This window comes from Baekduia sp., assembly GCF_035996765.1.
Classification (GTDB): domain Bacteria; phylum Actinomycetota; class Thermoleophilia; order Solirubrobacterales; family Solirubrobacteraceae; genus Baekduia.
On sequence record NZ_DASYJG010000027.1, the window covers coordinates 1 to 55,980 of the forward strand.

Genomic DNA, 55,980 nt, shown 5'->3' on the forward strand with positions numbered 1-55,980 from the left:
CTACTCCCGAGACGATCGCAACCACCCCGCCGGTGCTGACCGAGAACGAGCAGCTGCGGGGGATCAACGCCGACTACACCGAGCGCTACGGCTTCCACGACGCCGAGAACTATCTCTACAAGGCGCCGAAGGGCCTCACCGCGGAGCTGGTGGCCAGGATCTCAGAGTTCAAGTCAGAGCCCCAGTGGATGCGCGACTTTCGCATCAAGGCGCTGGAGTACTTCCTGGCCCGCCCGATGCCGACCTGGGGATCGCCGATGCTCGCCGAGGTCGACTTCGACGACATCCACTACTTCGTGCGCGCTTCCGAGCGTGCTGAGCGCTCCTGGGACGACGTCCCCGAGGACGTCAAGAAGACGTTCGACCGGCTGGGCATCCCTGAGGCCGAGCGCAAGTTCCTTTCCGGCGTCGGCGCGCAATACGAGTCCGAGGTCGTCTACCACCAGGTCCGTGAGGACCTGGAGCAGCAGGGCGTGATCTTCAAGGACATGGACTCCGGCCTGCGCGAGCACGAGGATCTCGTTCGCGAGTACTTCGCCACCATCATCCCGGCCAACGACAACAAGCTGGCGGCGCTGAACTCCGCCGTGTGGTCGGGAGGCTCGTTCGTCTACGTCCCACCGGGGGTGCACGTCGACATGCCCCTCCAGGCCTACTTCCGCATCAACACCGAGTCGATGGGCCAATTCGAGCGCACGCTGATCATCGCCGACGAGGGCTCCTACGTGCACTACGTCGAGGGCTGCACGGCGCCGACGTGGTCGTCGGACTCGCTGCACTCCGCGGTGGTCGAGCTGATCGCCAAGCCGGGCGCGCGCATCCGCTACACGACGGTCCAGAACTGGTCCAACAACGTCTACAACTTGGTCACCAAGCGCGCGATCGCCGAGACCGACGCGACGGTCGAGTGGGTCGACTGCAACCTCGGCTCCAAGCTCACGATGAAGTACCCGGCCGTCTACCTGATGGGTGAGCGGGCCCACGGCGAGGTGCTGTCGATCGCCTTTGCCGGCGAGGGCCAGCACCAGGACGCGGGCGCCAAGATCGTGCACGCCGCGCCGAACACGACGTCCAACATCTTCGCCAAGTCGATCTCCAAGGACGGCGGGCGCTCGTCGTACCGCGGCCTGCTCGAGGTTGCCAAGGGCGCGCACGGCTCGAAGTCGAAGGTCGTGTGCGACGCGCTGCTGCTCGACGAGCACAGCCGCTCGGACACCTACCCGACGATCCGCATCGGCGAGGACGACGTCGACGTCGGGCACGAGGCCACGGTCTCCAAGGTCGGCGACGAGCAGCTCTTCTACCTCATGTCGCACGGGCTGACCGAGGAGGAGGCGGGCAAGTTGATCGTCAACGGCTTCATCGAGCCGATCGTCAAGGAGCTCCCGATGGAGTACGCCGTCGAGATGAACCGGCTGATCGAGTTGCAGATGGAGGGCTCCATTGGCTAGCGCGGTCGCGGCTTCGGTGCCGCAGCTTCACGTCGAGGTGCCTGCCTTCAAGGGCACGCCCGGCTGGGAGTTCACCCCCATCGACAAGCTGGACCTCGCGCAGTTCCCGACGGCTGTCGCGGCCGGCGCGGACGCCGAGCACAAGGTGCTCTTCGCGCCTGAAGGCGCGGTGGGTCCTTCTGACTCAGAGCCGACGTCGGAGGGGCCGATCGTCGCTCCGCTGCGCGTCGCGCTGGAGCGCCACGCCGAGGTCGTCGGGCGCCACTTTGGCACCGTCGTGCGTCCTGGCTTCTTCGCCAACGCCAACGCCGAGCAGTGGACCGACGGCACGCTCGTCTACGTCCCGCGCAACACGAAGGTCGACGCGCCGATCCTGATCACCACGATCCAGGACAAGCCCGGCACGACGCTGCACCACCGCACGCTGATCGTGCTGGAGGAGGGCGCCGAGGCCGAGGTCTGGGACCAGGTCTCCTCGGCGCACGACGAGGAGGCAGTCGTCAACGGCGTCGTCGAGATCGTCGTCGGCGACAACGCGACGCTGCACTACGTCGGCGCCCAATCACTGAACGAGAAGACGTGGGTCTTCGGCGCCCAGCGCGCCGTCGTCGCCAAGGACGCGCAGCTGGACTGGACGACGCTCGCCTTCGGCGGTGCCAACGGCAAGGTCTTTTTGGAGTCGACGCTCGACGGCCAGGGCTCGCACGCCAAGGTCACCGGCGCTTACGCCACGCGCGGACGCCAGCACGTCGACTACGACACGCTGCAGGAGCACGCGGCGCCCGACACGGTGAGCGATCTGGCCTTCCGTGGTTTGATCAGCGGCCGCTCCTCGGCCGTCTGGCGCGGGATGATCAAGGTCGACCCGGGCGCCCAGCGCACCGACGCCTTCCAGGAGGCACGCAACCTCCTGCTCGGCAAGAAGGCCCACGCCGACGCGATCCCCGGTCTGGAGATCCTCGCCGACGACGTGCGCTGCACGCACGCCGCGGCCATCGCCCAGATCGACCCGGAGCAGATCTTCTACCTGCGCTCGCGCGGATTGTCGAAGACGACCGCGGAGCGCTTGGTGGTCGAGGGCTTCCTCGGCGCGATCGTCGAGCGCTACGACGAGGGCCCGGTCCGCGACGCGATCGCGGGGGCGCTGGAGCTGCGGCTGGGCGAGGTGCTCGGTTAGCTACTCGGCTGAGGCGGGCGCGGCCGGCGCGACGGACGCCAGCGCCGCGGCCAGCTCGTCGACGCCCACGTAGTCCAACCCAAGCGCGTGGATCTTGGCCCAGGCGATCGTGCCGTCGGCGTCGATGATGAACGTCGCGCGCTGGGTTCCGAGGACCGGCCGGGTCACGCCGTAGGCCCGTGCGACGGCCTTGTCGGGATCGGCCAGCAGCGGCACGGTCAGACCGTGATGCGAGGTGAACTCGCGGTGGGACTCCACGTCCTGGCCGGAGATGCCGACAACAACGGCGTCCAGCGCCGACATGTCGTCCGCACGATCGCGATACGAGCAGAACTGCTTCGTGCAGACCGGCGTCTCGTCGCCCGGGTAGAACAGCAACACGACGCGTTGGCCGCGATGCTCGCTGAGCCGGAACGGCCCATCGGTGCCCACCAGTTCGAAGTCCGGGGCGGTGTCGCCCACGCGCGGTCCCTTGGCCATGACGTGCAACTGTAGAGAACCCGTGGACCAGTGGATCGCCGAAAGTTCAGCTTCGATCGCCGACCGCGCCGGGCGTGAGCTCGAGGCGCTCGTGGGCGTCTCCTCGCCCTCGGGCGATGTCAGCGGCGCGCAGGAGGCCGCGGCGATCGCCGCGGCGCTGCTGCCAGACGGTGCGACCACCGAACGCGTCCCGTGCTCCTCGCCCGACCACGCGCCCGATCTTCTCGCGCGCGTGCGCGGCACCGGCACGCGCCGCGTCCTTCTGCTCGGCCATCTCGACACGGTCGTCGCCCACGACGAGCACCGCGTCCTCGAGCGCGATCCACAAGACCCCGACCGCCTCTACGGCTCGGGCACGGTCGACATGAAGGGCGGCGACATCCTCGCCCTCGGCGTCCTGCGCGCGCTGGCCACCCGGCCCGACCTCTTCGCCGAGATCGCGCTGCTGCTCGTCGTCGACGAGGAGTGGCGCGTCGGCCCATTCGGCCACGTCGACCGCTTCGCCGGCTTCGACGCCTGCCTCTGCTTCGAGGCCGGCGAGCGCGACGCCGACGGCAACGACGCGGTCGTCGTCAAGCGCAAGGGCGCCGGCACCGTCGAGGTGCTGGCCCACGGCCGCAGCGCGCACTCCGGCTCGGCCCCCGACAAGGGCGTCAACGCGCTGCTCGCGCTCGCGACCGCCGCCCAGGCCATCGCCGCCCAGCACGATCCGCACGGCGATGATCGCCTCACCGCCGTCCCGACCGTCGTGCGCAGCGGCGACGCGTTCAACGTCGTCCCCGCGGCCGGGCGGCTGATCGCCGACGTCCGCGCCGATCGCCTCGACGCCTTCGCCCGCGTCCTCGACGCCGTCCCCGCCGATGTCGGCGGCGCGACCCTCACCAAGCGCCTCGTCCGCGAGTGGCCGGGCATGGACGCCCGTGAGGCGACCGCGCCGCTGCTGGCTTGCGCGAGCGCGTTTCTCGGCCGGCCCGTCATCGCCGCGCAACGCGGTGGCGCCAGCGACGCCAGCCACTTCGCGGCGACGATCCCGCTGACCGTCGACGGGCTCGGCCCGCGCGGTGGAGCGGCGCACAACCCCGGCGAGTTCGTGCTCGCCTCCTCGCTGCGGACCCGCACCGAGGTCGCGCTGGCGGTGGCACTCGCCGCCCTGCAGCCACCTCCCCCGGTCGCGTGAGTCAGGCAGCGGACGTCGTTATGACGACAAACGGCCGCAGGCTTCGCTACGCTTCCGCCGTCGTTTGACCAGCCGAATCCCTGACGAGCAATCGCCGGGGAGCGGGGGACCCACTGGCCCGAGATATCGGGCATGGGGCGAATCATCGCGATCAGCGAAGTAGCGCCACTCTCTTGGCGCGAGCCCGACAGCTAACCCCGTAGGCGCCCAAAGAGAGGGGTAAGTTCCGTTGTCGCGCCTGCCGTTCCGCTCGACCGCGTTCTGCGTCTTCTACGCGTTCGCTGCCGCTTGTTTCCTGTTTCTCCCCGCCATCGCCGGGGCTGACACCCCGGTTGCCGCCCCGCAGACCACAGCCCCGGCTGCGACGGCGGCCAAGAAGGTGGGAAGCAGGACGCTGCGCGACGGTGACCACGGCCCGCGCGTCAAGGCGCTCCAGACGCTGCTCACGCAGGCGGGCTTCAAGACCGCGACCGACGGCAGCTTCGGCGCCACCACCGTCAAGGTCGTGCGCCGCTTCCAGCGCGCCGCCCGCCTCAGGGCGACGGGGGTCGCCGACGGCAGGACGATCGCCGCCCTGAAGGGCGCGACCGACGGCTCGGCCGCCAAGAACGCCAGCGGCGGCTTCGACGTCCGCTCCACCGTGACCGGCACCTACCACCTCGGCGACCGCATCCCGCTGCGCAAGGGGATGAGCGGCCACGACGTCAAGATCCTTCAGGACTACCTCAAGCGCGCGGGCTTCACGACATCGGTCGACGGGGAATACGGCGCCGGCACGGTCAAGAGCATCAAGCAGTTCGAGACCGATCAGCAGGTCGACGTCGACGGCATCACCGACGCCGCCGACATCGACCTGCTGCGCTCGCTGGTCGACGGCGACGACTCCACCGCCACGGGCTCGACCTCGCCGGCGCCGGCGGCGCTCACGCCCGGCTCCAAGGCGACCGTCGGCAGCGACGGCCTCGCCGTCGCGCCGGCCGACGCGCCCGACCAGGTCAAGCAGATCATCGCCGCGGGCAACGAGATCGCCAAGACGCCCTACCACTACGGCGGCGGCCACGGCAAATGGCAGGACTCCGGCTATGACTGCTCGGGCTCGGTCTCCTACGCGCTGCACGGCGCCGGCCTGCTGGACTCGGCGCTGACCTCCGGCGACTTCGCCGGCTGGGGCGACAAGGGTCCCGGCCAGTGGGTGACCATCTACGCCAACAGCGGCCACGTCTACATGGTCGTCGCCGGGCTGCGCTTCGACACCAGCGGCCGCTCGGGGACCGGCTCGCGCTGGCAGACCGCCTCGCGCCCGGCCAGCGGGTACACGGTCGTGCATCCGCCCGGGCTCTAGGCACCAGTTTCCGCAGGGGTACACGGAGGCGGTGGGCGCTCGGGAGGCGCGCACCGCCTCCGCCATGCGGCCACGTCGGATAGAACCCCGCGCGTGACCACGCCCGCTCGCCGTCCCCATCCGCCCACCTCGCCAGACGAGGAGCTGCTGGGCACCAAGCGCCGCGCCGTGCTCGCGACCCGCACCGAGGCCGAGCGCCTGGAGCGCATCGGCCACGACCTCGAGGCCGGCTTCGAGGCGCTGCGCGATCTCGGCCCGGCCGTGACGTTCTTCGGATCGGCGCGCGTCAGGCCCGTGGATCCGTATTACGCCCAGGGCCGCGAGATCGCCCGCCGCGTCGGTGGCGAGGGCTTCGCGATCATCACCGGCGGCGGACCCGGCCTGATGGAGGCGGCCAACCGCGGTGCGCAGGACGCGGGCGTGACGTCGGTTGGGTTGAACATCATGTTGCCCTTCGAGCAGGCGCCGAACCCCTACCAGGACATCGCGCTGACCTGCGAGTTCTTCTTCACGCGCAAGATGATGTTCGTGCGCTACGCGACCGCGTTCGTCGTCCTGCCCGGCGGCTTCGGCACGCTCGACGAGCTCTTCGAGGCGCTCGTCCTCGAGCAGGTCGACAAGATCCGCGACTTCCCCATCATCTTGGTCGGCACCTCGTACTGGACCGGGCTGGTGGAGTGGATCGGCGATCGGCTGCTCGCCGAGGGCATGGTCGGCGAGCGCGACGTCGCGCTGCTGACGGTGACCGATGATCCCGACGAGGTCGTGCGCGCCGTCTGCGATGCGCGCGACGTGCAGGAGCGCTGAGCGGGGCGCAGAACCGGGAGGGATGTCCTCGGTCGTTCGCGTTCGCGCTGCGCTGCTCGCCCTCCTCTGTGGCGGCATGCTCCTGCCCGCGGCGGCGGCCCAGGCGCGGGTCGCGCTAATCGCCACCGGGACGAACGACGTCGCGCTGCTGGACGTCGCGACCGGCAAGATCAGCCGGAAGGTCGCGCTCCCCGGCCCGACCACGGCCGTGGCGGTGACCCGCGACGGCAAGGTGGGCTTTGCCGCCGGCGGCGGCGCGCTGCTGGCCATCGACCTGCGTGGCGCCGACGTCACGGTGCCGATGACGACCAGCACCGCGCCCAGCGGCGGCGCGGTCGCCGCCGACACCGGCCCCAAGCAGCTGGCGGCCGGCGCGCCGATCGTCGCCCTCGGCGTCTCGCCCGGCGGAAGCGACGTGTACGCCATCTCCGGAACGCATCTGCTCCGCGTCGACGCGCGGACGCTCGCCGTCGACCGCACGATCGCTCTGCACGGCAAGGCGCTCGCGCTCGCGATCTCCCGCGACGGCTCACTCGCGGCCATCCCGCTGAAGGGCGGCCGCGTCGCGATGGTCGACCTCCGGCGGCCGAAGCTGCTGCGGCGCGTCACGGTCAAGGGCGCCGCCGGCGCGGCCTTCGCTGCGGGTCGCGCCTGGATCACCACGACCGACGGCCGGCTGCGCACGATCACACCCGGCGCCAAGAAGGCGTCCAAGGGCAAGGGCATTGCCTTGGGCAAGGGCGCCGGCGGCGGCATCGCGCTCTCCCCCGACGGCACCCAGCTGGCGATCGGCGCTGCCGCCAACGGCGCGAAGGCCGCGTTCGTCGACGTCGCCACCCGCGCCGTCCACCACCTCCGCGCCGGCCGCGGGCCCGGCGTGCCGGCCTGGGCACCGGACGGCAGTCGCGTTTACGTCGCCGATCGCGGCGCCGGCACGCTCTCGCTCGTGAGCCCCTACGCGCATCGCCGCCTCGGGACCGTCGCGTTGCCCGCCGGCCTCAAGGCGGTCGACGTCACCATCCAGCCCGGCCTGGCGCTCGTGCTCGGCACCGAGGGCGCCGACGTGCTGCTCGGCACGCGCAGCCCCGACCTCCTCGAAGGCCTCGGCGGCGACGACCGCCTCGTCGGCGGGCGCGACAACGACATCTTGCACGGCGGCGACGGCAACGACGTCCTGGAGGGCGGCCCCTACGACGACCGGCTCGACGGCGGCGCCGGCGACGACCACCTCAACGGCTCCTCGGGCAACGACGCCATCAACGGCGACGACGGGATCGACACGGCGACCGGCGGCACCGGCGACGACCGCATCCACGGCGGCCCGGGCGACGACCACCTCGATGGCGGTGCCGGCGACGATCGCATCTACGGCGAAGACGGCAACGACTTCATCGACGGCGGGAGCTTCGGCAACGACGCGCGCCTCTACGGCGGCGACGGCGACGACACGATCCACGGCGGCCGCGGCTCCGACCGCCTCATCAAGGGCAACGCGGGCAACGACAAGCTCTACGGCGAGTCCGGCACCGAGCACATCCTCGGCGGCGATGGCGACGACCTCATCGACGGCGGCACCGCGCGCGATCTGCTGGAGGGCAACAACGGCTCCGACACGATCGCCGGCGGCACGGGCGCCGACTACATAGACGGCGGCGCCGGCGCCGACCTCCTCGACGGTGGTGACGACGCCGACGAGATCTACGGCGAGACCGGCGCCGACACGATCATCGGCGGTCCAGGTCCAGACATCATCGACGCGGGCGACGGCGACGACACGATCCGCGTGGCCGACGACAGCTCCGACAGCGTCGACTGCGGTGACGGCAACGACACCGTCTACGTCGAAGCGACCGCGCCCACGCGCGACCGCCTCGTCGGCTGCGAGTCGGTCGTGCCGATCCCACCCGAGGCCGCGACCGGCACGACGACCACCTCGCTGATCCGCGGCACGCCGAAGAACGATCTGCTGCGCGGAACGCCAGGCCCGGACTCGCTCTTCGGCAAGCAGGGCGACGATCGCATCTTCGGCGGCGGAGGCGATGACTACGTCGACGGCGAGTGGGGCGCCGACGAGCTCCACGGCGGCGCCGGCGACGACACGATCGCCGGCCGCTCCGGCGACGACCGCATCTTCGGCGAGGACGGCGACGACCAGATCACCGGCGACCGCGGTGCCGACCACATCTCCGGCGGCGCCGGGAACGACACGATCTTCGGCAACCTCGGCCCCGATGTGATCGCCGGCGGCTCCGGCGACGACCGCGTCAACGTGGTCCGCGGGGAGATCGACACGGTCCGCTGTGGCTCTGGCCACGACATCGTCTTGGCCGACGGCCACGACCGTGTGGCGGCCGACTGCGAGGATGTGCGGCGGTAGCCACCACGATCGCCCATGCCCGAGGACGCCCTGCACCCGACGCGCTCCGTGCGCATCCCGCTCGACGAGCTCGTCGTGCGCGCGTCGCGCTCCTCCGGCCCAGGCGGCCAACACGCCAACGTGACCGCGTCGCGCATCGAGGTCAGCTTCGACGTCGCCGCCTCCGAGGCGCTCAGCGAGGAGCAGAAGCGTCGGGTCATCGGCCGCTGCGGGCCGGTCGTCCGCGCGGTCGCGCAGGACGCTCGCAGTCAGGCGCGCAATCGCGAGCTCGCCTTGGCGCGGCTGGAGGAACGTCTGGCCCGCGCGCTGCACGTCGCCCGGCCACGCCGCGCGACCAAGCCGACCAAGGCGTCCAAGACCCGTCGTCTGGAGGCCAAGAGCCAGCGCGGGTCGGTCAAACGCGCCCGCCGCCGCCCCGCGGCGGAGGACTGACCGCCGCTGGACCGTTTATCGGGACGTCCGCACGGGAACGTGGTTCCTATGACGGTCGCTACCTCCATTCGCCCCGTGCCTGCCGACACGACGCGTGCGCCCTTGTCTGATGCGCAGATGCTTGCCGCCTATGCCGAGAGCCGCGATCCGCGGCTGCGTGAGGCGCTCGTCGAGCGCTTCCTGCCGCTGGCGCGCTCGATCGCCAAGCGCTATCGCAAGGCCGAGGAGCCATTCGACGACCTGCTGCAGGTCGCCAGCCTCGGCCTGTTGAAGGCCGTCGATCGCTTCGACCCCGCGCGCGGCATTGCGTTCTCGAGCTTCGCCGTCCCCACGATCGTCGGCGAGCTGCGCCGGCACTTCCGCGACCGCTGCTGGTCGGTCCGCCCGCCGCGCGAGCTGCAGGAGCGCGCGCTGGAGGTCGACAAGTACCGCACCGAGCTGACCACGCGCCTCGGTCGCTCGCCGTCCGTGCGCGAGCTCGGCCAGGCGCTGGAGCTCGACGACGAGCAGGTCCTCGAGGCGCTGCAGGCCCAGCAGGGCATGCGCGCCGCTTCGCTGGATGCCCCGCGCAGCACCCGCGAGGACAACGACGCCACGCTGGCCGACGCCCACGGCACGCTCGATCCCGAGTTGGCGCGCGCCGAGCACCGTGCGACGCTGGCCCGCCTCTTCGAGCGCCTCGACGAGCGCGAGCAGCAGGTGCTGCGCCTGCGCTTCGAGGAGGACCTCACCCAGGAGCAGATCGGCAGGACCGTCGGCGTCTCCCAGATGCAGGTCTCGCGGATCATCCGCGGCGCCGTCGCCAAGCTCTCGGCTGCGCACGGCCAGCCGGCCTAGACGCCGCGCAGACCCCGGCCCCACCCAGGCCGCCGCCGGGATATGGTCCATCCATGAGCGGCAACCTCGCCACGATCCTGACCAACTCGGCCGCCAAGCACGGCGACCGGGTGGCTCTCAAACTCGACGACGCGGAGTTCAACTACGCGTTGCTCGACGAGGCCAGCGCGCGCGTCGCGACCATGTTGAAGGCCAAGGGCCTGCAGCCCGGCGACCGCGTCGGGATCATGCTGCCCAACGTTCCGTACTTTCCGGTCGCCTACTACGGCGTGCTGCGCGCGGGCGGCGTCGTGGTTCCGATGAACGTCCTGCTCAAGGGGCGCGAGGTCGGCTACTACCTCAAGGATCCCGGCGCGAAGATCGTCTTCGCCTGGCACGACTTCCTGGAGGCCGCGCAGACCGGCGCCGACGAGGCGGGCGCCGAGATCATCGTGGTCAAGCCGGGCGAGATCGAAGGCCTCATCTTCGAGCACGAGCCCGACCCGGACGTCGCGGTGGTCGACGACGAGGCCACCGCGGTCATCCTCTACACCTCGGGCACGACCGGCCAGCCCAAGGGCGCCGAGCTGACCCACGCCAACCTGATGAAGAACGCCGCGACGGCGGTCGGCCTGTTCTCGCTCGACGAGACCGTCGTCGTCCTCGGCGCGCTGCCGTTGTTTCACTCCTTCGGCCAGACCTGCGGCATGAACGCCACGACGATGGCGGGGGGTTGCCTCACGCTCATCCCCCGCTTTGAGCCCGCCAAGGCGCTGGAGATCATCCAGCGCGACAAAGTCTGCGTGTTCGAGGGCGTGCCGACGATGTACGGCGCGATGTTGCATCTGCCCAACCGCGAGGGCTACGACGTCTCGTGCCTGCGCGTCTGCGCTTCGGGCGGCGCGGCGCTGCCCGTCGAGCTGTTGCGCGGCTTTGAAGAGGCCTTCGGCTGCAAGGTGCTCGAGGGCTACGGCCTGAGCGAGACCTCGCCGGTCGCCTCCTTCAACCACCCTGACAAGGAGCGCAAGGCGGGGTCCATCGGCACGCCGATCGCCGGCGTCGAGATGAAGCTCGTCGACGAGGACGACCACGAGGTCGCCGCCGGCGAGGTGGGGGAGATCGTCATCCGCGGCCACAACGTCATGAAGGGCTACTGGAACAAGCCCGACGCGACCGCCGAGGTCATGAAGGGCGGCTGGTTTCACAGCGGCGACATGGCCAAGGTCGATGAGGACGGGTACTACTTCATCGTCGATCGCAAGAAGGACCTCATCATCCGCGGCGGCTACAACGTCTACCCGCGCGAGATCGAAGAGATGCTCTACGAGCATCCCGCAGTCCGTGAGGCGGCGGTGGTCGCGGTGCCGCACGACGATCTTGGTGAGGAGGTCGGCGCGGCCGTCGTGCTCAAGGACGGCGAGGAGGTCGATGCCGCGACGCTGCAGGCCTACATGAAGGAGAACGTTGCGGCCTACAAGTACCCGCGTCACATCTGGTTTCTCGACGAGCTGCCCAAGGGCCCGACCGGCAAGATCCTCAAGCGGGAGATCGCTGTACCGGAAGGCGCCGACAAGACCTAGGCAACAAGGTCGTAGCGCTGAGATTCACCGTCCACTCACGGACAAACGTGGTGGATCCTGGTAGGTTGCGCGCGACCGGCCGGGGATGAGATCCGGCGTAGCGCAGTATTTGGAGGAACTCGCTGACATGGCCAGCGGAACCGTGAAGTGGTTCAGTGACGACAAGGGCTTCGGCTTTATCACGCCGGATGAGGGCGGGAAGGACTTGTTCGTCCATCACAGCGCCATCATCGCCGACGGCTACCGCTCGCTCCCTGAGGGCGCGCGGGTGACGTACGAGGAAGAGGCCGGGGACAAGGGTCCCAAGGCCGTCAACGTGCAGCGCAGCTGACGGCGGCGCCAACAACATGAAGAACGCGCGAAGGCCCGCTCACCGGCGGGCCTTCGTCGTTCCTGATGACGTGCTCAGTGGTCTGCGACGGTGCCGTCGGGCGGATCCAGCGGCAGGCCGGCGTCGTGCCAGGCCTGCAGGCCGCCGGTCAACGAATAGGCCTCGTAGCCGGCGCGGCGAAAGGCCTGGGCGGCCATCAGCGATCGAGAGCCCAGCCGGCACTGGAAGACCACCGGCTTGTCCTTGTCGATCGTCGTCGCCTGCGAGCTGAGGTGCTCCAGCCCGATGTGGCGGACGTCGCCGGGGATGCGGCCGGCGTCCCACTCGTACTGCTCGCGGACGTCGATCAGCTGCACCTCACCGGCGTCGAAGCGCTGCTTGACGGTTTCGGGGGTGACTTCCAGCTCGGGGTCAGACAACGGGTGCTCGCTCATGATCGGGGTGGCTACCTCCGATCGTGAGTCTAGGAAAGTCAGGAGCTGGTCAGCACGAACCGGCCCGCGAGCCGGTGCAGCTCGTCGGCGCTGCGGGTGAGCTCCTGAGCGGAGGCCACGATCTCTTGGGTGGAGGCGACCGTCTGCTGGCTGGAGGCGGCGACTTCCTGGGCGGCGGCCGAGGACTGCTCGGCGACCGAGGCGACCTCTCCGACGTCGGCGTCGACGCGCTGGGAGCCCTCGGCGATCGCACCGATCGCGGCGGCGATCTCGGCGACGCGGCCGCTGGTGACCTCGACGGCCTCGCCGATCTCAGCGAACGACGCGCGTGCCGCCTCGACGGTGGCGACGCCGTCCTCGGTGCTGGCCGCGCCGTCTTCGACGACGGTCACCGCACGCTCGGTCTCGGTCTGGATCTCGGCGATCAGCGAGGCGATCGAGCCGGCCGCCTGCTGGCTCTCTTCGGCCAGCTTGCGGACCTCTTCGGCGACGACCGCGAAGCCGCGGCCCTGCTCGCCGGCGCGGGCGGCCTCGATGGCCGCGTTCAAGGCCAACAGGTTGGTCTGCTGCGCGATGCCGCCGATGGTGTCGACCATCGAGCCGATGCGCAGCGAGCGCTCGCCGAGCGCGCGGATCGTCCGCGTGACCTCGGCCGACGCGCCGCTGACGGCGAGCATCGCCGCGCTGGCGGCGCCGACGGCGGCGGCGCCGTCGTGGGCCAGCTCTCTCGCGCGGGTCGCCTGGTCGGCGGCCTCGGCCGCGCCGCGGGCGGACTCCTGGGTGGCGTGGGCGACGTCGGTGCTCAAGCCGCGCACCTCGACGACGGCCGCAACCTGGCGCTCGGCGCCGGAGGCGACCTCGGCCACGGCGCGGGCGATCTCGTCGACCGCGCGGCCGGCCTCGTCGGCGTCGATGACGACGCGGCCGGAGACGTCGGCGACGGTCTCGGCGGCGATCGACAGGTCGGAGACCATCGAGCGCAGGCCCTCGGTCATCGCCGAGAGCGAGCGGCGCAGCTCGTCGCGCTCGGAGCGCGGCTCCATCTGGCTGGAGAGGTCGCCGCCGGCGACGCGCCCGGCGTGGGCGGCGATGGCGCGCAGCTCGATGAGCATGCGCTGGACGGCGCCGGCCGAGCGGCCGACCTCGTCGAAGTCGTGGATGAGGAGGTCGATGTCGGGGTTGAGATCCCCGTCGGCGATCGAGTTGGCGGCGTGGGAGATCGCGGTCAGACGCTTCTTGATCTCGATCTGGGACCACAGCGCCATCGCCACGACGCAGAGCAGCAGGGTGATCGTGCAGACCAGGAACGCGAGCCTGGCGCTGTGGACGCCGTCTGCGATGTGCCGCGCGTCGATGCTCGAGATCGCGTGCAACACGATCACGATCTCGGCGCTGACGACCACGAGCAGCGCGACGACGGCCAGCAGGATCCGCATCCGGGTGGATGCGAGTCGGCTGACCTTGGGGGTCCGATCGACCTCGGTCATGCCTGAGGGGGTCGGCTAAACGGGGCCGTTCTTGAGTGCCAACGCGCCGCTGTCAGCCCCAGAAGAGGTTGAACAGACCGAATTGCTGTTCGGGGTTCCAGGCCACCACCGGGCCCAGGCGCATGCGCAGCGCGTCGTTGAGCCGGACGAAGCGCCAGGCGTGCAGCGCGTCGGACGCCGCCTGGTTGCCGTCGGGGACGATCAGTGTTCCGGCGGCTGGTCCGCTGGTGGCGGCGGCCATCAGCGCGACGCCCTGCTCGGGCGCCAGCGCGGCGATGGCGGTTCCGGCGCCCCACGGCGATGCGATCGCCCAGCCGGCGAGCCCGTACGGGCCGCCGCCGACGGCCACGCCGGCCAGCGGGTGGATCGTGTCCAGGACGTTGTCGCGCCGCTCGCCGGTGACCGCTTGGTCGAGGCTCTTCAAGCGCTGGCGGTCGCCGTCGCCGAGGCGTTGGAGGTCGATCGGAGGAGCGGCGCCGGCCACGCCGCGCCAGGCCACGGCGCGCTCCTCGGCGACGAAGCCCAGCTGCTCGTAGACCGGGCGGCCCGCCTCGGTGGCGTAGAGCAGGACGGTCCGCGCGCCGCGACCGCGCAGCCAGCGCACGGCGGCCTCGGTCAGCGCGGCGCCGAGCCCGCGCCGGCGCGCCTCGGGAGCGACGCCGAGCGCGCCGATCCAGCCGGTGTTCGCAAAGGCCGCACAGCAGGCGACGCCGATGACGCTGGCGCCGTCGCCCTCGGCGACGAGGATCGCTCCGTCGGGCGAGCGGCGCGGGAACTCCAGCAGCCGCGCGACCTGGGTGCCGAAGCCGGCGCGGCGCAGCACGTCGACCGCGAGCGGAACCTCACGGTCGGTGGCAGGACGAATCGCCGATGCGAGCCGCACCGGCCGGACCCTACTCAGCGGGTGCGGCGGGTTGCTTTAGTAGCGCGGTGGCGGATCGACGTAGCGGTCACGTGTGACAACCGTCTCCCGGCGCGAATAGGCAAAGGTCATGAAGAGCGAGATGACCAGGCCGAGGATGCCGACGATCAACAGGATCAGCCCGACGGTCGCCAGGTTCACCCCGCTGATCGCGTCTGAGACGGCGTAGCGGAGGATCGCGCCTGCGGCGATGAGGAAGAGCGAGGTTCCAATACCCATGGGCCTCGTGCTACCCCGGATGAATACGCTTCATCCCATGAGCACGACCGTGACCGATGTCTACGAGATCCCGCAGGAGCACAAGGACTTCCGCGACCTCGTCCGCCAGATCGCCGTGGAGCGCGTCACGCCGCGGGCCGCCGAGATCGACGCCAAGGACGAGTACCCGTGGGACATCCGGGAGCTGCTCGCCGAGAACGACATCCTCTCGCTGCCCTACGCGGAGGAGTTCGGCGGAACCGGAACCGGGACGCTAATGCTCCAGATGGCGGTGGAGGAGCTCGCGAAGGCGTCGGCCTCGGTCGCGCTGATCCTGATGGTCCAGGAGCTGGGGTCGCTGCCGATCCAGCTCTTCGGCTCCGATGAGCTCAAGGCGCGGTTTCTGCCCAAGTGCGCGACCGGCGAGTGGTCGCCGGCGTTCTGCTTGAGCGAGTCGGAGTCGGGCTCCGACGCTGCGGGCATGCGCACGACCGCGCACCTGGACGGTGACGAGTGGGTCATCAACGGCACCAAGTCGTGGATCACCAACGCCGGCGTCGCCGACTTCTACGTGGTCTTCGCGGTGACCGATCGCGAGAACCGCCGCGTCACCGCGTTCGTGGTGGAGAAGGACCGTCCCGGCTTCTCGGTGCCCAAGTACGAGCACAAGCTCGGCATCCACGGCTCGCCCACCGGCCAGCCGGTCTTCGACGACGTGCGCGTCCCGGCCGAGAACGTCATCGGCGAGGTCGGCCGCGGGATGTCGGTTGCTTTGGGGACCCTCGAGCGCACGCGGCTGGGCGCGGCCGCCCAGGCTGTCGGCATCGCCCAGGGCGCCATCGACTACGCCGTGCAGTACGCCAAGGAGCGCACCGCGTTTGGCAAGCCGATCATCGAGTTGCAGGGGTTGCAGTTCAAGCTCGCCGACATGCAGACGCGGACCGCCGCGGCGCGCGAGCTCCTGTACAAGGCGTGCGCGAAGATGGATCGCGGCGAGAGCGACAAGGCGATGTACTCGTCGATGGCCAAGCTCTTTGCCTCTGACACCGCCATGTATGTGACGGTCGAGGCCGTCCAGGTGCTCGGTGGCTACGGCTACGTGACCGAGTACCCGGTCGAGCGGATGATGCGCGACGCGAAGATCACCCAGATCTACGAGGGCACCAACGAGGTCCAGCGCGTCGTGATCGCACGCCAGCTGGCCAAGTAGTTCCGCGGAGAGCGGCTCACGGGCCAGTACGCTGGGGCGCAGCCATGTCGCTGCGCCGCACCGCCTTTGCCGCCGTGATCGCCATGAGCCTCGGGCTCACGATCATCGTCGTGCTGCAGAACGGGTTCAGCACGATCGGCATGCTGCGGCTGGTCGAGGTGCTCGGGGTGTTGATCGTCGCGGGCGCCGCGCTGCTTGGTGCGATGGCGATCGTCGGGGTGCGGCTGGCGGATTGGCGCGAGCCGGAGTCCGAGGAGGAGTTCGAGCGCGTGGTGTTGCGCGCCGAGCGGCTGGCGCGCGAGGGGACGGCGGCGGAGCCAACGGAGGGCGAGTTCCTGGAGCTCGATCCGTATGACGACGCGGACTTCGAGGAGCTCGTCCGCGATGCGATGGACGACCTGCCGGATCTGCTGCGGGCTGCTTTGGACCGCAACGTCGCGGTCGTCATCTCGGACAAGGGCCGGCGGTACGGGGCCTACGGGCTCTACAACGGCGATGGCGCGACGCGGGATGAGTACCCGGACAAGATCCTGATCTTCCGCGACACGCTGCGGCGGGATTTTGGGCATGACCCGGATTTGCTGCGCCATCAGGTGATGGTGACGGTGCGCCATGAGCTGGCGCATCACATTGGGTTTGATGAGTTGGGTGTGCGTGATCTAGGGCTGTGATCTGAGGGGCGCCTCGACGCCGCTCGCGGCGTCATCGCACCGGACAGGTGCGTTCGCACGATGTCCGGCACTCTTCCTTGCGAGCGACGCCGATTCGCACCTCAGATCTCAGCCCTGGGCTGGGTGTTGGGAGCGCCGTCGTGGCGCGTCATGTTGGTGGCGTTCCGCGCGGGGCGCTGGCCGGGGTGCAGTGCGTGGTCCGTTTGGCATCGAGGATGGAATCCGCGTTGGCGTTGCTTCCTGCGCCTGCGGGCGTCCGCCGGCGCCCGGGAGGGGTGGGCCTGTCTACGGACGCATGTGGTCTGCAGACGGGCCCGCGGGTCCGGTTCGATGGTCGACGACAGACGTGGGCCTGTATCCGGTCGTGTGCCGTCCGCAAACAGGCCCACCCCTCCCGGGCGCTGGCGGAAGACGTGGGGCGTCGCGTGTCGCCGACTCGTTCTCACTCCTCGGTGCCGACGGACCACGCGGCGCGCCCCGACTACGCCTGCGCTGAACGCCACTGGCGCCCCGCTTGACAACTGTTCCGAACACCGGAACACTGCCGCGATATGGCCGTCGCCCGCTCTTCCCTACCCGAGCAGGTCTTCCGGCAGCTCGTCGCCGCGGTGCTCGATGGCCGCTACGCGCCCGGCGATCGGCTGCCGCCGCAGCGCGCGCTTGCGGCGGACCTGGGCGTCAACATGGCGTCGCTGCGGGAGGGCATCAAGCGCTTGGAGCAGCTGCGGCTTGTCGACGTCAAACATGGCGATGCGATGCGGGTGCAGGACTGGCGCGCGAACTCCGGGCTCGACGTGCTGGCCTATGCGGTCACCGTCGACCCGGCGCTGACCGGCGCGCTGTTCGAGGCGCGGCGGCTGCTGCTGGTCGAGTCGGCGCGGCTGGCGGCCGAGCGCCGTGGCCGGACGCATGAACGGACGCTGCTCGAGCTCGCCGAAGCGTTTGCGACCGCCGAGGACGACGCCGCGGCGCAATTGGTCGACCTGGCGTTCATGGCGACGGTCATCGACGCGGCGGGCAACCTCGTCTTCACGTTGATCCTCAACTCGATCCGCGAGCTCTACCTCGGCCACCTCGAGCGGTTTCGCCCGATCGTCATCGGTCGCGAGGAGTTGGCGCCGCTGTACCGGCGCGCTGCGCGGGCGATCGCGGCAGGGGAGGGCGGGCGCGCCGCGTCGGCCGTCGAGCGGTTGGCGACGGCCCAGGAGCAGCGGATGCTCGACTCCCACGCAGAGGAGGGCTCGCGGTGAGCGCGTTTCCGCACCGCGGCGCCTTCGGAGGCGACTCGGCGTGACCGTTCTGTCGCCGCGAGAGGCGTCGATCTTCGCCTGCGTCGCCGACACGCTGCTAGCGCCCGCGCCGCCGCTGCCGCCGATCGACAAGACCGACGCGGTCCGGGCCTTCGACGCCTGGCTGGCCCTCGCCCCGCCGATCAACCGCATGGGGTTGCGCGCCGTGTTGCTAGGGCTGGAGATCGCACCGCGCCTCACGCGGGCACGGACCCGCTGGCGCCGGCTCTCGCCACCGGCGCGCCTCGCCGTGCTGGACCGCCTCGCGCAGCGGCCCGGCGGCCGCACGCTGGTCGAGGCCCTGCGCGCCTCGGCGGCCGTGAGCTACTACGGCGATGCGCAGGTCTCCGCGCTGCTGGGCTATGTCCCGGGCTCGCTGGCCGCTTCGACGCGCTCGCTGCCGGAGGCAGGCCGGTGATGCGGCGCGTTTCCTGCGCGCTGCGCCGTCCGCTGCCGGAGGCCGCTCCGTGAGCCTGCTCACCGAGCCGATCACCGGCGGCGTCATCGACGGTGCGCGCCTCAGCGGCGAGCGCCACGTGCGCGCCGACGTCTGCATCGTCGGCTCCGGGGCCGGCGGTGGGCCCGTGGCCCGGGCGCTGGCTGAGGCCGGGCAGCGCGTGGTCGTGCTCGAAGACGGCCGAGCCTTCGCCCAGCACGAGCTGACCGCGCGCCCGCGCGACATGACCGCGCTGCTCTACCGCGATGCCGGTCAGAGCGCGACAGCGGGAACGCCGACGATCATGCTCCCCACCGGTCGCGCGGTCGGCGGCACGACGCTCGTCAACTCCGGCACCTGCTTCCGCGCCCCGGCCGCCGTCCAGGAGCAATGGGCGACCGAGCTCGGCCTTGACGTGCTCGCGCCGGGGACGTTGGACGATGTCTACGCCCGCGTGGAGGAGACCATCGGCGTCGCCCGCGTCACCGAGGAGCTCGCGGGCGCCAACGCCCTGATCGCCAAGCGCGGCGCCGAGAAGCTCGGCTGGTCGGGCCACTTCCTGCATCGCAATGCGCGCGGCTGCGTCGGCTCTGGCGTCTGCGCCTTCGGCTGCCCGACGGGCGCCAAGCAGCACGCCGGCGAGGCCTACATGAACGCCGCGCACGCGGCGGGCGCCACGACCTACACCTGCTCGCGCGCGCGGCGCGTCCTGTTCAACGATGACAACACCACCGCCCGCGGCATCCTCGCCACCACGCGCGGCGGCGGCCGCCTGACCATCGACGCACCCGTCGTCGTCCTCGCCGCCGGCACGCTGCACACGCCTGGGCTGCTCGCTGCCAGCGGCATCGCCAACCCATGGCTCGGCCGCAACCTCTCGATCCACCCCGCCACCGCCGTCTGGGGGCTGATGGACGAGGTGGTGGACATGGCCCGCGGCGTCCCGCAGTCCTACGGCATCGACGAGTTCGCCGACGAGGGCATCATGTTGGAGGGGATCGCGGGACCGCCCGACTACCTGGCGATGGCCGTCCCGTTCTCGGGTCCTGCGCACCGCGAGCTGATGCTCGAGTACCGCAACATCGCCCAGTTCGGGATGATGATCCGCGACACCACACGCGGCCACATTCCCACCGGGAAGCTGGCCCGCCGCGCCGGACGCCCGATCGTCCGCTATGACTTGAACGCGCAGGACACCGCGACCGTCGCCCGCGGGATCGAGCGGCTCGCGCAGCTGCTCTTCGCCGCCGGCGCACGCCGGGTCATCCTGCCCGTCGGCGCCGTGCCCGAGCTGCGCGACGGCGACCTCCAACCGCTGCGCGACCACACCGTGACCGCACGCGAGCTCAAGTTGATGGCCTTCCATCCGCTCGGCACCGCGCGCATGGCCGCACGCGCGTCCGATGGCGTCCTCGACGCCGACGGCGCGCCCCACGGAACGACCAACTTGTACGTCTGCGACGGCAGCGCCGTCCCGACCGCGCTGGGCGTCAACCCCCAGCTGACCATCATGGCTCTCGCCACCCGACTGGCCGACCGGCTGCTCGCGTGAGAGTCTTGCCACCGCGACACGGAGCGCCCCGACGATGTCCTTCCTGATCGACCCACCCTGGTTGTACGCCAACGGCCGCGTCATCGCGCAAGCGGTGCCGCCGGAGCGTCAGCGTCCGCTCGCCCTCGCGACGATCGGCGTCTTCGTCGTCACGAGCATCTCGCTCTACCTCGACAAGGGCTGGACCAAGCCGATCTGGCGCCTCTGCCGGGCGCGCAGCGGCCGCGACTGGATGCTCAACTCCGGCGTTTTCAAGCTGGACCCCGACCGCGCCGGCACGCCGACGCACGCCGTCAGCGCCGCGATCTTCGCCACCTATCCCTTCTGGCTGTGGCTCGGGCTGCGACACGGTCAGGACTGACCACCCGCTTCCCCTTCTTCGGGGAGGCCGGCGGCTACGAGTCCTTCTACGTGCGGGCGGTCGACCCCGCGCGCCCGCGCTCGGTCTGGCTGCGCCACACCGTCCACCAGGCCCCCGACGAGGCGCCGGTGGGCTCGCTGTGGCTGACGGTCTTCGATGCTGATCGGCCCGAGCCGCTGGCCTACAAGGAGTCCTCGGACAACCCGCAGGTCGATGGCTGGCTGCGCGTGGGGGAGAGCAGCTTCGGGCCTGACGGGGTGCACGGCGCCGCCGGGCCGGCCAAGTGGGATCTCACCTGGAGCGGCGCCGAGCCGCCACTGCGCCACCTGCCCAAGTCCTTCATGTACTCGGCGCCGCTGCCGAAGACCAAGCTGGAGAGCCCGCGGCCGCACGTCATCGTCAGCGGGACGGTGACCGTGGGTGGCCAGGTCTTCGAGCTCGACGGGTGGCCGGGGATGGTCGGCCACAACTGGGGCGCCCAGCACGCCGAGCGCTGGATCTGGCTGCACGGCGTGCTCTTCGAGGACCGACCCGACGACTGGCTCGACATCGCGCTCGGGCGCATCCGCGTCGGCCGGGTGCTCACGCCCTGGGTCGCCAACGGCGTCATCTCGCTCAACGGCGAGCGGGTCCGGATCGGTGGCCTGGGCGCGCGGATGCACGCCAACGAAGGCCCATCACATCTGGATCTCAACCTCCACGGCCACGACGCCCGTCTGCGGCTGACCGTCCACAGCAACCGCCCCCAGACCGTCGTCTGGCGCTACGCCGATCCCGACGGCGGTGAGCACCACGTCGCCAACTGCTCGATCGCCGAGCTCGAGGCCGTCGTCATCCCGCGCGACGGCATGGCCGTCACGCTGCGCACGGCCTACGGCGGGGCTTACGAGCTCGGCGCGCGCGAGGTGCCGGCCAACCTGCCGGTTCAGCCGTTCCCGGATCCGTAGGGCGGTCCGTGTCGAGCAAAGGGTCTATGTGACCCATAGGTCGACACAGACCGAGTCGCTGCGGTCAGCCCGCTGCACGCAGCCAGGCCAGCACGGCGAGCACGCGCAGGTTCCCGCCCGGTGCGGTGTGCAGGCTGAGCTTCCCGAAGATGTTGGTCACGTGCTTCTCGATCGCGCCGTCGGTGACGACCAGACGCTGGGCGATCGCGGCGTTCGACAACCCCTGGGCCATCAGCTCGAGCACCTCGCGCTCGCGCGGGGTGAGCTCCTCGAGCGGATCGTCGGCACGGCGGCGGGCGAGCAACTGGCGGACCACCTCCTGGTCGATCGCGGTTCCGCCCTCGGCCACGCGCGTGACCTGGGCGACGAAGTCCGACGGGTCGGCGACGCGGTCCTTCAAGAGATAGCCGACTGCGCCGGCGCCGTCCGCGAGCAACTCGGCGGCATAGGACTCCTCGACGTACTGCGACAGCACCAGCACCGGCGTGCCCGGCACGAGCTGCCGCGCCTCCAGCGCCGCGCGCAGTCCCTCGTCGCGCTGGGACGGCGGCAGCCGCACGTCGACGATCGCGATGTCCGGCCGGTGCTCCTGCACCGCCGCCACGAGCGCCGGACCATCGCCGACCGCGGCGACCACCTCGTGGCCGTGCGCGGTCAGCAGCCGCACGAGGCCGTCGCGCAGGAGGACGAGGTCTTCGGCGATCACGATGCGCATGGCAGCTCCGCTCGCAGCACGGTCCCGGCACCTGCCGGGCTGACGACAAGCAGGCGCCCGTCAAGCGCCTCGACGCGCCCGCGCAGGCCGGCGATCCCGGTGCCCGCCGACTCCTTCAACCCGCCGTGTCCGTCGTCGGTCACCTCGACGGCCAACACCAGGTCGTTGACCTCGCCCGTGATCGCGCAGCGCGCCGCGCCGCTGTGCTTGGCGACATTGGCCAGCGCCTCGGCGATCGTGAAGTAGGCCGCCGACTCGACCGCCGCCGGCAGCCGATCCGGCAGGTCGATCGCGACCGTGCACGGCACCGGGCAGCGCGCCGCCAGCGCGCTCACCGCCGCATCAAGGCCGCGATCGGTGAGGATCGCAGGGTGGATGCCGCGCGCGAGGTCGCGCAGCTCGACCAGCGCGGTCTTGGCGTCCTCGTGCGCGCCGGCCAGCAGCGCGGCCGCGGCCTCGGGGTCGCGCTCGAGCTGCTCGCGCGCCATCCCGATCTCCATCGCCAGGGCGACCAGCCGCGCCTGGGCGCCGTCGTGCAGATCGCGCTCGATCCGGCGCAGCTCGCCGGCCGCCGCGTCCACCGCACCCGCGCGCGAGACCTGGAGCTCGGTGATCCGCTCCTGCTCCTCACCCTCCAGCAGCGCCTGGGCGAGCTTGGCCTGGACGAGCGCGCTGCCGCGCAGGATCCAGGCGCCGAGCACCGCCGCCGGCGGCCCGGCGAGCGCCGCGAAGACGACCATCCAGCCGACCGAGCGGATCGTTGTGACGCCCACCTCGACGCCGTCGGGCAGCGACCACGCCCACAACGGCAGCGTCAGGAAGCCGAGGCCGACGCTGAACGCGGTGACCCCCGCGACGAACGACGCGGTGCCGACCGCGAACATCAGGATCAACCACACCAACTCGCGCCACGTCATCGGATCGGTGATCGCGTTGCGCACGCGCTGCACGATCGTCTCGCCGCGCCAGCGCCGTCGCGACAGCGGGATCGGCACGCCGGCCAGCGCTCCGCGCATCCGCTCGCCGTTGGCCCACAGCTGCGTCAGCCACATGTCGAGCAGCAGCTTGGGGATCCCGATCAACGTGATGATCAACAGGATCGACAGGAACGGGCCGACGAAGAAGAACGTCAGCGCGAAGATCCCGGACGCGAGGCCGAGCGAGATGTAGGCGAGGTCCTTGAACGGCGTGGCGGTCAGGGGAAGCTTGGCGATGCGCCAGAACACTGCAGGCAGGATGACCGGCGCGGCGGCGGCGCACAATCCGGGCCTCCGCCCGGACAGCAGTGGGGGAATCCGCAGCGGTTCTCGCTCTACAGTGCGATACGCCCATGATGATCGTGATGAGTCCGCAGGCCACGCAGCTGGAAATCGATGCCGTCGTCGCGCGCCTGGAGACCACCGGCGTGCACGTGCGGGTCATGCCCGGCGAGCTGACGACCGCGATCGGCGCGATCGGCGATCCGGAGGGTGTCCGCGAGCTGGGCCTGGAGGGCCTGGGCGGCGTCGACCGTGTCGTGCCGATCTCACGCCCCTACAAGCTGGCGTCCTCGGAGCTCAGCCACCACGAGGCGACGGTGCTCGACATCGCCGGCCGCAAGGTCGGTGGGGGCAAGACCTTCACCTTGATCGCCGGGCCGTGCACGGTCGAGACGCGCGAGCAGACGCTGGCCGTCGCCCATGCCGTCAAGGCCGGTGGTGCGGCGATGCTGCGCGGTGGCGCGTTCAAGCCGCGCACGTCGCCGTTCGCCTTCAAGGGGCTCGGCGTACCCGCGCTGGAGATCCTCGCGCAGGCGCGCGAGGAGACCGGGCTGCCGGTCGTCACCGAGCTGCTCGACAGCGCGCACGCCGAGGCGATCGCCGAGCACGCCGACGTGGTGCAGATCGGCGCGCGCAACATGCAGAACTACGCGTTGCTCGAGGTCGCGGGCAAGCTCGGCAAGCCCGTCCTGCTCAAGCGCGGGTTGTCATCGTCCTTGGACGAGCTGCTGATGGCCGCCGACTACGTGCTCAAGGAAGGCAACGAGAACGTGATGCTCTGCGAGCGCGGCATCCGGACCTTCGAGACCGCCACGCGCTTCACGCTCGACCTCGGTGCGGTCGCGTGGCTCAAGCTGCACACGCACCTGCCGGTGATCGTCGACCCGTCGCACGCCGCCGGCGACCGCCGGCTGGTCGAGCCGCTCTCTCGCGCGGCCGCCGCGGTCGGGGCTGACGGCATCATCGTCGAAGTCCATCAAGATCCCGAGCACGCGCTCTGCGACGGGCCGCAGGCGATGTTCGCGTCGAGCTTCCACGCGTATGCGCGCGACGTGGCCGCCCATGCTGCGCTCCTGGGCAAGGTCCTGGCCTAGGGCATGTCCTTCGCGCGGCGATGACCGAGCGCAAGTCCTTGACCCCGCGCGTCGTCGAGGCCATCGAGGCGCGGCTGCGCCGGCGGCTCTCCCCGCGCATGCTGCGCCGGGCCTACCGGGCCGGGTATCTCGCGCTGCGTCCGTGGTGGTTCGTCACGCGGCCACACACCATCGGGATGAAGGCCGTCGTCTGCTGCGGTGATGAGGTGCTGCTCGTCCGCCACACCTACGCGCGCCGCGACCAGTGGGACATCCCCGGTGGCTACGTGCGCGCGGGCGAGGACGCGTCGGTCACGCTGCGTCGAGAGCTCAAGGAGGAGTTGGGCATCGAGCCGCTGACGGTCGTCCCGATCGCCGAGGTGGCGTCGCGCTTCGATCGCAAGCGCGAGCGGATCCACGTCTTCGCCGTGGAGGTCGCCGCGGGAGTCGAGCTTCGACCCTCGGAAGCCGAGATCGCCAGCGTGTGCTGGGCACGCCACGACGCGCTGCCGCCCGACGCGACCGTCTTCGCCCGGCGGATGATCGCCCGCTCCTACTGGGAGATGTTCCGCTAGGGTTCGCGCCTGGTGATGGCCCGCCGGGCCACTACCATGTACTGCGTAGGCCCCGTGGTGTGCGACCGCCGGGGGATAAACCTGCCCGTGGTGTGCGACCGCCGGGCTTCATCTCCGAGAGGATCATTTTCAATGCCCGAAGCCGTCATCGTTGACGCCGTCCGGACGCCTGTTGGCCGAGCCTTCAAGGGCTCGCTTGCCTCGCTGCGCCCCGACGAGACCCTTGCGTTCGTGGTCGATCAGCTGCTCGAGCGCAACCCCGGTGTGGACCCGACCACGGTCGAGGAGCTCATCGCCGGCTGCGGCCTGCCGCAGGGCCTGCAGGCCAACAACATCGCCCGCATCGCGGTGCTGCTGAGCGACAAGCTCACGCAGACCACCAACGGCGTGACCGTCTCGCGCTACTGCGCGTCCGGCCTCGACGCCATCCGCGCCGCCGCGAACGCGGTCGTCGCGGGCCAGGGCGACGTCTACATCGCCGGCGGCGTCGAGTTCGTCTCGCGCTACAACGCCGCGCAGGAGGCCGCCCACCCCGAGGATCAGAACGAGAACCTCCAGGGCAACAACGGCCAGCCCAACGCCTACATCGCGATGGGCCTGACCGCCGAGAACGTCGCCGACAAGTACGGCGTCTCGCGCGAGGACCAGGACCGCTACGCCCAGCGCTCGCAGGAGCGTGCGGTCGCGGCCCAGGAGGCCGGCGTGTTTGACCGCGAGATCGTGCCCGTCACGCTCGCCGACGGCACGGTCGTCTCCAAGGACGACGGGCCGCGCGCCTCGTCGACCTACGAGAAGCTCGCCACGCTGGAGCCGGCCTTCAAGCCGGGCGGCACCGTGACGGCCGGCAACTCGTGCCCGCTCAACGACGGCGCGGCTGCCGCGCTGATCATGAGCGCCGAGAAGGCCGCGGAGCTGGGCCTCAAGCCCCGCGCCCGCATCATCACGGCGGCCACGTGGGGCAACGAGCCCGAGTACATGGGCGTTGCGCCGATCGGTGCCATCAAGAAGGCGCTGGACCGCGCCGGGATGACGGCGTCGGACATCGACATCACCGAGCTCAACGAGGCGTTCGCGGCCCAGGTGCTGCCGATCGCCTCCGAGGTCGGGATCGATCTCGACGACCTCAACCCGCACGGCGGCGCGATCGCGCTCGGCCACCCCTTCGGGATGACCGGCGTGCGCATCATGACGACGCTGCTCAACGACCTCGAGACGCTCGACAAGACGATCGGCCTCGAGACGATGTGCGTCGCCCAGGGTCAGGGCGAGGCCCTGATCGTCGAGCGCCTGAAGTAGCAGTCTGGTGATCCGGCGCTCATGACCTACACGTTGAAGCCCATCGACGACGCGTTCTTCGAGACCGCGCCGATCGTGATCCCCGCCACGGTGGAGCTCGCCGCTCCGGCCGAGCAGGTGTGGGAGGCCTTGGGCAGCGACGCAATGTGGTCGTGGGCGCCGATCATCGACCAGCTGGTGTGGACGACGGGTCGGCCGCAGACGGTCGGCGCTGTGCGGCGCCTGCGGCTGTTTCGGTCGGTGACGATCGAGGAGGAGTTCTACCGCTGGGACGTCGGCCGCCGGGCGACGTTCCGGGTTGTGGAGCAGTCGCGCCGATTGTTCGATGGGCTGGCCGAGGACTTCCTGCTGGAGCCGGGCGTGGGTGGTGGCACGCGGTTGACGTGGACCATGGCCGTGGCGCCGCGGCTGCCGGGTGCCGCGGCGCTAGGCCGCTTAGCGCCCGTGCTCGCGCGTGGCAACGCGCTGGCCATCGGGGGGATCAAGAAGATCTTGTAGGTCTTCGTTGGCTCGCGGCCTTCGTGGGCTTCGGGGTGGGGGTGTGGTGTGTGGTTGGTTGGGCGGCGCTCCGTGACGTCGCCACCGCGCTCGGGTGGTCTGGGGTGTTGGGTGAAAGTGTTGCGCTGTGGTTCGGCGCTCATTTGTGTGGGCACCGAACGGGCGCCGCGCGGATGTCGACATCACGGATCGCCGCCTCGTCCCGACGCGCTCGCGCTGCAAACGCACGGCTGCGCGACTTGCCATTGATCTATGTCGTCTAGACCCCGCATATCGGGGTCTCGACGACACGGATCGCCAAGCGCGTTAGGAACGGCCGCCTGGGCGCCGGCGGACGACGAGCCGACGCCGCGAGCGACCGATCCCGCTCACTCCCTCGGTGCCGACAGACCACCTTGCGCACAACGACCAACGGTTGCGCGGAGCGCCCAGACGCCGGTACCCAGGTTGTCGTGGCGGCCGCTCAGCAGCCAGAGTGCAACGACCGCAACAACTCTGTGCAGCTGACCAATTCCGTCCTCCGCGCCAGCTAGGCTCCGCCTTCATCCAAATACATTACCCCCGCGCCGTTGGAGCGGCCGGGGGCATGACCCAAGGAGCCGTAACTCCCATGAGTACCCCGCAGCGTACCCACGCGCCGACGACGCTCGTCGTTGACCGCCAGACCGCCGACGTCCTTCGCGACGAGGCCAAGAAGGTCGCGATGTTCGAGCACGACCACTTCGAAGACCTGCTCGACTTCAGCCCCGACGCCCAGCACGGCCTCTTCCAGCGCTACCGCGACGTCTTCGATCTCATCGACGCCGTCGGCTGTAACCCCGACAAGGTCGACCCTGCCCAGGACACTTTCGAGGTCCCGTTGACCGAGGACCTGATCAACCTCCTCGGCCTGCGCCGTTACGACTTGGCGATGAGCAACGCCGACCGACTCCCAGAGCACAACGGCCCGATCTCACCCGAGACGCTGGCCGAGATCACCCACGACCGCCTCGCCGCCCAGGCGCTGGACCGCCTCTTCAGCACCTACGCTCGCGCCGTCGCTCGCGGCTGATCAGCCTCCTCGATCCGGCGTGGTGCACCGTGCGCACCACGCCGGTATCAGGAGCGCGCCGCGGGGCTTTCACTCGCCGCTGTGTCGACACTGCGACGAAATCGCGTGGTGGGCTCGTTGTCCCAGAGTCCACTGAAAGGGTGGCGGGCGGGCCTTGCCTGTCGCAAGCGTGCACACCGCGGATCGCCCGCAAGCTCTCAAGTTCTTCGACGTGTCCCTCAATCTCCGAGCTGTCTCTCGACTGGCCGGTCCTATTGGCCGGGTTGCCGAGCGACTTCGCTCGCCGCAAACAAGCTCGGCGCTCCGCGATGCGCAGCGTCACCGCGGAACCTTCCCGTCGGCGCGAGACGATCTGCTCTGGCGTATCAACCACATGGGGAACTGTCGACTCGACACTCCACGCCGCTTGGCGGTTTTCGACGATGCCGTCGCGGCGTTCTGCCCGTCGGGCTTCGAGTTTCGTCCCGACTATTCCGCGTGCGAGGTGGTCACGGTCAACGGTGGTGCCATCAGGCTCAGCGGAGAGCTGTGGACAGTGGCGGGGAAGCCGCGAGTATCGAGCGCGTCCTGCACGTCCGAGGGCGTGTCGCCAATCATGAGTTCCTGCGAGTCCATGGCGACTACCAGGGCACCGCGCTTGCTCCGCTGGTCATTCGTCAGTCGTTCCTGTTCTTCGACCGCATCGGCATCGAGACGGCGATCGTCCATGCCGGTCTGGAGACGGGCGTCTATTACTGGGCGAGGTGTGGGTTCGACTTCCTCAAGGAGGAGGAGCGTGAGCACGTGCGGGCGTGGTTCAGCGTCATGCTTGATGCGCTGGGCCTCGACTTTGACGACAACCTCCAGACTGCCTACCAGCTCGTCAACGTCGGCAAGGAGACGGACGAGCGCGTCTCGATGGAGATGCTCGCCAAGGTCTTTCCTGGGGGCGCCGAGAACGTAGAGGTCCGAGAGCATTTCGAGAGCGCGGCAGTGGGCAACGGAATGGCGTATGGCCAAGAGATGGATCTCGGCAAGGCGCTCTTTCTCAGCTACCCGCGGGCGTGGTGGGGGTACATGGACTTGAACCTGAAGGCGGGGCAGCGTGTGCTGTTCGAGGTCTACGCGCAGTCACGGCTTCAGCAGGCGGCGTGTTGAGCAGGTGTTGCGCCAGTCGAACACTCGTTGCTACTCTCAAACACAAAACCCGACCCGAAACCAGAGATGAGATGAAGCGTCACGTCGACAATGGAGCTCTCTACGCCGCGCTTGAGCTCAAGCGCGAGGAAGTCGGTCGGTCGTGGAGAGACATCGCCCAGGATCTCGGGGTAAGCCCATCGACGTTCTCGCGCTTGTCGAAGGGCAGTGGGGTTGATACCGATACGTTCGTCACGTTGACCGGGTGGCTGGGCGTATCGCCTGAGAGCTTCGTTGTGGGCGAGAAGGCGTCTCCTGAGAGATCCGAGGAGACGATGGCCGTCATCGCCAGCTATCTGCGAGCCGACCGGAACCTCAAGCCGAGAAGTGCCACGGCCATCGAGACGGTTCTCCGGGCCGCCTACGTTCAGCTCTCAGAGCAGCCCGCGCCGAAGTAGACGCTTGCCGGTCCGGCTCTAAGCCGCCGGGAAGGATCCCCGCGGCGCGGGGTCTTGCGCGGTATGGGGAACATGCTTGTGTCGGTATCCAGGGCTACCGTCGTGCTGCTGGTCGCGTGGGGATGCGCGACGGCGACGGCGATGGCAGATGACCATGCGGTCACGTTCCCGCTCGATGCTCTCCCGGCGCCCTACTCGCCGCCGGACACGAACGCCGCGGTGGGCGACACCGTCACGTTCAGCGGTGCGTTTGCGAGCCACCCGCTGGTCTGGACCAACGGCGACTTCCCCACGCAGTCCAGCGGCACGACCAACACCTACACGTTCACCCACCCGGGGACCTACTCGTTCCACTGCGCGATCCACACGACGACGATGGTGGGCAGCGTGCACATCGCGGGCAACGCGTTCGCGACGCCCGACTTCAGCTGGGCACCGACGAGCCCGAAGACCGGGCAGCCCGTGACGTTCACGCCGGGGCCGTTCACCGATCCAGACGGCACGGTCGTGCGCTACGAGTGGGATCTCAACGGCGATGGCATCTTCGAGGCCACGGGCGCCGCGCCGTCGAAGACCTACACCTCGGTGGGGAGCTACAACGTCGGGCTGCGCTACGTCGACGACAGCCACGAGACCTCGCCCACGACGACCCATGTTGTGTCCGTCGCTCAGGGGCCGACGACCGGCGGTGGTGGCGGCACGGGTGGCGGCGGCACCGGCGGCGGTGGGACCGGTGGCGGCGCAACGGGCGGCGGCGGAACGACGCCACCGACGTCACCCAAGCCCGGGAGCCCCTCGACGGGCTCCGGTTCGGGCGGGACCGGCGGGACGGCCACCCCGTCGGGTGGCGGCGAGCAGGGCGCGGGCGCGGGTCCCAGCTCCGGCGGCACGATCGCCCTTCGTGTCCGCCTCGGCGCCCGCGCTCTGACCTTCCGCTCCGGTCACACGACCGCGACCGTGGTCCTCAACCTCTCGGGGTCGGCGAAGGCGACGCTGCGCCTGGGCAAGACGGTGGTGGCGACCGGCAGCGCGACCCTGCGCGCCGGCACCCGCACCATTCGCCTGAAGCTCACCAAGGCCGGGACCCGCGCACTGCGTCGCGCGCACGGCGGCGTGCGCGCGACGCTCACCGTCTCCGTCCGGCGCCGCGCCAGCGCCAAGGCGACGACGGCGCGGCGGACGCTGACGGTGAAGCTCGCCTGAGCGACGAACGACACCGAACCCGCGATGTGCGCGGGTTCGGTGTCGTCGAGCGTCTTACCGCGGCGCCATCCGGATCGCCCCGTCCAACCGGATCGTCTCCCCGTTCAGCATGGGGTTGACCACGATCTGCTCGGCCAGCTGCGCGTACTCCGACGGACGGCCGAGGCGCGGGGGAAAGGGGATCGTCTTGCCGAGCGACTCGCGTGCCTCTTCCGGCAGCGCCGCGAGCAACTGCGTGTCGAACAGGCCGGGTGCGATCGTGTTGACGCGGATGCCGTACTGCGCCAGGTCGCGGGCGACCGGCAGCGTCATGCCGACGACGCCGCCCTTGGACGCCGAGTAGGCGACCTGGCCGATCTGGCCGTCGAACGCCGCGACCGAGGCCGTGTTGATGAGCACGCCGCGCTCGCCGTCGGCGTTGGGCTCGTTGCCGATCATCGCGGCCGACGCCAGCCGCAGCACGTTGAAGGTGCCGATCAAGTTGATGGCGATGATGATCTCGAACGGCTGCAGCGGGTGCGGGCCGTTGGAGTTGGCGATCTTCTGCGCCCAGCCGGTGCCGGCGCAGGTGATCGCGATCCGCAGCCCGCCGTCGGCCGCGGCAGCCTGGTCGACCGCCGCCTGCACCTGCTCCTCCTCGCGCACGTCGACCTGGACGAACGTCGCGCCGATCTCGTCGGCAACCGCCTGGCCCTTCTCGGCGTTGACGTCGGCGATCGTCAGCACGGCGCCGGCCTCGGCCAGCCGCCGCGAGGTCGCCTCACCGAGACCCGAGGCCCCGCCGACGACCAGTGCACCACTTCCGGAGATGTCCATGGGCGGGACCCTATTTACGTCAGCTCGTCGGCGTCGGCGCCCGGACGAGGCCGTCCTTGCCCGCCGCCTTGGACCCGCGCAGCGCCTTGTCGGCGCGTTCCAGCAACTCGGCCGGACCCTCGGGCTCGACCCACTCGGCGACGCCGCAGGACACGGTGATGCCCTCCTGGCCGCCGTCGGGGCGGGTGATGTGGATCTCGCGCAGGACGCGCAGGGCGCGTGCGGCGGCGATGTCGGCGCGGGGCCCGCGGACGTTGGGGAGGATCACGACGAACTCGTCGCCGCCATAGCGCGCGACCTGATCGAAGCTGCGGTACTCGGCGCGCAGCGCCTCGGCCACGTGGCGCAGCAGGACGTCGCCGGTCGGGTGGCCGTAGGTGTCGTTGACGCGCTTGAAGTCGTCGAGGTCGAGGATCGTGACGGCCAGCGGCGTGTTCTGGCGGCGGGCGCGGGCGATCTCCTCCGACAGGCGCTCGCGCATCGCGCCGTGGTTCAGACAGCCGGTCAGCGGATCGATCGCCGCGGCCAGCCGCGCGTCGCGCAAGGCGATCGCCGTGCCGGCCAGGTCTGACAAAGCGCTCGCAGTGTGCAGCTCGGCGGGATCCCACACACGGGGCTCTCGCGAGCCGAGCAGGACGACGGCGCGCACGGTGTCGCCCGCGGCCAGCGGCAGCACAGCCGCCGAGCGCAACCCATAGGTCTTGACCAGCTGCTGAGGAAGGGCGCCGTCGACGCTGGCGTCGGCGACCGTGGCGGCCTGGCCCGCGTCGGCGACCCAGCGCAGCGCGTCGGGCAGGTCGTCGGGGCGCAGGACGTACTCGTTGGAGCCCCCGTCGCGCATCACGACGATGCCGTGCGCCGGATGGCCGGCGTCGAGCACGATGACGTGCGCCTGGTCGACCCCGAGGACCGTGACGAGCTCCTCGCCGAGCGCGCGTTGGACCGCGGGCAGACCCGCGTCGCGTTGGGCGAGACGCGCAAGCCTCTCCACGCTCTGCAGGAGCCGCTGCATCCAGGTTCTGTTTCGCTCTCTTCCGGCCGCGGCGCTGATCTGCAGGTCATCCGTGCCTGGGCGCCGCCTGGCCGGGAGCGAACAGTCTAGAAGTGGAGCTTCGTTGTGGGAAGGGGAGCTTCCGCCCCTTCTGGGTAGGTTCAGGCGCGGACGCGTGCGAGGTTCAGCGCGAAGAGTCCAGCTTGATCGGTGAGGCTCTCCACGAGCTCCATCCCGGCGGCGGCGAGGTCGCCGCGGATGCGCTCGGGCGTGAACTTCGCGCTGATCTCGGTGCGCAGCTCCTCGCCCGCGGCGAAGGTCAGCCGCAGCCCGAGCTTGCCGATCAGGATGCGCTGGGGGCGCCGCGCGCGCAGGCGCATCTCGATCCACTCGCGGTCGCGGTCGAAGAACGCGACGTGGTCGTAGGCGTCAGGCTCGAAGTTCGCGTCGAGCTCGCGGTTGAGCACCGTCAGGACGTTGCGGTTGAATGCCGCGGTGACGCCGGCGGAGTCGTCGTAGGCCGCCTCGATGATCGCGGGGTCCTTGACGAGGTCGGTGCCGAAGAGCAGGAAGTCGTCGGGGCCGAGCAGCTGCGAGAGCGTGCGCAGGTAGCGCCGCCGGCTGCCGGGCGTGAAGTTGCCGATCGTCCCGCCGAGGAAGGCCACGATGCGCGGGCCGCCGTCGACGGGCGGTGGGACGTGCTCGAGATGGCGCTCGAAGTCGCCGACGATGCCGTGCACGCGCAGCCCGTCGAACTCCTCCACCAGCCGCTGCGCGCTGGCGCGCACCATTGACTCGGTCACGTCGATCGGCACGTAGCGGTCCAGCGTGCCGGCCTCGTGCATCGCGGCCAGCAGCAGGCGCGTCTTGGCGGCGGTGCCGGAGCCCAGCTCGACGAGTTCGGCCGCGCCCGTGCGCGCCACGATCTCGGCCGAGCGCTGCTCGAGGATCTCCCGCTCGCAGCGCGTCGGGTAGTACTCAGGCAGCTCGCAGATCTGGTCAAACAGCTCGGCGCCGACCGCGTCGTAGAAGTGCTTGGGCGGCAGCTCCTTGAACGGGCGTGTGAGCCCGTCCAGGACGTCGTCGGCCAGCGTGCGGTGGTCGCCGCCGCCGAGGAACGACTCAATGACGATGCGTTGCTCGGCGGTGCAGGTCGTTGCGGTGATCGAGTCCATCAGGTTGGCTCTCCGAGGTCGCGGGCCAGCCGCACGCCGGCAAAGATCTGCCGTCGCTCGGGGAGGTCCCAGTTGCGGAACGTGGCGGTGGCGACGCGAGGATGCGTCGCCCAGGAGCCGCCGCGCAAGACGTGGTACCGGTCACCGAAGAAGACTTCGGAGTACTCGCGGTACGGAAAGGCCTCGAAGCCGGGATAGCCGCCGAAGGTCGAGGCGGTCCACTCCCACACGTGCCCGACGCCGTCGAGGCGGGCTGAAGCTTTCTCCCACTCGGCCTCGGTGGGGAGCCGTGCTCCGCACCACCGGGCCAAGGCCTCTGCCTCGAAGTACGAGGTGTGGCAGGCCGGAGCGTCAGGATCTCCGGCCGCCACGGAGGCGTGGTGCGTGATGTCGTACTCCTCCTTCCACGCCCAGCCCTCCGAGGACCACCACTCGCGGCGCACGTAGCCGCCGCCCTCGACGAAGTGCAGCCAGGTGGCGTTGGTGACCGGCCGCAGCGCGATGGCGAAGGCGTCGACGTCGACCGCGTGGCGCGGCCGCTCGTTGTCGTAGGAGAAGACCGCGTCGCTCGCGCCGAGCGCGTGCGTGCCGGCGGCGACGTGCAGCCAGCCCTCGGGCGTGGTCAGCGGCGGCAGCGTCGGCTCACCGGGCGCCAGCAGGCCGGCGATGGCCATCGCCTGGCGCATCGTCTCGGTGTGCTGAAGCTCGTGCTGGAGGACCATCTCGTGCAGGACCGGGTCGGGCCCGGTGATCTCCAGCGCAGCGAGCGTGCGCGCCCGGACTTCGTCGAGGTAGGCGACGGCGTCGTCGTACCCGAGGATCTCGAGGTCCCCGCGCACGGCGCGCGGCGTCTCGAAGGCGTCGTAGAGCGCCGCGAGGTCGGGGCGCAGCAGCTCCATGCCCGCGTGGCGATGGGCCAGCCAGAGGTCCTCGTATGCCGCGATGTGCCCGAGGTCCCAGACGAGCGGGCTCATGATCGGCGCGATCTGCCGCTCGAGGTCCTCGGTGGCGAGGTGCGAGACCAGCGCCAGCGTGCGCTGGCGCACGGCGGCGAGATCTTCGACCACGTTGGCGGTGTGGGTGACCGTCATGGCTTGGTCCGTCATGCCCGACGGGGCAGACGTTACAACGTCGGCTTCGCCCCTTCGACCAGGTTCGGCGCGCGTGCGCTGCCTTGCGGCGTCAGCCCACGGGGTTCTGCTGCTCATCGCGGATGACGTGCATCACCGCGTTGATGAGCGCCAGGTGCGTGAAGGCCTGGGGGAAGTTGCCGAGGTGGCGGCCGGTGGAGGCCTCGAGCTCCTCGGCGTAGAGGTCGAGCGAGGAGGCCAGCGACAGCAGCCGCTCGCAGAGCTGGTGGCCCTGCTTGCGCTCGCCGATCTCGATCAGCGCGCTGACCAGCCAGAAGGAGCAGATCAGGAAGGTGCCCTCCTCGCCGCTGAGGCCGTCGTCGGTCTCGTCGGTGCGGTAGCGCAGGACCAGGCCGTTCTCGGTCAGCTCGTCGGCGATCGCCATGACGGTGTTGCGCACGCGCACGTCGTCGTGGGGCAGGAAGCGGACGAGCGGGATCAGCAGCAGCGAGGCGTCGAGGTTCTTGGAGCCGTAGAACTGCGTGAAGCGGCCGTTCTCGTCGATGCCGCGCTCCATGATCTCGGCATGGATCTCGTTGGCGACCAGGCGCCAGCGATCAGCGATTTCGTTCTTGCCGCGGCGGGCGGCGAGACGGGCGCCGCGGTCCAGCGCGACCCAGCACATCAACTTGCTCGAGACGTAGTGCTGGGGGTCGCCGCGCGACTCCCAGATGCCCTGGTCGGGCAGCCGCCAGGAGGCGATCGCCTGCTCGACCTGGTCGTGGATGACCGGCCACAGGCGCGCCGAGTTGTGCCCGTACTCCTTGGCGTGCAGCCAGAAGGAATCCAGCACGGCCCCGAAGACGTCGTTCTGGCGCTGGCGGTAGGCGTCGTTGCCGATCCGGACCGGCTGGGCGCCCTCGTAGCCGGTGAGGTGGTCGAGCGTCTGCTCCTCCAGCTCTCGCTCGCCGCCGATCCCGTACATGATCTGCAGCGCGCCGTCCTCGTTGCGGCCGAGGTCGGCGACGAACTGGATGAAGTCGTCGGCCTCCCAGTTCAGCCCGAGGGAGTGCAGGCCGCTGAGCGTGAAGGTCGCGTCGCGCATCCAGGTGAAGCGGTAGTCCCAGTTGCGCTCGCCGCCGGGCGTCTCGGGCAGCGAGGTCGTGGGCGCGGCGACCAGCGCGCCGGTCGGCGCGTAGGTCAGCCCCTTGAGCGTCAGCGCGCTGCGCTCCAGGTGGTTGCGCCAGCGGTGGTCGGGGAAGTCGGCGTCGGCGAGCCAGCCGCGCCAGTACTCGCTCGTCGCGGTCAGCGCGGCGGTCGCCTCCTCGGCGGTGCGCGGTCCGTCGAGCAGGCGCGACCACGAGAGCGCGCAGAAGCGCGTCTCGCCCTTCTCGATGCGATGGCGTGCGCGGGCCAGGCCACCCTCGATCCCGAGGTTGAGGTCCGACATCAACCGCAGCGTGGGGCCACCGTCGGTGGCGTCGAAGGCGTAGGAGTCGTTCGGGACAGTCGACCACGTCGCCGGCACGCGGCCGTAGTCGAACATCGGCTCGCAGAGCAGCTCGATCTGGGCGTTGCCGTGGATGCAGGTGATCGTGCGGACGAGGACGTGATGGGCCTCGTAGTCGGCCGGCGGGCGCGTGTGCGCGGTCGTCGAGCCCTGGGTGCGCTCGCGCCACGGGCCGATGACGAGCGCGTCGCGGACGACGACCCAGCCCGTGGGCGTCATCCACGTGGTCTCCAGGATCATCGTGCCGGGCTCGTAGCGGCGGCCGGCGGGGACGCCCATCGCCGACGGCCCGAGGCGGAAGCCGCCGGCCGAACGGTCGAGGATCGCGCCGAAGACGCTGGGGGAGTCAAAGCGCGGCGGGCAGAGCCACTCGATCGTGCCGTCGGGCGCCACGAGCGCGCCGGTGTGGCAGTCGCTGAGGTAGCCGTAGTCGGCGATCGGCGGGAACGCGGAGCGCACCGGGGTGCGCTCGACGAACGGGGTGGTGTCCCGGACCTCGACGAAGCCGGGGTCCATCGCGCCCGCGCGCGGCGGGGAGTCTTCGGTGTCCGGCGTGACGGGCGCGGTGGCGAGGTCGATGTGCGGATCCATGAGTGGGTTCTCTGGGTGATCGGCCGCGGGGGACAGGACCGCAGGGTGATTGGTCGACCGTCCACAGTATCGGCGCCGGCGCCTGGTTCCTGCACGAAGACCTGCCCAACGGTCCAGCCCTGACGGACCCCTAAGGGTGGGGGTGGGGTTTCCCCCCGTCGCAGACGCCGGGCCCCCGCATGGCGCCGCGGCACGCCTCCGACGATGCTCCTGGCCATGACCTCCTCCCCTTCCTCCTCAGCTCAGCACTCCCGCTCCCTGGCCGCGCGCATCGGCCGCTGGAGCACCCGCAACCGCGGCAAGGCGATCGCCGGCTGGCTCGTCTTCGTCGCGATTGCGCTCTTTATCGGCAGCGCCGTCGGCACCGTGACGCCGTCAGACGACAACAGCGGCCATGGCGACTCGGCCACGGCCGACCGCATCGTGGACAACGCCTACCCCGACCGTGCTGGTGAGACCGTCCTGGTCCAGGCACCAGCTGAGAGCGGCACGACCGCTCGCGATCCTGCCTTCCGCGCCACCGTCAATGACGTCGTCAAGGGCGTCTCGGGCCAGCCGGGCGTGGTCGGAGTCAAGTCGCCGTACGGCGCCGGCAACACCGGGCAGATCTCTGCTGATGGTCGCTCGGCGCTGGTGACGTTCGACATCAACGGCGACAGCGATCTCGCTGAGAAGCGCGTCGACGCCGTCGAGAACGCCGTCAAGGCCGCCGGTGACCAGCATCCGGCGATGTTCGTCGGCCAGTTCGGCGACGCCAGCGCCGACAAGGCCCTCAACAAGGCCTTCGGCGACGACTTCGCGCAGGCCGGCATGCTGTCGATCCCGGTCACGCTGATCATCCTCGTGCTGACCTTCGGCGCGCTCGTCGCCGCCGGCGTGCCGCTGCTGCTCGGCGTCACCGCGGTGGTCGGGACGATCGGCCTCCTCGGCCCGATCAGCCATCTGGTGTCGCTCAACGACTTCATCAACGAAGTGGTGTTGTTGGTGGGGTTGGCGGTCGGCGTCGACTACTCGCTCTTCTACCTGCGCCGTGAGCGTGAGGAGAAGGCCCGCGGCCATTCGGCCAAGGACGCCGTGGCGATCGCCGCCGCGACGTCGGGCCGGGCCGTCCTGATCTCCGGCGTGACGGTCATCACCGCCATGGCCGGGATGCTGCTGGCCGGCGACTCCACGTTCACCGCGCTGGGCATCGGCGCCATGTTGGTGGTCTTCGTCGCGATGATCGGCTCGGTCACCGTGATCCCGGCGCTGCTGTCGGGCTCGGGCAAGTGGATGGAGCGGGGCCGCATCCCGTTCCTGGGCAAGCGCATGAGCGCCGCCCGCACGCGCGACATCGACAGCGGCGGGCGCGCGTGGAACTTCGTGCTCGACCGCGTGCTGCGCCATCCGGTCGTCTCGGTCGTCTCGGCGACCGCGCTGCTGCTGGTCATGGCGTCGCCGGTGCTGCACATGCACACCGCCGACAGCGGCACCGAGGCGATCCCGCGCTCGCTGCCGATCATGAAGGTCTACGACAAGATGCAGGCCGCGTTCCCCGGCGGCGAGATCCCCGCCGAGGTCGTCATCAAGGCCAAGGACGTCACGTCGCCGAAGATCACGGCTGCGGTCAAGCAGCTGAAGCGCGACGCGATCGCGACCGGCCAGGTCAAGGAGCCCGTCGACGTGACGGTCTCGGCCGACAAGACGGTCATGCAGATCAGCCTGCCGATCCTGGGCACGGGCACCGACAAGGCGTCCAATGATGCTCTCGCGACCCTTCGTGGCGAGGTCGTGCCGAAGTTCGCCGATGCGGCCGGGACCAAGGCCTACGTGACGGGCATGACCGCCGGCTCCAAGGACTTCAACGACCTCATGAAGTCCCGCTGGCCGATCGTCTTCGGCTTCGTGCTGAGCCTCGCGTTCCTGCTGTTGATGATGACGTTCCGCTCGATCGTGATCCCGGTCAAGGCCATCGTGTTGAACCTGCTGTCGGTCGGCGCCGCCTACGGCGTGCTGACGTGGGTCTTCCAGGACGGCCACGGCGAGAAGCTGCTGGGCTTCCAGTCCACGGGATCGGTCACCAGCTGGCTGCCGATGTTCCTGTTCGTGATCCTCTTCGGGTTGTCGATGGACTACCACGTGTTCATCCTCAGCCGGGTCCGCGAGGCGTTCGATCGCGGCATGAAGACCGAGGACGCGGTCGCGCACGGCATCAAGACGACGGCCGGCACGGTCACCAGCGCGGCGGTCGTGATGGTCGCGGTGTTCGGGATCTTCGCGACCCTGAGCTACCTGGACTTCAAGATGATGGGCGTGGGGCTGGCGACCGCCATCCTCGTCGACGCGACGCTCGTGCGCGCCGTGCTGCTGCCCGCCACCATGAAGCTCCTGGGCGACTGGAACTGGTACCTGCCGCGCTGGCTGGAGTGGTTGCCGTCGCTCGGCCACGAGGCGTCCGTCGCGGTCGCCGCGCCGGTCCCGTCCGAGGAGGCCGAGGCCGCCCAGGACCGCGAGCTGATCCCGGCGTGAGCGTGATCTAGCGTCGCCAAGCCCCGATCCGGCGTCGAGGGACGAACGATGGTCGCTCTCCGACCATCAATCGTCCCTCGATGTCGTTGTGCCGGGCGTTGGTGGCGCCCAGTGCGGGGCGCGTTGGGTGCTGCGCGGCGGGGTTCGTCGGCACCGAGGGTGAGAGGCGCTGAGGGCGGTGCGAGGCAGGGCCGATATGGCCGGGCCGCCGTGGTGGCGCACATGGGCGATCCGGGACGAGATCGGTCATCCGCTAGCGGCCCCGGCGGGGCGGGCCTGCCTGGCGCGATGTGGTCGCGCTCGACAGGCCCACCCTCGGCGGACGACGAGCCAGCGCCCGAGGCGCGATGCCGCTCCTCACTGCCAACAAATCGCGCCGCGCACCGCCGACCGGCGTCTGCGCTGAACACCAACAACGCCTGAGCCTCAGCGCCCCGCGTAGTCCTCGTCTTCGCGGTGGCGTTGGGCGCCGGCCTCGGTCAGGGACCACGTGCCGTCGTCGGCCGGCTCTGCCAGGCCGTCGGCGGCCAGCGAGGTGAGGTTGAGCGGCGTGCGCATGTCGGCGCGGCCGCGGCCGATGGCCTCGTCGAGCGCTGCGACGGTCACGGGGACGCCGGCTTCACCGCCGGCCAGCTCGGCCAGCGCGGTGAGGACGTGGAGGAGGTCGCGGCGGCTCACGAGCACATGGTCGCAGGCGGGCAGAAACCCCCGCAAACGGGCTGAGTCAGTACCACTTAGCATCAGAAATCGGAAACTGGTCCATCGACGGGGCAAGTTGGTGAGCAACGCTTTAGTGTCGCCGCCAATGCCTTCGCGCCAAACCCTCATCGCTCTGTCCATCTGCGCCGTCGCCGGCCTGTCGGCGCCCGTCGCGCACGGCACCGTCGCCGCCAAGCACAAGTGCGATCCCAACTACAAGGGACGCTGCTTGAAGCCCAACGTCAGCGACTACGACTGCGCGGGCGGCAGCGGCAACGGGCCCTACTACGTCTCAGGCCCGTTCCGGTCGGTCGGCAACGACCACTACCGCCTCGACGCCGACCACGACGGCATCGCCTGCGAGCGGTAGCCCGCCCGCAGCGGCGCGCTACGCGGCGACGACCGCCGGTCGTGCGAACGACGACGCGCCCGGGATGATCGGCGCCGCGTCGACGCCGTACCACTGCTCCAGCAGCGAGCAGTAGACACCGCGGAAGTCGCTGGTGACCATCAGGTTGCTCTGCGGATCCAGCGACGTCAGGCCCGGGAACTCGCCGACCATCTGGCCCGCGGCCTTGGTGCCGATGACAAACGAGGTGCCGGCCGCGCCGTGGTCGGTGCCGCCGGCGTTCTCCTGCGGGCGGCGGCCGAACTCGGTCCAGACGTGGATCAGGACGCGGTCGGCGATGCCGCGCGCCTCGATGTCGCGCTGGAAGGCCAGCAGCGTGTCGAAGGCGTTCTGCACGTCGCGGCCGATCGTGTTGGCCTGGTCGGAGTGCGAGTCCCAGGAGCCCGGCGCGTCGACCGCGACGGCGCGGACCGGCACGTTGGCGGCGAGCATCGAGGCCAAGACCTCCAACTTGCGCCCGAAGTCGTCGGTGCCGTAGCTGGTGGCGTGCGGCACGGCGTTGCCCTGATAGGGCAGCAGCGTCGTGCGGATCGAGTCGACCTCGGTCGCCACCAGCCGCGCCTGACCCAGCGCCTGGTCGCTGGTGGGCAGCGCGCCCAGGCCGCCGATGGCGCCGTACATCGGCGCGAGCACCGGGTTGCCGACGCCCGGCACGTACAAGCCGAACTGGTCGGGCCGGTAGACCGCGGCGACCGGCACCTGCGCGGCGGCCAGACCGGGCGACAGGTACGAGTTCATCGACAGGCCCTGCAGCGGGTTGTCGGGCACGCCGTGCTGATCGAGGAAGCGGCCGAGCCAGCCGAAGTTGCCGTCGACGCTGAGCTCGCCGACCTCCCAGAAGTGGCGGCTGGTGAAGTGCGACTGGTTGGGGTGGTCGTAGCCGATCGCCGGCATCACGGTGACCTTGCCCTCGCCGTGCAGCGTGCGCAGCGAGTCCGCCGCGGCCGTCCACTGCAGGTTGGGGTCCTCGGCGAAGGTCCGCGTTGCATCAGGGTCGGTCTTCAGCGTCGGGCGCAGCGTCGTGTACTGGGAATCGCCGACGGGGGCGAGCACGCTCAGCCCGTCCATCCCGCCGCCGAGGAAGACCGAGACGAGCACGCGGCTCGGGTCGCCCGCCGCGTTGGCGATGCCGGCCTCGAAGGCGTCGACGCCGAGCTTCGAGCCGCCGTAGACGGCCAGCGCGCCGCCGAGCGTGCGCGAGATGAACGTGCGCCGGTTCAGCCCGGTGCCCGCGGGCGCGGGCATACCCGCCTCGATCGCCGGCAGACCGGCGCCGGCGCTGGCGGCCGAGCGCTGCAGGAAGCGCGCGCGGGTGAACTCGTTACAGCAGTTGCGGGGAGCCATGGGAGTCGTCTCAGCAGGTCTGGGCGTCGGCGGAGGTCAGGATCAGCAGGCGCAGCGCGTTCTGGCGCATCGCCCGGTAGGTGCGCTTCTGGGTGGCGTTCATCGAGCCCGGAAGAGCGCTAGCTGCGAAGGCTTTAATGTTGGTTACAGTCTCCGCGCTGAGCGCCGGGTTGCCGACGGCGGCCAGCGCTGCGGCGACGGCGGTCGCGCCGTCCTCGGTGTCGGAGTAGGTGTTCGGCGCCGAGGTCGACAGCTGCGTCGGGGCCAGTGCGACACCCGTCACGTGCCAGCGCCCGCGCCAGGTCGAGGTGTCCATCCAGCGCGTGTCGTCCCAGCCGCTGACGTTCGGCGGCTCGAAGAGCGTCTGGCCGGTCTCACCGCTGAGGTAGGCCCACTCATCGGTGTCGATGGGGCGACCGAGCGCGCGCAGCAGGCCGGCGTTGGCGACCACCGGTGGCTTGACCATCGCCGGCCCGTCGAGGAAGACGGGATGGCGGAAGATCAGCTCCAGCACCGGCGTGACCTGATAGCCGGAGTTGACGTAGGCCGCCTGCAGCGTGGCCTGCGTCGGGCCGTCGGGCGCCACCGGCACGAAGTAGGACCACAACTTGGTCACGAAGAACGACGGGTGCAGCGGGTTCTGGAGGCAGAGGTTGCAGACGTCCTGCCACGAGAAGTTCCCCGAGTTGCCGAAGATCGACTTGGTGGTGTTGTCGTGCCGCGTCGGGTCGAAGCGGAAGTTCGTCAGGCCGACGCCGTCGACGTAGTCGGCGACCCAGCCGGTCAGCGCCTTGGCGGCCTGGCGGATGTCGGTCTCGGTGTAGGCCCCGCGGTCGGCGCCGAGCGTGAACAGCTCCATGACCTCGCGGGCGAAGTTCTCGTTCGGCGAGCCCTTGCGGTTGTCGATGCCGTCGAGGAACGTGAGCATCCCCGGGTCGACCGTCACGTCGCGCAACAGGTTGGCGAACGAGCCCAGCGCCGAGCGGCGAAAGAGCGCGTTCTGGCCCAGCAGCAGGTCGATCTGCACCTTGTCGCGGTTGCAGGCAAACCAGTCGTGCCAGACCAGCGCCATGCGCTCGACCAGCGGCTGGTCGCTGCGGACCATGCGGTCCAGCCACCACAGGTGATCGTGGCCGTAGAGGTCGTAGGGCTGCAGCGCGCCGCCGTCGCCGTCGTTGGCCGCGGGGCCGACGAGCGTCGCCTCGCCGACCGGATGGACCAGCTCGGCGATCGCGGCATCCAGGCCCATCGCGGCGACACGGGCGACATCGCCGGGCTTGGGGCCGAAGCCCGCGCGCCACAGCAGGCGCTCGGCCTGGCGGGCGGACATGGGGACCGCGGGCGGCGGGGTCCACGAACCCGCCGGGTCTGCCGGCGGGTTGGGGGAGGGGCCGGCGCCAGGATCGATCGGCGTCGACGGCGGGAAGGCGGGAGCGGTGGGCTTGTAGCCGATCGGGGTGTGCGCGGGCTTGCGCACCACCTTCTTCTTCTTGACCGGCTTGCAGACCTTGACGTGCTTCTTCTTGCCGTGCACCTTCTTGGTGACGGTTTTGCAGGTGCGCTTGGGGGCGGCCTTGTGCTTCTTCTTGACCGGCTTGCGCTTCTTGGCGTGGACGGTGGGCATGAGCGGGGCACAGTGTCCAGATGCGGACATCGGGCCTCATACGGACGTCCAGGGCGGTGATCCAGCGGCGCTCAGACGTTCCAGGCGCGGATGGTGCGGACCTCGCGTTCGAAGCCCAGGCGACACAGCGCACCGGTTCCCAGCGCGAGCCGTCCGGCGAAGCTCGCCGGCTGCTCGGTCCAGCGCGCGCCGATGACGCGCAGGACGTGGCCGTGGGCGACCAGGGCCACGTCGCCGTCGACCGAGAGCGCCTCGGCGATGATGCGGTCGGCGCGGGCGCCGACGTCGTCGGGCTGCTCGCCGCCGGGCGCACCGTCGCGCCACAGGTACCAGCCCGGCCGCGCTTGGCGGATCTCGTCGGTGGTGATGCCCTCGTAGTCGCCGTAGTCGTACTCGAGCAGCTCGTCGCGAGGCTGCGCCGCATCGCCAAGGCCGGCCAGCGCGGCGGTCTCGCGCGCTCGCTGCAACGGGCTGACGAACACGGCGGCGAACGTCGTGTCGCCGAGCCGTGCGCGCAGCGTCGCGGCGTGCGCGCGCCCTTCCTCGGTCAGCGGGATGTCGGTGCGGCCCGTGTGCCGCCCGGCCTTCGACCAGGCGGTCTCGGCGTGGCGGATCAGCCAGACCTCGGCGGCCATCGGCCTAGGCCGGCAGGGCGGCGTTGTCGGCCATGACCAGCAGCTTGGCGCGGTCCAGCAGCGACGCGGGGTAGGTGCGGTCGGGGCCGGCCATGACGCGCGCCAGGGCCTCCGACTTGCCCTCACCGGTGACCATCAACACGATCCGGCGCGACGCGTTGAGCTTGGGCAGCGTCAGCGTGATGCGCTGCGGCGGCGGCTTGGGCGAGTCGCTGATCCCGACCGCAATGCCATGGGCGCCCAGCAGCGGGTGGTTGGGAAAGAGCGAGGCGGTGTGGCCGTCGGGGCCCATGCCGAGATGGGTGATGTCCAGGACGGTGTCGCCGAGCGCACGGCTGTACTCGATCGCGCCCTCCGACGGTCCGAGCGTCGCGGGCATCGGATGCCAGACCGCGCCGCGCGCGCGCAGGCGCTCCTTGACCTGGCCGTGGTTGGACTCCGGGTCGTCGAACGGCACGCAGCGCTCATCGCCGTACCAGAGGTGGACCGCGCTCCAGTCGTCGAGCTGCCCATCGAGCAGCTCGTAGCAGCGCATCGGCGAGGTGCCGCCGGCCAGGCAGACGTGGGCGACGCCGCGCGCCTCGCGCGCATCCTGGATCGTGGTGACGAGGTCCCGTGCGGCGTGGCGGGCGAGGCTCTCGGCGTCGGGCGTGCGGACGAGTTGGACGGGCATGGAGACTCCCTCCTAGGCGCTCGCATCCAGCGGGTGCTGGGCGGTGGCGAGCTCCTGGTCGGCGCGGATCACGTGCATGACGGCGTTGATGAGCGCGAGATGGGTGAAGGCCTGCGGGAAGTTGCCGAGATGGCGGCCCGAGCGCGGGTCGATCTCCTCGGCGTACAGCAGCAGGGGCGACGCATAGCTCAACAGCTTCTCGCACAGCTCGCGGGCTCTCCGCGTTTCTCCGATCTCGGCCAGCGCGCTGACCAGCCAGAACGAGCAGATCGTGAACGAGCCCTCCTCGCCGCTGAGGCCATCATCGGTCTCCTCGACGCGGTAGCGCAGGACCAGGCCGTCCTCGGTCAGCTCGTCGGCGATCGCGTTGACGGTCGCGACGATGCGCGGGTCGTCGGCGGGCAGGAAGCGCACGAGCGGCATCAGCAGGCACGAGGCGTCCAGCGCATCGGTGTCGTAGTGCTGGACGAACACGCCGCGCTCGTCGGTGCCGCGGTCGATGACCTCGGCGCGGATCTCGTCGGCCGCGGCCTGCCAGCGGGCCGCGCGCTCGTGGTCCTCGCGCAGCCGCGCCAGCCGCGCGCCGCGGTCACAGGCGACCCAGCACATCACCTTGGAGGAGACGAAGTGCTGAGGCTCGCCGCGGACTTCCCAGATGCCGCGGTCGGGCAGCCGCCAGTTCTCGATGGCCGCCTCGACCAAGCGGCAGAGCAGCGGCCAGACGGTCTCGGGCAGCGCATCGCGCGACTTGGTGTGGAGGTAGATCGAGTCGAGGATCGCGCCCCAGACGTCGTGCTGCTGCTGGTCGAACGCCCCGTTGCCGATCCGCACCGGCTTGGCGCCCTCGTAGCCGTCGAGGTGGTCGAGCGTGCGCTCGGTCAGATCCTTCTCGCCGCCGATCCCGTACATGATCTGCAGGTCGCCGGTCGCGCCTTCGCCGGCGACGTCGGCGATGAAGTAGAAGAAGTCGTTGGCCTCCCAGTCGAAGCCGAGCGTGTAGAGGCCCCAGAGCGCGAAGGTCGAGTCGCGGATCCAGGAGTAGCGGTAGTCCCAGTTGCGCTCGCCGCCGGGCGTCTCGGGCAGCGAGGTGGTCGACGCGGCGACGATCGCGCCGGTCGGTGCGTAGGACAAGCCCTTGAGCGTCAGCGCGCTGCGCTGCAGGTAGCCGCGCCACGGATGATCGGGGAAGTCGCCGTGGGCGAGCCACTCGTGCCAGAAGTCGGCAGTGCGGACGAGGTGGCTGTAGGCCTCGTCATAGGACTGCGGCGCGCCGTGGGTCGACCACGACAGCGCGACGTAGGCCGTGTCGCCGTCGCGCATCGTCGTGCGGGCGCGGGCGCGGTGGCCCTCGAAGCCGAGGCGAAGGTCGCTGGTCAGGTGGAGCTCGAGATTGCTGCCGGGCGCCGTGGCCTTCGCACGGTGATAGCCGTCGGCGGTGTACTCCCACGTGGGGTGCGTCTCGCCGTAGTCGAAGACGGGCGAGCACTCGAGGTTCATCTCGACCGACCCGTTGACGCAGCGCAGCGTGCGCAGCAGCACGTGGTCGGCGTCGTTGTCGGTCGGGCTGCGGCGGTGTGACTGGGAGCGGTCGTCCTCGTGGTGCCACGGGCCGATCAGCAGCACGTCGCGGACGATGACCCAGCCGGTACGCGTGCCCCAGGTGGTCTCGACGATCATCGTGCCGGGCACGTAGCGCCGGCCGGCGGGCACCGTCTGGTCGACGGGGGAGAGGCGAAAGCTGCCCGCGTCGCGGTCGAGGATCGCGCCGAAGACCGACGGCCCGTCCATGCGCGGGAGACACAGCCACTCGATCGCGCCGCTGGGCGCGACCAGCGCGGTCGTCTCGCAATCGGAGAGGAAGGCGTACTCCGCGATGGGCGGGAAGGGGCTTCCGCCCAGGGGCACATCGCCGACGATCTGGCGCATTGCGCAGGGAACCTACTTGACGGTCCCGTCGTTTCCGCGTCCGTGCTGGACGGCGGGCCCAGTACGGTGGCCTCCATGCAGCGCTGGATCGCCCTCGCCTCCCACTACGCCGCGCGGTCAGGACCCATCGGCCGCGCATGGGGCCGGATCCATGCCGGGACCCTGCGCCGCACCCGCGGCCTGGTCGGCGCCAAGTGGCTTGGGGCGCCCGTGCTCGTCCTGGTGACGATCGGGCGCAAGTCGGGCAAGGTCCGGCAAACGCCGTTGTTGTATGTGAAGGATGACGACCGCGTCGTCCTGCTGGCCGCCAACGCCGGCAACGACCGGACGCCCGCCTGGTGGTTGAACCTGCGCGCGGCTGAGACGGTCGAGATCCTGATCCGCGGCCGCCGCCGGCGGTTGCGCTGGCGCGAGGCCGCCGGCGAGGAGTACGACCGCCTCTTCGCGGCGTTCGTGGACATCTACCCGCCGTCCGAGCACTACGCGGGCTTCACGGACCGGCGGCTGCCGGTCGTGGTGCTGGAGGATTAAGCGGTGTCTTCAGCAGGGCGACGGCTGCCATCGCTGCGGCCTGAGCTCGGCGCCCGCGGCAATGTGAGCGACGCCGAGCTGCGCGAGGCCCTGGCAGTGACGCGGGCGGAACGTATGCAGACGGCGTTCGCACTTAGCCAGACGCTCACACACCTTGCAAGCAGGACCCGATCTGCCCGTCAAGCTGGCCATCCAGTGGCAGCCCGCGAACTTGTCGCGGCTGGCCGACGCGCTGCGGACGCTTGACGCTGAACCACTGCTGGCCGACGACTTCGACCCGGCCGAGATCGGGATCGCTCTCGACGAGGCGGGCCTGGCGCTTGGCGGCAACTGGGTCCTGCGGACGCGCTTCGGGCGGCTGGACGTGATGCAGGACGTGGCGGGCGTCCGCAGCTACGGCGAGCTGCGCTCCCGCGCTGTGACCGACGAGCTGCCCGGTGTCGGGCAGTTGGTGTTCGCGGGCATCGATGATCTCGTGGCCATGAAGTCGGCCGCTGACCGGCCGCAGGATCGGCTGGACATCGTCGATCTCGAGCGCGCGCGGCGGGCCGCCGACTAGGGCAGCAGCGTCGCCGCCGCCTTGAGCGCCGGCGTGTAGGTCGGATCGCGCAGCAGGGCCTGGCGGATGCCTTCGCCGAGGATGCCGGACTCGCCGCGGGATGCGCCGAGGATCGTCCACTCGCGCTCGGTGCCGCGCTTGTGGTGGTAGCGGGCGCGCAGGCCGCCGGGGCCGCGGTCCAGGGAGTAGGAGCGGCCGGAGGCGGTCTCCAGCGTCAGGCCCGCGAGGCCGCGGACCTGCAGCGTCGGGTCGGGCTCCAGCCGGATCTTGATGTCCTGACGGCGGGCATGGGCCGAGCCCTCGAGGACGAGCCCGCGGTGGGCCATCAGCGGCGTGGTCTGCCAGTCCAGGCGCGAGGCCAGCCAGCCGATCAGCAGCAGCGCCGCGGCCGCCGAGTCGGGGTGATGGCGGATCGTCACCGAGGAGATCGTGCGCAGCTCGGGCCGCAGCGGATCCGGGTCAAACGTCGCGGCGATGCGCTCGCGCCACGGCGTCGACCGCAGCCACGCGAGGTCGACCACGTAGACCTTCTCCGACAGGTCGCGGCCGCGGCGCAGCGCGTCGGCGGGCTCGGGATCGTCGACGCTGTCGAGCAACACGATCTGCGCGAGGTCCAGCAGCGAGTCGACCGCCTCGTTGTGACCGTGCGGCGCCCAGACGCAGGTGAGCAGGTCGGTGACGACGAGCGGGTCGACGATCCGGTCTAGATGCGGAAGGTGGCGCTCGCCGCACTCGACGACGATCGTCTCGCGCAGCAGGCCGATCTGTCCGTCGGTCACCTCCGACGGCGCGGCGATCGTCGCGACGGCGTCGAGCGTCGTGCGCCCGGGCTCGACCGAGCAGACGATCGTGCGCGACGGGTGGTAGCGGCCGACGCGGCGCAGCCGGTTGGCGATCTCGCCGCTGTACTCCTTGTTGACGACGCAGACGAGGTTGAGCACGCGCGCCGGCACGTAGCCGGCGTTGTCGCGGTGGATCTGCGAGAGCGACGAGCGCAGCGCGGCGTCGATGTCGCCGGGCTTCGTGTCGGTCGCGCGCCAGACGGTGTCGACGGTGGCCATCTAGATCGCGCGCCACTGCGCGCCGTGCTCGAGCAGCTTGTCGGCCTCGGCCGGCCCCTGCGTGCCGGCCTCGTAGGTCGGCAGCGGCCCCGGCGTCGCCTCCCACTTTGTGACGATCGGGTCGCAGATCTCCCACTGGGCCTCGACCTCATCGTTGCGGGTGAAGAGCGTGGCGTCGCCGCGCATTGCGTCGAGGATCAGCCGCTCGTAGGCCTCCGGCGACTGCGACATGAACGACGTGCCGTACAAGAACTCCATGTTGACCGGGCGGATCCGCATGCGCGTGCCGGGGATCTTCGCGCCGAGCGAGAGCGACACGCCCTCGTTGGGCTGCATCGTGAGGATCAGCTGGTTGGGCTGCACGCCGACCGAGCCCTCCTGCGCGAAGGCGAGATGCGGCACCGGCTTCAAGGTGATGGCGATCTCGGTCACCTTGCGCGCCAGAGACTTGCCGGTGCGCAGGTAGAACGGGACGCCGGCCCAGCGCCAGTTGTCGATCTCCAACCGGATGGCGGCGTAGGTCTCGGTGTTGGAGTCCGACGGGACGCCGTCCTCCTCGAGGTAGCCCTTGACCTGCTCGCCGCCGACCGTGCCCTTGGTGTACTGGGCGCGGACGGCGATGTCGTCGACGGTCTCCGGCGTCGGCTTGATGACCGAGCGCAAGACCTTGACCTTCTCGTCGCGGATCTCGTCGGCCTCGAAGTGCACCGGCGGCTCCATCGCCACGTTGCACAGCAGTTGCAGCATGTGGTTCTGGACGAGGTCGCGCAGCGCGCCCGCGTGGTCGTAGTAGCCGGCGCGCGTCCCGATCGACAGATCCTCGGCGGCGGTGATCTCGACGCGGTCGATGTAGTTGCGGTTCCAGACGGGCTCGAAGAGGCCGTTGGCAAACCGGAACGCCATGACGTTCTGGACGGTCTCCTTGCCGAGGTAGTGGTCGATGCGAAAGAGCTGGCGCTCCTTGAAGACCGACAGCACGTGGCGGTTGAGCGCCTTGGCCTCGGCCAGCGTCGTGCCGAACGGCTTCTCGATGATCGCCCGGACCTCGGCGCCCTCGTGGCGGTTGAGCTTGTGCTTGCCCAGCTGCCCGATGATGACCGGGAAGAACTCCGGAGCGGTCGAGAGGTAGAACGCGCGGTTGAGCGGCTGGCCGGCGTCCTTGTCGTAGGCATCGAGATGCTCGCCGAGCTGCTCGTAGACCGAGTCCTCGTCGAACGTGCCGGCGACGTAGCGGACGTTGGAGAGCAGCTCCTTGAGCACCGTCTCGTCGGGCTCGCGACGGCTGAACTGGCGGATCGCCTCGGCCGCCTGCTCGTTGAACTCGTCGTGGCTCATCTCGCTGCGCGAGCTGCCGACGAGGTTGAAGCGCTCCGGCAGCGCGCCCTCGTGGGCGAGGTTGTAGATCGCCGGCAGCAGCTTGCGCCGGGCCAGGTCGCCCGTTGCGCCGAAGATCACCAGCGTGGTGGGATGCACCGGGAGCCGCTCTAGGCCCTCCACGAGCGGGTTGTCGGGCGTCTCGCCCAGCTTGACGTCGGTTGCCATCGGTCGCTTAGCCGTCGGCTCGGCGCTGCACCGCGTGGCCGCCGAACTGCGCGCGCAGCGCGGCGTTGACCTTGGCGGCGAAGTCGCCACGGCTCTGCGTCTCATAGCGCGTGAAGAGCGCCGCGGTGATGACCGGCAGCGGGATGCGCTTCTCGACGGCGTCCTCAACCGTCCAGCGGCCCTCGCCGGACTCGGCGACGACCGGCTCCAGCGCGGCAAGGTCATTGCCTTCCTGCTCGAAGGCGTTGGCGGCCAGCTCACAGAGCCAGGAGCGCACGACCGAGCCGCGCATCCAGAGGTGGGCGATCTTGGCGTTGTCGAGCTCGAACTCCGAGGCCTCGAAGAGGCCGAAGCCCTCGGCGTAGGCCTGCATCATCCCGTACTCGATGCCGTTGTGCACCATCTTGACGTAGTGGCCGGAGCCGGTCGGGCCCATGTGGCCCCAGCCCGGGCCGTGCTCCTCATCGGGCGGCGGGGCGAGGATGTCGAGGAATGGCGCGAGCCGCTTGATGGCGACGTTGGGCCCGCCGACCATCATGCAGTAGCCGACCTCCAGGCCCCAGACGCCGCCGGAGGTCCCGACGTCGACGTAGTTGATGCCCTGCTTCTTGAGCACCTTGGCCCGGGCCATGTCGTCGGTCCACTTGGAGTTGCCGCCGTCGACGATCGTGTCGCCCTTGTCCAACAACTTGGCGAGCTTGTCGACCGTCTCCTGGGTCGGGTCGCCAGCGGGGACCATGATCCAGACGGTGCGCGGAGCGTCGAGCTTCTTGACGAGGTCGGCCAGCGACTTGGCGCCGACCGCGCCCTTCTTGGTGGCGTTGCCGACGGCCTTGACGTCGAAGTCGAAGGCGACGACCTCGTGGTCGGAGTCGCGCTTGATGCGAGCGACCATGTTGCCGCCCATCCGGCCGAGGCCGATGAAGCCGATCTGCGCCATGGGTTAGAGGTTCTCCTTGATGGTGCGCAGCGCCGCGACCGGGTCGCCGCGGAGCACGATGCGCTCCGCCGGCAGGCCATGGTCGCGCAGGATGAGCAGGTCGCCGTCCGCCTGCGCGCGCTTGAGGGTCTCGAAGGTGGCGACTTTGCCGCCCGGGATGGTGACGTCGTCGTCGGCCTCGTGGAGCAACTGCAGGAACCGTCCCTCGGGCGGGCCGCCCTTGTGGAGTTGGCCGGTGGAGTGCAGGTAGCGCGGGCCGTAGCCGAAGGTGGTGGCCATGCTCGAACGATCGCGGATCAACGCCCGCAGCTCGGTGACCTCGCCGTCGAACTCGGGCGTGGGGGCGAGGTAGCCCTGGATCGCCAGGTAGGACGGTGGGCCCGCGGTGAGCAGCGTGGTGAGCGCATCGGCGTCAGCTTCTTCGATCGCCGGCGGGGTGTCCATGGACAACACGTCGTTCGTCTTGTCCTTGGCGGCCTGCACGTTGGGCTGGTCGAAGGGGTTGATCTCCAGCACCCAGCCGGCGACCGCGGTGGCGAGCTCGAAGAGCACCATGATGCGCCCGAGGTCGGCGGCGCCGCGGGTGCCGATCGTGATGACGGGCTGTTCGGCGGCGATGAGCCGGCGCAGGACGTCGTCATGGTCGGAGGCGCCAGCGCCGGCGCTCGCGTCATGCAAGTGCAGGAAGACGCGGTCACCGCCGTAGGCCTCAGGCGCGCCGAGCGGCTCATCGGCCACGGGCAGGACGCCCTTGCCGTGCTTGCCGGTCGATTCGGCGATCAACTGCTCGACCCACAACCCGTAGGACTCGATCGGTGCGTCGACGACGAAGGTCAGCTTGTCGCGGTGCGCGAGCGCCAGCTCGCCCAGCGCGCAGCCGAGCCAGAGGCCGGGGTTGGCGGCGGGGTCGGCTTCCCGCAGCGACGCGCCGAGCTCCGCCGCGCCGCCGAGCAGCGCGCGCAGATCGGCGCCGAGCAGAGCGGCCGGGACGATCCCGAAGTACGACAGCGCGCTATAGCGCCCGCCGATGTTGGGGTCGTTGAGGAAGACGCGGCGGAAGCCGTGCTCCTCGCCGAGAGCCGCGAGCCCGGAGCCCGGATCGGTGATGGCCACGAACTGCGCGCCGTTGCCGCCGGTCTTCTCCCAGAAGTAGTGGAAGGCCGACAGCGTCTCGATCGTCCCGCCGGACTTCGAGGAGACGACGAACAGCGCCTTGGCGACGTCGATCTCGGCTTCGACGTCACGCACCGCGTCGGCGTCGGTCGAGTCCAGCACGTGCAAGATGAGCCCCTGAGCGTGGGTGCCGAACGAGCGCCGGAAGACCTCCGGCGCCAGCGACGAGCCGCCCATGCCGAGCACGACCGCCTCGGTCAGGCCGTCGGCATGAGCTTGCTTGGCGAACGCCTCGAGGTCGTCGACCTCCTTCAGCAGGCGGTCGTGGACGTCCAGCCAGCCGAGGCGGTTGCTGACCTCGGCTTGGCCCGCGGGGCCCCAGAGCGTGTCGTCGTGGTCGAAGATCCGGCGGGCGACCTCCTCGGTGGCCGCGTGCGCGAGGCGCGCGTCGATCGCCGGTTGGTACAGGCTCGGGATCGACGCGTCGATGCCCGCGGGCGGGTTGCTCACGCCACGGCCTTCTTCTTGGAGTCGATGCCGTCGAGCAGCTTCTCCATCGGCGTGACGAACGCGTCGACGCCGTCGCGCAGCAGCTTGTCGGTGACGTCGTCGAGGTCGATGCCGGCGTCGGCCAGAGCCTTAAGGTCGGCGCTCGGGTCGATGGTCACGCGTGCCTCGGTGGCGTCGCTGTGGTCGGCGGCGGCCTCCAGCGTCGCGATCGGCATGGTGTTGACGGTCTCGGGCCCGGCGAGCTCGTCGACGTACAGGACGTCGGAGTACTTGGGGTTCTTGACGCCGGTCGAGGCCCACAGCGGACGCTGGACGGGCGCGCCGGCCTCGCGCAGCTTCGCGAAGCGATCGCCCTGGAAGACCTTCAGGTAGGACTGGTAGGCCCAGCGGGCGTTGGCGACGCCGGCCTTGCCGAAGAGCTCCTCGGGCGCACTCGAGGCCTCGAGGCGCTTGTCGACCTCGGTGTCCACGCGCGAGACGAAGAACGAGGCGACCGAGTGGAGGTTGTCCACCGGCTTGCCCTCGTCGACGCGACGCTCCAGACCGCGCAGGAACGCCTCGATGACCTTCTCGTACTGCGACACCTTGAAGAGCAGCGTCACGTTGATGTTGATGCCCTCATAGAGCGCCTGCTCGATCGCCGGCAGGCCCTCGTCGGTGCCCGGGATCTTGATCATCAGGTTGGGGCGGTCGACACGGCCCCAGTACTCCTTGGCCTGCGCGATCGTCTTGTCGGTGTCGAACGCCAGGTCGGGATCGACCTCCAGCGAGACGTAGCCGTCGTAGCCGCCGGTCGCGTCATAGACCGAGCGCAAGACGTCGGCGGCCTCTTGGACGTCCTGGATCGCGATCGCCTGGTAGATCGAGCGGGAATCGGCACCGCCATGAAAGAGCTCGGCGATCTGCTCGTCGTACTCGTCGCCGCCGAGGATCGCCTTCTCGAAGATCGCGGGGTTCGATGTCATCCCGCGCAGGCACTCCTCGTCGACGAGGCGGCGCAGCTCACCGCCCTGTGTCAGTGATCGCTGGATCTGGTCAAGCCAGATGCTGGTGCCCAACGTGGTCAGGCGCGCGAGGCGCTCGTTGACGGATGCGGCGCTGCTCATGGTGTTGCCTCCTAGGTCTCTGCACTCGATCCTACGACCGATCACGGAGCGCAACCCGGCAATTCACGAGTTGAGCACTTCCTGGCCGGCCAGCAGGGCTGCTCCACGGACGCCGGCCCGTGGTCCATAACGGGCGAGGCGGATCTCGGTGCGCGTTCCCACGCCCGGCAGCACGAACCGCCGGGCGACGGCGCGAGCGGGCTCGAGCAGCAGCTCGCCGGCCGCGCTGACGCCGCCACCGATCACGACCTGCTCCGGGTCAAAGACGTTGATGGCGTTGGCGATGCCGACGCCGAGTCGCTCACCGAGGATGTGGATCGCCTCCAGGGCCGAGGCATCCCCGGCACGCGCTGCGGTCACCACGGCCGGTCCGTCGTCGAACCCGCGCTCGCGGCCCAGGGCGTCGAGCGCGCGGCCGGCGGCCAGGCGCTCCAGCGACCCGGGCTGCGGTGCCTCGTCGGTGTGCGGCGGTGCGCCGGCCGACAGGTCGGCGCCGATCAGCTGATGGCCGAGCTCGGCCGCGCCGCCGGTCGCGCCGCGGTAGATCCGGCCGCCGAGGACGATCCCGCCGCCGACGCCGGTGCCGATCGTGAACAGGATGAGGCTCTGGGCGATCTGGCTGAGGTCGTCGTCGTGGGCCTCGGCCAGCGCGGCGACCGTCGCGTCGTTGTCGACGAAGACCGGGAGCTTGAGGCGCTCGGTGAGGATGCGGCGCAGCGGCACGTCCTGTAGCGGGACGTTGACCGAGTGGCGCGCGGTGCCGGTCGCGAAGTCGATGACCGACGGCACGCCGATGCCGACCGCGTCGGCGGGCCCGGCGGCCTCGATCAGCTGCGCGAGCTGGTCGATCAACCCCTCGGAGCTGTCGAGCACGGTCGGGCGCAGGGTCGGCTCGGAGAGCTCGGTGCCCTCCAGCACTGCGACGGAGACCTTCGTCCCGCCAACGTCGACCCCGATGAATCGCTGCGCCATCGCTTCGGCACCTTCTCACGCCGGACGATCGGGCCGCGTGGCGGGCTATTGTCGCCATCGATGCCGCCTCGCTCGCCCGTCGACGACCAGGAGCTGGTCGAGCGTGCGCGCGGTGGTGACGAGGAGGCGTTCGCGCTGCTCGTGCGCCGGTACTCGCCGATGCTGCTGCGCCTCGCGCGGATGTACGTGCCGACCGATGCGCTGGCCGAGGACGTCGTCCAGGAGACGTGGGTCGCGGTCGTCCGCGGCCTGGAGCGCTTCGAGGGGCGGTCGTCGTTCAAGACGTGGCTCTTCCGGATCCTGACCAACCGCGCCAAGACGCGCGGGGTGCGCGAGCATCGCTCGATTCCATTCGCGTCGGTGGGCGGCGCCACCGATGAGGACGGGGACGAGGGGCCGTCGGTCGACCCGGCGCGCTTCACCTCCGAGGGCGCATGGACCTCGGCGCCGGCCGACTGGCGCGACGATCCGGAGACGGCGCTGGACTCGGCAGAGGCGCTGCGGGTCGCCCGCGAGGCGATCGACGAACTGCCCGAGCGCCAGAAGATCGTCATCACGCTGCGTGACCTCGAAGGGCTGTCGTCGGACGAGGTGCGCAACGTTTTGGACCTGACGGAGACCAACCAGCGAGTCCTCCTGCATCGAGCGCGCACCAAAGTGCGCAAGGCGCTCGAGGACTGGATCGCATCATGAGCTCTCGACGATGGCTTCCCTGGCGCAGGCGACCGGCGGCTTCTCCGCCCGGCGATCTCGCCTGCCGCGAGCTGGTCGAGCTTGTCACCGCGTATCTCGAGGATGAGTTGGATGCGGGCGACCGCGCCCGCTTCGAGGCCCACGTCACTGCCTGTGAGCACTGCAGCGCCTACTTGGAGCAGATGCGCGTGACGCTACGCGTTGTTGGACACCTCGACCCCGATGAGCTGCAGCCCGAGGTTGAGCGTGAGCTGCTCGACG

Annotated in this window: 55 protein-coding genes and 1 riboswitch (1 of these 56 only partly in view); of the genes, 31 read left to right on the plus strand and 24 right to left on the minus strand. The window is 70.4% G+C overall.

The window, feature by feature from the left end:
• The first annotated feature begins 14 nt into the window (after positions 1 to 14).
• Both sufB and sufD read left to right on the plus strand, forming a co-directional pair.
• On the plus strand, positions 15 to 1,451 hold the full coding sequence (gene sufB / locus VGO10_RS05610) for a Fe-S cluster assembly protein SufB (RefSeq protein ID WP_349258921.1): 1,437 nt from the start codon (positions 15 to 17) through the stop codon (positions 1,449 to 1,451).
• Positions 1,452 to 1,467: 16 nt separating this feature from the next.
• On the plus strand, positions 1,468 to 2,628 hold the full coding sequence (gene sufD / locus VGO10_RS05615; RefSeq protein ID WP_327466036.1) for a Fe-S cluster assembly protein SufD: 1,161 nt from the start codon (positions 1,468 to 1,470) through the stop codon (positions 2,626 to 2,628).
• On the opposite strand, the gene VGO10_RS05620 is transcribed toward sufD, so the two are convergent.
• The gene (locus VGO10_RS05620) at positions 2,629 to 3,108 is read right to left on the minus strand and encodes a peroxiredoxin (protein ID WP_327466037.1); all 480 of its coding nucleotides are present in this window, start codon (positions 3,106 to 3,108) and stop codon (positions 2,629 to 2,631) included.
• Positions 3,109 to 3,130: 22 nt separating this feature from the next.
• Here VGO10_RS05620 and VGO10_RS05625 point away from each other — a divergent pair, with 22 nt between their 5' ends.
• From VGO10_RS05625 to VGO10_RS05660, 8 genes are all read left to right on the plus strand, one after another.
• Entirely contained in the window at positions 3,131 to 4,285 is a 1,155-nt protein-coding gene (locus VGO10_RS05625) for a M20/M25/M40 family metallo-hydrolase (RefSeq protein WP_327466039.1), read from the plus strand.
• 60 nt (positions 4,286 to 4,345) lie between these two features.
• Positions 4,346 to 4,507, plus strand: a riboswitch (cyclic di-AMP (ydaO/yuaA leader).
• A 7-nt stretch (positions 4,508 to 4,514) separates the two neighbouring features.
• Entirely contained in the window at positions 4,515 to 5,627 is a 1,113-nt protein-coding gene (locus tag VGO10_RS05630; RefSeq protein ID WP_327466041.1) for a peptidoglycan-binding domain-containing protein, read from the plus strand.
• 93 nt (positions 5,628 to 5,720) lie between these two features.
• A complete protein-coding gene (locus VGO10_RS05635; RefSeq protein WP_327466043.1) occupies positions 5,721 to 6,434 on the plus strand; it encodes a TIGR00730 family Rossman fold protein in 714 nt (237 codons plus the stop codon).
• 22 nt (positions 6,435 to 6,456) lie between these two features.
• Positions 6,457 to 8,811 carry a calcium-binding protein gene (locus VGO10_RS05640; protein WP_327466045.1) on the plus strand — a complete coding sequence of 785 codons (2,355 nt, stop codon included), beginning with the start codon at positions 6,457 to 6,459 and terminating at the stop codon, positions 8,809 to 8,811.
• Between the two features lie 15 nt (positions 8,812 to 8,826).
• Complete coding sequence (arfB, locus tag VGO10_RS05645; protein ID WP_327466047.1) at positions 8,827 to 9,243, plus strand: alternative ribosome rescue aminoacyl-tRNA hydrolase ArfB; 417 nt, start codon at positions 8,827 to 8,829, stop codon at positions 9,241 to 9,243.
• A 75-nt stretch (positions 9,244 to 9,318) separates the two neighbouring features.
• Complete coding sequence (locus VGO10_RS05650) at positions 9,319 to 10,080, plus strand: SigB/SigF/SigG family RNA polymerase sigma factor (protein ID WP_327466049.1); 762 nt, start codon at positions 9,319 to 9,321, stop codon at positions 10,078 to 10,080.
• A gap of 53 nt (positions 10,081 to 10,133) precedes the next feature.
• The gene (locus VGO10_RS05655) at positions 10,134 to 11,639 is read left to right on the plus strand and encodes a long-chain fatty acid--CoA ligase (RefSeq protein ID WP_327466051.1); all 1,506 of its coding nucleotides are present in this window, start codon (positions 10,134 to 10,136) and stop codon (positions 11,637 to 11,639) included.
• A gap of 127 nt (positions 11,640 to 11,766) precedes the next feature.
• On the plus strand, positions 11,767 to 11,970 hold the full coding sequence (locus VGO10_RS05660; RefSeq protein ID WP_327466053.1) for a cold-shock protein: 204 nt from the start codon (positions 11,767 to 11,769) through the stop codon (positions 11,968 to 11,970).
• Positions 11,971 to 12,044: 74 nt separating this feature from the next.
• Here the strand turns inward: VGO10_RS05660 and VGO10_RS05665 are convergent, their stop codons facing one another.
• Genes VGO10_RS05665 through VGO10_RS05680 form a run of 4 tightly spaced genes read right to left on the minus strand, consistent with a single transcriptional unit; the run spans position 12,045 to position 15,032 of the window.
• Positions 12,045 to 12,404, minus strand: coding sequence for a rhodanese-like domain-containing protein (locus VGO10_RS05665; RefSeq protein WP_327466055.1), 360 nt, complete (start codon positions 12,402 to 12,404; stop codon positions 12,045 to 12,047).
• Between the two features lie 38 nt (positions 12,405 to 12,442).
• On the minus strand, positions 12,443 to 13,891 hold the full coding sequence (locus VGO10_RS05670; RefSeq protein WP_327466057.1) for a methyl-accepting chemotaxis protein: 1,449 nt from the start codon (positions 13,889 to 13,891) through the stop codon (positions 12,443 to 12,445).
• Positions 13,892 to 13,943: 52 nt separating this feature from the next.
• Complete coding sequence (locus VGO10_RS05675; RefSeq protein ID WP_327466059.1) at positions 13,944 to 14,774, minus strand: GNAT family N-acetyltransferase; 831 nt, start codon at positions 14,772 to 14,774, stop codon at positions 13,944 to 13,946.
• A 36-nt stretch (positions 14,775 to 14,810) separates the two neighbouring features.
• Positions 14,811 to 15,032, minus strand: coding sequence for a DUF6458 family protein (locus VGO10_RS05680; protein WP_327466061.1), 222 nt, complete (start codon positions 15,030 to 15,032; stop codon positions 14,811 to 14,813).
• Between the two features lie 37 nt (positions 15,033 to 15,069).
• Between VGO10_RS05680 and VGO10_RS05685 the strand changes: the two genes are divergently transcribed.
• The 7 genes from VGO10_RS05685 (at position 15,070) to VGO10_RS05715 (ending at position 21,477) form a co-directional block, all read left to right on the plus strand.
• Positions 15,070 to 16,221 carry an acyl-CoA dehydrogenase family protein gene (locus VGO10_RS05685; RefSeq protein WP_327466063.1) on the plus strand — a complete coding sequence of 384 codons (1,152 nt, stop codon included), beginning with the start codon at positions 15,070 to 15,072 and terminating at the stop codon, positions 16,219 to 16,221.
• Between the two features lie 44 nt (positions 16,222 to 16,265).
• Positions 16,266 to 16,892 (plus strand): metallopeptidase family protein, encoded by a 627-nt coding sequence (locus VGO10_RS05690; protein ID WP_327466065.1) that lies wholly within the window; start codon positions 16,266 to 16,268, stop codon positions 16,890 to 16,892.
• 551 nt (positions 16,893 to 17,443) lie between these two features.
• Positions 17,444 to 18,142 (plus strand): FadR/GntR family transcriptional regulator, encoded by a 699-nt coding sequence (locus VGO10_RS05695; RefSeq protein WP_327466067.1) that lies wholly within the window; start codon positions 17,444 to 17,446, stop codon positions 18,140 to 18,142.
• A gap of 40 nt (positions 18,143 to 18,182) precedes the next feature.
• Positions 18,183 to 18,599: a hypothetical protein gene (locus VGO10_RS05700; RefSeq protein ID WP_327466069.1), complete on the plus strand. Its 417-nt coding sequence runs from the start codon at positions 18,183 to 18,185 to the stop codon at positions 18,597 to 18,599.
• 49 nt (positions 18,600 to 18,648) lie between these two features.
• On the plus strand, positions 18,649 to 20,169 hold the full coding sequence (locus tag VGO10_RS05705) for a GMC family oxidoreductase (RefSeq protein WP_327466071.1): 1,521 nt from the start codon (positions 18,649 to 18,651) through the stop codon (positions 20,167 to 20,169).
• A 34-nt stretch (positions 20,170 to 20,203) separates the two neighbouring features.
• Positions 20,204 to 20,530, plus strand: a complete 327-nt coding sequence (locus tag VGO10_RS05710; protein WP_327466073.1) for a hypothetical protein — start codon at positions 20,204 to 20,206, stop codon at positions 20,528 to 20,530.
• Positions 20,500 to 21,477, plus strand: a complete 978-nt coding sequence (locus VGO10_RS05715) for a hypothetical protein (protein WP_327466075.1) — start codon at positions 20,500 to 20,502, stop codon at positions 21,475 to 21,477. The genes VGO10_RS05710 and VGO10_RS05715 overlap by 31 nt, the downstream gene beginning before the upstream one ends.
• Positions 21,478 to 21,541: 64 nt before the next feature.
• On the opposite strand, the gene VGO10_RS05720 is transcribed toward VGO10_RS05715, so the two are convergent.
• Entirely contained in the window at positions 21,542 to 22,192 is a 651-nt protein-coding gene (locus tag VGO10_RS05720) for a response regulator transcription factor (protein WP_327466077.1), read from the minus strand.
• Positions 22,180 to 23,418: a sensor histidine kinase gene (locus tag VGO10_RS05725; RefSeq protein WP_327466078.1), complete on the minus strand. Its 1,239-nt coding sequence runs from the start codon at positions 23,416 to 23,418 to the stop codon at positions 22,180 to 22,182. Before VGO10_RS05725 ends, VGO10_RS05720 begins: the two co-directional genes overlap by 13 nt.
• A 104-nt stretch (positions 23,419 to 23,522) precedes the next feature.
• Here VGO10_RS05725 and aroF point away from each other — a divergent pair, with 104 nt between their 5' ends.
• From aroF to VGO10_RS05765, 8 genes are all read left to right on the plus strand, one after another.
• Entirely contained in the window at positions 23,523 to 24,545 is a 1,023-nt protein-coding gene (gene aroF, locus VGO10_RS05730) for a 3-deoxy-7-phosphoheptulonate synthase (RefSeq protein WP_349258920.1), read from the plus strand.
• Between the two features lie 20 nt (positions 24,546 to 24,565).
• Complete coding sequence (locus VGO10_RS05735; RefSeq protein WP_327466080.1) at positions 24,566 to 25,099, plus strand: NUDIX hydrolase; 534 nt, start codon at positions 24,566 to 24,568, stop codon at positions 25,097 to 25,099.
• Between the two features lie 132 nt (positions 25,100 to 25,231).
• Positions 25,232 to 26,395: an acetyl-CoA C-acyltransferase gene (locus VGO10_RS05740; RefSeq protein ID WP_327466082.1), complete on the plus strand. Its 1,164-nt coding sequence runs from the start codon at positions 25,232 to 25,234 to the stop codon at positions 26,393 to 26,395.
• Positions 26,396 to 26,416: 21 nt separating this feature from the next.
• Positions 26,417 to 26,893, plus strand: coding sequence for an SRPBCC family protein (locus VGO10_RS05745; protein WP_327466084.1), 477 nt, complete (start codon positions 26,417 to 26,419; stop codon positions 26,891 to 26,893).
• A 610-nt stretch (positions 26,894 to 27,503) separates the two neighbouring features.
• Positions 27,504 to 27,944, plus strand: a complete 441-nt coding sequence (locus VGO10_RS05750) for a hypothetical protein (RefSeq protein WP_327466085.1) — start codon at positions 27,504 to 27,506, stop codon at positions 27,942 to 27,944.
• A 528-nt stretch (positions 27,945 to 28,472) separates the two neighbouring features.
• Positions 28,473 to 29,081 (plus strand): hypothetical protein, encoded by a 609-nt coding sequence (locus VGO10_RS05755; RefSeq protein ID WP_327466087.1) that lies wholly within the window; start codon positions 28,473 to 28,475, stop codon positions 29,079 to 29,081.
• Between the two features lie 71 nt (positions 29,082 to 29,152).
• Positions 29,153 to 29,518: a hypothetical protein gene (locus VGO10_RS05760; RefSeq protein ID WP_327466089.1), complete on the plus strand. Its 366-nt coding sequence runs from the start codon at positions 29,153 to 29,155 to the stop codon at positions 29,516 to 29,518.
• A gap of 141 nt (positions 29,519 to 29,659) precedes the next feature.
• Complete coding sequence (locus tag VGO10_RS05765; protein ID WP_327466090.1) at positions 29,660 to 30,721, plus strand: PKD domain-containing protein; 1,062 nt, start codon at positions 29,660 to 29,662, stop codon at positions 30,719 to 30,721.
• Between the two features lie 54 nt (positions 30,722 to 30,775).
• Here VGO10_RS05765 and VGO10_RS05770 read toward each other — a convergent pair whose 3' ends face one another.
• From VGO10_RS05770 to VGO10_RS05790, 5 genes are all read right to left on the minus strand, one after another.
• A complete protein-coding gene (locus VGO10_RS05770; protein ID WP_327466091.1) occupies positions 30,776 to 31,537 on the minus strand; it encodes an SDR family NAD(P)-dependent oxidoreductase in 762 nt (253 codons plus the stop codon).
• A 19-nt stretch (positions 31,538 to 31,556) separates the two neighbouring features.
• On the minus strand, positions 31,557 to 32,528 hold the full coding sequence (locus VGO10_RS05775) for a sensor domain-containing diguanylate cyclase (RefSeq protein WP_327466093.1): 972 nt from the start codon (positions 32,526 to 32,528) through the stop codon (positions 31,557 to 31,559).
• 161 nt (positions 32,529 to 32,689) lie between these two features.
• Complete coding sequence (gene egtD, locus VGO10_RS05780) at positions 32,690 to 33,703, minus strand: L-histidine N(alpha)-methyltransferase (protein ID WP_327466095.1); 1,014 nt, start codon at positions 33,701 to 33,703, stop codon at positions 32,690 to 32,692.
• A complete protein-coding gene (locus VGO10_RS05785) occupies positions 33,703 to 34,809 on the minus strand; it encodes an SUMF1/EgtB/PvdO family nonheme iron enzyme (RefSeq protein ID WP_327466097.1) in 1,107 nt (368 codons plus the stop codon). Before VGO10_RS05785 ends, egtD begins: the two co-directional genes overlap by 1 nt.
• 76 nt (positions 34,810 to 34,885) lie before the next feature.
• Complete coding sequence (locus VGO10_RS05790; protein WP_327466099.1) at positions 34,886 to 36,874, minus strand: glycoside hydrolase family 15 protein; 1,989 nt, start codon at positions 36,872 to 36,874, stop codon at positions 34,886 to 34,888.
• Positions 36,875 to 37,090: 216 nt separating this feature from the next.
• Here VGO10_RS05790 and VGO10_RS05795 point away from each other — a divergent pair, with 216 nt between their 5' ends.
• The gene (locus tag VGO10_RS05795; RefSeq protein ID WP_327466101.1) at positions 37,091 to 39,382 is read left to right on the plus strand and encodes an MMPL family transporter; all 2,292 of its coding nucleotides are present in this window, start codon (positions 37,091 to 37,093) and stop codon (positions 39,380 to 39,382) included.
• A gap of 426 nt (positions 39,383 to 39,808) precedes the next feature.
• Here VGO10_RS05795 and VGO10_RS05800 read toward each other — a convergent pair whose 3' ends face one another.
• Positions 39,809 to 40,060 carry a hypothetical protein gene (locus VGO10_RS05800; RefSeq protein ID WP_327466103.1) on the minus strand — a complete coding sequence of 84 codons (252 nt, stop codon included), beginning with the start codon at positions 40,058 to 40,060 and terminating at the stop codon, positions 39,809 to 39,811.
• Positions 40,061 to 40,187: 127 nt separating this feature from the next.
• On the opposite strand from VGO10_RS05800, the gene VGO10_RS05805 reads away from it, so the two are divergent.
• The gene (locus VGO10_RS05805) at positions 40,188 to 40,451 is read left to right on the plus strand and encodes an excalibur calcium-binding domain-containing protein (RefSeq protein WP_327466105.1); all 264 of its coding nucleotides are present in this window, start codon (positions 40,188 to 40,190) and stop codon (positions 40,449 to 40,451) included.
• An 18-nt stretch (positions 40,452 to 40,469) separates the two neighbouring features.
• On the opposite strand, the gene VGO10_RS05810 is transcribed toward VGO10_RS05805, so the two are convergent.
• From VGO10_RS05810 to VGO10_RS05830, 5 genes are all read right to left on the minus strand, one after another.
• Positions 40,470 to 41,834, minus strand: coding sequence for a DUF1501 domain-containing protein (locus VGO10_RS05810; RefSeq protein WP_327466107.1), 1,365 nt, complete (start codon positions 41,832 to 41,834; stop codon positions 40,470 to 40,472).
• A 10-nt stretch (positions 41,835 to 41,844) separates the two neighbouring features.
• Entirely contained in the window at positions 41,845 to 43,458 is a 1,614-nt protein-coding gene (locus VGO10_RS05815; RefSeq protein ID WP_327466109.1) for a DUF1800 domain-containing protein, read from the minus strand.
• Between the two features lie 71 nt (positions 43,459 to 43,529).
• Complete coding sequence (locus VGO10_RS05820; RefSeq protein ID WP_327466111.1) at positions 43,530 to 44,093, minus strand: histidine phosphatase family protein; 564 nt, start codon at positions 44,091 to 44,093, stop codon at positions 43,530 to 43,532.
• 4 nt (positions 44,094 to 44,097) lie between these two features.
• Entirely contained in the window at positions 44,098 to 44,766 is a 669-nt protein-coding gene (gene pgl, locus VGO10_RS05825; RefSeq protein WP_327466113.1) for a 6-phosphogluconolactonase, read from the minus strand.
• 12 nt (positions 44,767 to 44,778) lie between these two features.
• Positions 44,779 to 46,692, minus strand: a complete 1,914-nt coding sequence (locus VGO10_RS05830) for a glycoside hydrolase family 15 protein (protein ID WP_327466115.1) — start codon at positions 46,690 to 46,692, stop codon at positions 44,779 to 44,781.
• A 75-nt stretch (positions 46,693 to 46,767) separates the two neighbouring features.
• Here VGO10_RS05830 and VGO10_RS05835 point away from each other — a divergent pair, with 75 nt between their 5' ends.
• Together VGO10_RS05835 and VGO10_RS05840 are read left to right on the plus strand one after the other, a co-directional pair.
• On the plus strand, positions 46,768 to 47,223 hold the full coding sequence (locus VGO10_RS05835) for a nitroreductase/quinone reductase family protein (RefSeq protein ID WP_327466117.1): 456 nt from the start codon (positions 46,768 to 46,770) through the stop codon (positions 47,221 to 47,223).
• Between the two features lie 154 nt (positions 47,224 to 47,377).
• Complete coding sequence (locus VGO10_RS05840) at positions 47,378 to 47,782, plus strand: hypothetical protein (protein WP_327466119.1); 405 nt, start codon at positions 47,378 to 47,380, stop codon at positions 47,780 to 47,782.
• Here the strand turns inward: VGO10_RS05840 and VGO10_RS05845 are convergent.
• The 6 genes from VGO10_RS05845 to VGO10_RS05870 all read right to left on the minus strand — a co-directional run bounded on the left by VGO10_RS05845 (position 47,779) and on the right by VGO10_RS05870 (position 55,026).
• Positions 47,779 to 48,843: a glucose-6-phosphate dehydrogenase assembly protein OpcA gene (locus tag VGO10_RS05845; protein ID WP_327466122.1), complete on the minus strand. Its 1,065-nt coding sequence runs from the start codon at positions 48,841 to 48,843 to the stop codon at positions 47,779 to 47,781. The genes VGO10_RS05840 and VGO10_RS05845 overlap by 4 nt on opposite strands.
• Entirely contained in the window at positions 48,844 to 50,385 is a 1,542-nt protein-coding gene (gene zwf / locus VGO10_RS05850) for a glucose-6-phosphate dehydrogenase (RefSeq protein WP_327466124.1), read from the minus strand.
• Positions 50,386 to 50,392: 7 nt separating this feature from the next.
• Positions 50,393 to 51,325, minus strand: coding sequence for a phosphogluconate dehydrogenase (NAD(+)-dependent, decarboxylating) (gnd, locus tag VGO10_RS05855; RefSeq protein WP_327466126.1), 933 nt, complete (start codon positions 51,323 to 51,325; stop codon positions 50,393 to 50,395).
• Between the two features lie 3 nt (positions 51,326 to 51,328).
• On the minus strand, positions 51,329 to 52,948 hold the full coding sequence (locus tag VGO10_RS05860) for a hypothetical protein (RefSeq protein ID WP_327466128.1): 1,620 nt from the start codon (positions 52,946 to 52,948) through the stop codon (positions 51,329 to 51,331).
• Positions 52,945 to 54,054 carry a transaldolase gene (gene tal, locus VGO10_RS05865; RefSeq protein WP_327466130.1) on the minus strand — a complete coding sequence of 370 codons (1,110 nt, stop codon included), beginning with the start codon at positions 54,052 to 54,054 and terminating at the stop codon, positions 52,945 to 52,947. The genes VGO10_RS05860 and tal overlap by 4 nt, the downstream gene beginning before the upstream one ends.
• Positions 54,055 to 54,117: 63 nt before the next feature.
• Positions 54,118 to 55,026 (minus strand): ROK family protein, encoded by a 909-nt coding sequence (locus tag VGO10_RS05870; protein WP_327466132.1) that lies wholly within the window; start codon positions 55,024 to 55,026, stop codon positions 54,118 to 54,120.
• A gap of 60 nt (positions 55,027 to 55,086) precedes the next feature.
• On the opposite strand from VGO10_RS05870, the gene VGO10_RS05875 reads away from it, so the two are divergent.
• On the plus strand, positions 55,087 to 55,719 hold the full coding sequence (locus tag VGO10_RS05875; RefSeq protein WP_327466134.1) for an RNA polymerase sigma factor: 633 nt from the start codon (positions 55,087 to 55,089) through the stop codon (positions 55,717 to 55,719).
• Positions 55,716 to 55,980 carry the 5' portion of a zf-HC2 domain-containing protein gene (locus tag VGO10_RS05880; protein WP_327466136.1) on the plus strand. Its footprint extends 29 nt past the window's final position, so only the first 265 of its 294 coding nucleotides appear in the window; its start codon is at positions 55,716 to 55,718; its stop codon lies beyond the right edge, outside the window. Before VGO10_RS05875 ends, VGO10_RS05880 begins: the two co-directional genes overlap by 4 nt.

Bases quoted from the DNA above. Each gene is read 5' to 3' on its own strand.
- VGO10_RS05620 (WP_327466037.1), bottom strand. From the start codon at position 3,108: ATGGCCAAGGGACCGCGCGTGGGCGACACCGCCCCGGACTTCGAACTG.
- VGO10_RS05640 (WP_327466045.1), top strand. From the start codon at position 6,457: ATGTCCTCGGTCGTTCGCGTTCGCGCTGCGCTGCTCGCCCTCCTCTGT.
- arfB (WP_327466047.1), top strand. From the start codon at position 8,827: ATGCCCGAGGACGCCCTGCACCCGACGCGCTCCGTGCGCATCCCGCTC.
- VGO10_RS05655 (WP_327466051.1), top strand. From the start codon at position 10,134: ATGAGCGGCAACCTCGCCACGATCCTGACCAACTCGGCCGCCAAGCAC.
- VGO10_RS05660 (WP_327466053.1), top strand. From the start codon at position 11,767: ATGGCCAGCGGAACCGTGAAGTGGTTCAGTGACGACAAGGGCTTCGGC.
- VGO10_RS05665 (WP_327466055.1), bottom strand. From the start codon at position 12,404: ATGAGCGAGCACCCGTTGTCTGACCCCGAGCTGGAAGTCACCCCCGAA.
- VGO10_RS05670 (WP_327466057.1), bottom strand. From the start codon at position 13,891: ATGACCGAGGTCGATCGGACCCCCAAGGTCAGCCGACTCGCATCCACC.
- VGO10_RS05680 (WP_327466061.1), bottom strand. From the start codon at position 15,032: ATGGGTATTGGAACCTCGCTCTTCCTCATCGCCGCAGGCGCGATCCTC.
- VGO10_RS05685 (WP_327466063.1), top strand. From the start codon at position 15,070: ATGAGCACGACCGTGACCGATGTCTACGAGATCCCGCAGGAGCACAAG.
- VGO10_RS05690 (WP_327466065.1), top strand. From the start codon at position 16,266: ATGTCGCTGCGCCGCACCGCCTTTGCCGCCGTGATCGCCATGAGCCTC.
- VGO10_RS05695 (WP_327466067.1), top strand. From the start codon at position 17,444: ATGGCCGTCGCCCGCTCTTCCCTACCCGAGCAGGTCTTCCGGCAGCTC.
- VGO10_RS05710 (WP_327466073.1), top strand. From the start codon at position 20,204: ATGTCCTTCCTGATCGACCCACCCTGGTTGTACGCCAACGGCCGCGTC.
- VGO10_RS05720 (WP_327466077.1), bottom strand. From the start codon at position 22,192: ATGCGCATCGTGATCGCCGAAGACCTCGTCCTCCTGCGCGACGGCCTC.
- aroF (WP_349258920.1), top strand. From the start codon at position 23,523: ATGATGATCGTGATGAGTCCGCAGGCCACGCAGCTGGAAATCGATGCC.
- VGO10_RS05735 (WP_327466080.1), top strand. From the start codon at position 24,566: ATGACCGAGCGCAAGTCCTTGACCCCGCGCGTCGTCGAGGCCATCGAG.
- VGO10_RS05740 (WP_327466082.1), top strand. From the start codon at position 25,232: ATGCCCGAAGCCGTCATCGTTGACGCCGTCCGGACGCCTGTTGGCCGA.
- VGO10_RS05745 (WP_327466084.1), top strand. From the start codon at position 26,417: ATGACCTACACGTTGAAGCCCATCGACGACGCGTTCTTCGAGACCGCG.
- VGO10_RS05750 (WP_327466085.1), top strand. From the start codon at position 27,504: ATGAGTACCCCGCAGCGTACCCACGCGCCGACGACGCTCGTCGTTGAC.
- VGO10_RS05760 (WP_327466089.1), top strand. From the start codon at position 29,153: ATGAAGCGTCACGTCGACAATGGAGCTCTCTACGCCGCGCTTGAGCTC.
- VGO10_RS05765 (WP_327466090.1), top strand. From the start codon at position 29,660: ATGGCAGATGACCATGCGGTCACGTTCCCGCTCGATGCTCTCCCGGCG.
- VGO10_RS05770 (WP_327466091.1), bottom strand. From the start codon at position 31,537: ATGGACATCTCCGGAAGTGGTGCACTGGTCGTCGGCGGGGCCTCGGGT.
- egtD (WP_327466095.1), bottom strand. From the start codon at position 33,703: ATGGACTCGATCACCGCAACGACCTGCACCGCCGAGCAACGCATCGTC.
- VGO10_RS05785 (WP_327466097.1), bottom strand. From the start codon at position 34,809: ATGACGGACCAAGCCATGACGGTCACCCACACCGCCAACGTGGTCGAA.
- VGO10_RS05790 (WP_327466099.1), bottom strand. From the start codon at position 36,874: ATGGATCCGCACATCGACCTCGCCACCGCGCCCGTCACGCCGGACACC.
- VGO10_RS05795 (WP_327466101.1), top strand. From the start codon at position 37,091: ATGACCTCCTCCCCTTCCTCCTCAGCTCAGCACTCCCGCTCCCTGGCC.
- VGO10_RS05805 (WP_327466105.1), top strand. From the start codon at position 40,188: ATGCCTTCGCGCCAAACCCTCATCGCTCTGTCCATCTGCGCCGTCGCC.
- VGO10_RS05810 (WP_327466107.1), bottom strand. From the start codon at position 41,834: ATGGCTCCCCGCAACTGCTGTAACGAGTTCACCCGCGCGCGCTTCCTG.
- VGO10_RS05815 (WP_327466109.1), bottom strand. From the start codon at position 43,458: ATGCCCACCGTCCACGCCAAGAAGCGCAAGCCGGTCAAGAAGAAGCAC.
- VGO10_RS05820 (WP_327466111.1), bottom strand. From the start codon at position 44,093: ATGGCCGCCGAGGTCTGGCTGATCCGCCACGCCGAGACCGCCTGGTCG.
- pgl (WP_327466113.1), bottom strand. From the start codon at position 44,766: ATGCCCGTCCAACTCGTCCGCACGCCCGACGCCGAGAGCCTCGCCCGC.
- VGO10_RS05830 (WP_327466115.1), bottom strand. From the start codon at position 46,692: ATGCGCCAGATCGTCGGCGATGTGCCCCTGGGCGGAAGCCCCTTCCCG.
- VGO10_RS05835 (WP_327466117.1), top strand. From the start codon at position 46,768: ATGCAGCGCTGGATCGCCCTCGCCTCCCACTACGCCGCGCGGTCAGGA.
- VGO10_RS05845 (WP_327466122.1), bottom strand. From the start codon at position 48,843: ATGGCCACCGTCGACACCGTCTGGCGCGCGACCGACACGAAGCCCGGC.
- zwf (WP_327466124.1), bottom strand. From the start codon at position 50,385: ATGGCAACCGACGTCAAGCTGGGCGAGACGCCCGACAACCCGCTCGTG.
- gnd (WP_327466126.1), bottom strand. From the start codon at position 51,325: ATGGCGCAGATCGGCTTCATCGGCCTCGGCCGGATGGGCGGCAACATG.
- tal (WP_327466130.1), bottom strand. From the start codon at position 54,054: ATGAGCAGCGCCGCATCCGTCAACGAGCGCCTCGCGCGCCTGACCACG.
- VGO10_RS05870 (WP_327466132.1), bottom strand. From the start codon at position 55,026: ATGGCGCAGCGATTCATCGGGGTCGACGTTGGCGGGACGAAGGTCTCC.
- VGO10_RS05875 (WP_327466134.1), top strand. From the start codon at position 55,087: ATGCCGCCTCGCTCGCCCGTCGACGACCAGGAGCTGGTCGAGCGTGCG.